The sequence below is a fragment of the Winogradskyella maritima genome, from assembly GCF_042650215.1.
In the GTDB taxonomy this organism is placed as follows: domain Bacteria; phylum Bacteroidota; class Bacteroidia; order Flavobacteriales; family Flavobacteriaceae; genus Winogradskyella; species Winogradskyella maritima.
In genome coordinates this window covers 57,672-115,342 of record NZ_JBHSAT010000005.1, presented here as the reverse complement: position 1 = coordinate 115,342, position 57,671 = coordinate 57,672, and the positions used below count along the sequence as shown (strand labels likewise).

At 38.2% G+C, this 57,671-nt stretch carries 55 protein-coding genes and 4 tRNA genes (2 of these 59 cut by a window edge); 16 read left to right on the top strand and 43 right to left on the bottom strand.

Features of this window, described 5'->3' with window-relative positions; translation table 11 throughout:
- Together ACFOSX_RS10655 and ACFOSX_RS10650 are read right to left on the bottom strand one after the other, a co-directional pair.
- On the bottom strand, window positions 1-446 hold the 5' portion of the coding sequence (locus tag ACFOSX_RS10655) for a DUF3822 family protein (RefSeq protein ID WP_386100585.1). Its footprint begins 352 nt before the window's first position; only the first 446 of its 798 coding nucleotides appear in the window; it begins with the start codon at window positions 444-446; its stop codon lies off the left edge, out of view.
- A 1-nt stretch (window position 447) separates the two neighbouring features.
- Entirely contained in the window at window positions 448-1,170 is a 723-nt protein-coding gene (locus ACFOSX_RS10650; protein ID WP_386100582.1) for a hypothetical protein, read from the bottom strand.
- Between the two features lie 158 nt (window positions 1,171-1,328).
- Between ACFOSX_RS10650 and ACFOSX_RS10645 the strand changes: the two genes are divergently transcribed.
- The 6 genes from ACFOSX_RS10645 to ACFOSX_RS10620 all read left to right on the top strand — a co-directional run bounded on the left by ACFOSX_RS10645 (window position 1,329) and on the right by ACFOSX_RS10620 (window position 6,537).
- Entirely contained in the window at window positions 1,329-2,762 is a 1,434-nt protein-coding gene (locus tag ACFOSX_RS10645; RefSeq protein WP_386100579.1) for an ATP-dependent DNA helicase, read from the top strand.
- On the top strand, window positions 2,763-3,332 hold the full coding sequence (locus ACFOSX_RS10640) for a DUF4126 domain-containing protein (protein ID WP_386100576.1): 570 nt from the start codon (window positions 2,763-2,765) through the stop codon (window positions 3,330-3,332).
- Between the two features lie 39 nt (window positions 3,333-3,371).
- On the top strand, window positions 3,372-4,100 hold the full coding sequence (gene kdsB / locus ACFOSX_RS10635) for a 3-deoxy-manno-octulosonate cytidylyltransferase (protein ID WP_386100573.1): 729 nt from the start codon (window positions 3,372-3,374) through the stop codon (window positions 4,098-4,100).
- A 2-nt stretch (window positions 4,101-4,102) separates the two neighbouring features.
- Window positions 4,103-4,801, top strand: a complete 699-nt coding sequence (locus ACFOSX_RS10630) for an HAD family hydrolase (RefSeq protein WP_386100570.1) — start codon at window positions 4,103-4,105, stop codon at window positions 4,799-4,801.
- Between the two features lie 104 nt (window positions 4,802-4,905).
- A complete protein-coding gene (locus tag ACFOSX_RS10625) occupies window positions 4,906-5,988 on the top strand; it encodes an iron-containing alcohol dehydrogenase family protein (protein ID WP_386100568.1) in 1,083 nt (360 codons plus the stop codon).
- On the top strand, window positions 5,989-6,537 hold the full coding sequence (locus tag ACFOSX_RS10620) for a 1-acyl-sn-glycerol-3-phosphate acyltransferase (protein WP_386100565.1): 549 nt from the start codon (window positions 5,989-5,991) through the stop codon (window positions 6,535-6,537).
- A 288-nt stretch (window positions 6,538-6,825) separates the two neighbouring features.
- On the opposite strand, the gene ACFOSX_RS10615 is transcribed toward ACFOSX_RS10620, so the two are convergent.
- Together ACFOSX_RS10615 and ACFOSX_RS10610 are read right to left on the bottom strand one after the other, a co-directional pair.
- The gene (locus ACFOSX_RS10615) at window positions 6,826-7,326 is read right to left on the bottom strand and encodes a hypothetical protein (protein WP_386100562.1); all 501 of its coding nucleotides are present in this window, start codon (window positions 7,324-7,326) and stop codon (window positions 6,826-6,828) included.
- Between the two features lie 49 nt (window positions 7,327-7,375).
- Complete coding sequence (locus ACFOSX_RS10610) at window positions 7,376-7,861, bottom strand: nuclear transport factor 2 family protein (RefSeq protein WP_386100559.1); 486 nt, start codon at window positions 7,859-7,861, stop codon at window positions 7,376-7,378.
- A 72-nt stretch (window positions 7,862-7,933) separates the two neighbouring features.
- Here ACFOSX_RS10610 and ACFOSX_RS10605 point away from each other — a divergent pair, with 72 nt between their 5' ends.
- On the top strand, window positions 7,934-8,965 hold the full coding sequence (locus tag ACFOSX_RS10605) for a hypothetical protein (protein ID WP_386100556.1): 1,032 nt from the start codon (window positions 7,934-7,936) through the stop codon (window positions 8,963-8,965).
- 129 nt (window positions 8,966-9,094) lie between these two features.
- On the opposite strand, the gene ACFOSX_RS10600 is transcribed toward ACFOSX_RS10605, so the two are convergent.
- From ACFOSX_RS10600 to ACFOSX_RS10560, 9 genes are all read right to left on the bottom strand, one after another.
- Window positions 9,095-10,183, bottom strand: a complete 1,089-nt coding sequence (locus ACFOSX_RS10600; RefSeq protein WP_386100553.1) for a dioxygenase family protein — start codon at window positions 10,181-10,183, stop codon at window positions 9,095-9,097.
- 207 nt (window positions 10,184-10,390) lie between these two features.
- Window positions 10,391-11,197, bottom strand: a complete 807-nt coding sequence (locus tag ACFOSX_RS10595; RefSeq protein WP_386100550.1) for a LytTR family DNA-binding domain-containing protein — start codon at window positions 11,195-11,197, stop codon at window positions 10,391-10,393.
- A gap of 244 nt (window positions 11,198-11,441) precedes the next feature.
- Entirely contained in the window at window positions 11,442-12,422 is a 981-nt protein-coding gene (locus ACFOSX_RS10590; protein WP_386100547.1) for an MBL fold metallo-hydrolase, read from the bottom strand.
- An 83-nt stretch (window positions 12,423-12,505) separates the two neighbouring features.
- A complete protein-coding gene (locus ACFOSX_RS10585) occupies window positions 12,506-13,774 on the bottom strand; it encodes a serine hydrolase domain-containing protein (RefSeq protein ID WP_386100544.1) in 1,269 nt (422 codons plus the stop codon).
- Between the two features lie 170 nt (window positions 13,775-13,944).
- Entirely contained in the window at window positions 13,945-14,703 is a 759-nt protein-coding gene (locus ACFOSX_RS10580; protein WP_386100541.1) for a hypothetical protein, read from the bottom strand.
- Entirely contained in the window at window positions 14,700-15,599 is a 900-nt protein-coding gene (locus ACFOSX_RS10575) for an ATP-grasp domain-containing protein (protein ID WP_386100538.1), read from the bottom strand. The genes ACFOSX_RS10580 and ACFOSX_RS10575 overlap by 4 nt, the downstream gene beginning before the upstream one ends.
- Window positions 15,600-15,602: 3 nt before the next feature.
- Window positions 15,603-18,839 (bottom strand): S41 family peptidase, encoded by a 3,237-nt coding sequence (locus tag ACFOSX_RS10570; RefSeq protein WP_386100535.1) that lies wholly within the window; start codon window positions 18,837-18,839, stop codon window positions 15,603-15,605.
- Between the two features lie 51 nt (window positions 18,840-18,890).
- A complete protein-coding gene (gene ggt / locus ACFOSX_RS10565) occupies window positions 18,891-20,597 on the bottom strand; it encodes a gamma-glutamyltransferase (protein ID WP_386100532.1) in 1,707 nt (568 codons plus the stop codon).
- Window positions 20,594-21,196 carry an acyl carrier protein phosphodiesterase gene (locus tag ACFOSX_RS10560; protein WP_386100529.1) on the bottom strand — a complete coding sequence of 201 codons (603 nt, stop codon included), beginning with the start codon at window positions 21,194-21,196 and terminating at the stop codon, window positions 20,594-20,596. The genes ggt and ACFOSX_RS10560 overlap by 4 nt, the downstream gene beginning before the upstream one ends.
- A gap of 69 nt (window positions 21,197-21,265) precedes the next feature.
- Here ACFOSX_RS10560 and glmM point away from each other — a divergent pair, with 69 nt between their 5' ends.
- Together glmM and ACFOSX_RS10550 are read left to right on the top strand one after the other, a co-directional pair.
- The gene (gene glmM, locus ACFOSX_RS10555; RefSeq protein ID WP_386100526.1) at window positions 21,266-22,654 is read left to right on the top strand and encodes a phosphoglucosamine mutase; all 1,389 of its coding nucleotides are present in this window, start codon (window positions 21,266-21,268) and stop codon (window positions 22,652-22,654) included.
- Between the two features lie 26 nt (window positions 22,655-22,680).
- Window positions 22,681-24,192: an aminotransferase class V-fold PLP-dependent enzyme gene (locus tag ACFOSX_RS10550; protein WP_386100523.1), complete on the top strand. Its 1,512-nt coding sequence runs from the start codon at window positions 22,681-22,683 to the stop codon at window positions 24,190-24,192.
- A gap of 290 nt (window positions 24,193-24,482) precedes the next feature.
- Here the strand turns inward: ACFOSX_RS10550 and ACFOSX_RS10545 are convergent, their stop codons facing one another.
- Window positions 24,483-25,379: a lysophospholipid acyltransferase family protein gene (locus ACFOSX_RS10545; protein ID WP_386100520.1), complete on the bottom strand. Its 897-nt coding sequence runs from the start codon at window positions 25,377-25,379 to the stop codon at window positions 24,483-24,485.
- A 59-nt stretch (window positions 25,380-25,438) separates the two neighbouring features.
- On the opposite strand from ACFOSX_RS10545, the gene ACFOSX_RS10540 reads away from it, so the two are divergent.
- Complete coding sequence (locus ACFOSX_RS10540) at window positions 25,439-26,092, top strand: rhomboid family intramembrane serine protease (protein WP_386100517.1); 654 nt, start codon at window positions 25,439-25,441, stop codon at window positions 26,090-26,092.
- 131 nt (window positions 26,093-26,223) lie between these two features.
- On the opposite strand, the gene ACFOSX_RS10535 is transcribed toward ACFOSX_RS10540, so the two are convergent.
- Window positions 26,224-26,297, bottom strand: a tRNA-Pro gene (locus ACFOSX_RS10535).
- Window positions 26,298-26,734: 437 nt separating this feature from the next.
- Between ACFOSX_RS10535 and ACFOSX_RS10530 the strand changes: the two genes are divergently transcribed.
- Together ACFOSX_RS10530 and ACFOSX_RS10525 are read left to right on the top strand one after the other, a co-directional pair.
- Entirely contained in the window at window positions 26,735-27,487 is a 753-nt protein-coding gene (locus ACFOSX_RS10530; RefSeq protein WP_386100514.1) for a carbonic anhydrase, read from the top strand.
- Between the two features lies 1 nt (window position 27,488).
- A complete protein-coding gene (locus ACFOSX_RS10525) occupies window positions 27,489-28,193 on the top strand; it encodes a DUF2490 domain-containing protein (RefSeq protein ID WP_386100511.1) in 705 nt (234 codons plus the stop codon).
- Window positions 28,194-28,392: 199 nt separating this feature from the next.
- On the opposite strand, the gene ACFOSX_RS10520 is transcribed toward ACFOSX_RS10525, so the two are convergent.
- From ACFOSX_RS10520 to ACFOSX_RS10500, 5 genes are all read right to left on the bottom strand, one after another.
- Window positions 28,393-28,466 (bottom strand) — tRNA-Arg (locus tag ACFOSX_RS10520).
- A 71-nt stretch (window positions 28,467-28,537) separates the two neighbouring features.
- Window positions 28,538-28,612 (bottom strand) — tRNA-Pro (locus ACFOSX_RS10515).
- 23 nt (window positions 28,613-28,635) lie between these two features.
- Window positions 28,636-28,719, bottom strand: a tRNA-Ser gene (locus tag ACFOSX_RS10510).
- 195 nt (window positions 28,720-28,914) lie between these two features.
- A complete protein-coding gene (locus tag ACFOSX_RS10505; protein WP_386100508.1) occupies window positions 28,915-29,580 on the bottom strand; it encodes a Crp/Fnr family transcriptional regulator in 666 nt (221 codons plus the stop codon).
- A 62-nt stretch (window positions 29,581-29,642) separates the two neighbouring features.
- Entirely contained in the window at window positions 29,643-29,933 is a 291-nt protein-coding gene (locus ACFOSX_RS10500) for a hypothetical protein (protein WP_386100505.1), read from the bottom strand.
- Window positions 29,934-30,132: 199 nt separating this feature from the next.
- Between ACFOSX_RS10500 and ACFOSX_RS10495 the strand changes: the two genes are divergently transcribed.
- The 4 genes from ACFOSX_RS10495 to pdeM are packed head-to-tail and all read left to right on the top strand — an operon-like array spanning window position 30,133 to window position 35,844.
- Entirely contained in the window at window positions 30,133-31,158 is a 1,026-nt protein-coding gene (locus tag ACFOSX_RS10495; RefSeq protein WP_386100502.1) for a ligase-associated DNA damage response exonuclease, read from the top strand.
- Window positions 31,155-32,744: an ATP-dependent DNA ligase gene (locus ACFOSX_RS10490; protein ID WP_386100499.1), complete on the top strand. Its 1,590-nt coding sequence runs from the start codon at window positions 31,155-31,157 to the stop codon at window positions 32,742-32,744. The genes ACFOSX_RS10495 and ACFOSX_RS10490 overlap by 4 nt, the downstream gene beginning before the upstream one ends.
- A gap of 44 nt (window positions 32,745-32,788) precedes the next feature.
- The gene (locus ACFOSX_RS10485) at window positions 32,789-35,197 is read left to right on the top strand and encodes a ligase-associated DNA damage response DEXH box helicase (protein WP_386100622.1); all 2,409 of its coding nucleotides are present in this window, start codon (window positions 32,789-32,791) and stop codon (window positions 35,195-35,197) included.
- Window positions 35,197-35,844, top strand: a complete 648-nt coding sequence (pdeM, locus tag ACFOSX_RS10480; RefSeq protein WP_386100496.1) for a ligase-associated DNA damage response endonuclease PdeM — start codon at window positions 35,197-35,199, stop codon at window positions 35,842-35,844. The genes ACFOSX_RS10485 and pdeM overlap by 1 nt, the downstream gene beginning before the upstream one ends.
- Here pdeM and ACFOSX_RS10475 read toward each other — a convergent pair.
- From ACFOSX_RS10475 to uvrA, 23 genes are all read right to left on the bottom strand, one after another.
- Window positions 35,834-37,012 carry a class I SAM-dependent methyltransferase gene (locus ACFOSX_RS10475; protein WP_386100494.1) on the bottom strand — a complete coding sequence of 393 codons (1,179 nt, stop codon included), beginning with the start codon at window positions 37,010-37,012 and terminating at the stop codon, window positions 35,834-35,836. The two genes, pdeM and ACFOSX_RS10475, sit on opposite strands and share 11 nt — an antisense overlap.
- 5 nt (window positions 37,013-37,017) lie before the next feature.
- A complete protein-coding gene (locus tag ACFOSX_RS10470; protein ID WP_386100492.1) occupies window positions 37,018-38,106 on the bottom strand; it encodes an AI-2E family transporter in 1,089 nt (362 codons plus the stop codon).
- 48 nt (window positions 38,107-38,154) lie between these two features.
- A complete protein-coding gene (locus ACFOSX_RS10465; RefSeq protein WP_386100490.1) occupies window positions 38,155-39,243 on the bottom strand; it encodes an AI-2E family transporter in 1,089 nt (362 codons plus the stop codon).
- A 76-nt stretch (window positions 39,244-39,319) separates the two neighbouring features.
- Window positions 39,320-39,832 carry a TrmH family RNA methyltransferase gene (locus ACFOSX_RS10460; protein WP_386100487.1) on the bottom strand — a complete coding sequence of 171 codons (513 nt, stop codon included), beginning with the start codon at window positions 39,830-39,832 and terminating at the stop codon, window positions 39,320-39,322.
- Window positions 39,833-39,846: 14 nt separating this feature from the next.
- Window positions 39,847-40,593, bottom strand: a complete 747-nt coding sequence (locus ACFOSX_RS10455; protein WP_386100484.1) for a YebC/PmpR family DNA-binding transcriptional regulator — start codon at window positions 40,591-40,593, stop codon at window positions 39,847-39,849.
- Window positions 40,594-40,706: 113 nt separating this feature from the next.
- On the bottom strand, window positions 40,707-40,997 hold the full coding sequence (locus ACFOSX_RS10450; protein ID WP_386100481.1) for a 4a-hydroxytetrahydrobiopterin dehydratase: 291 nt from the start codon (window positions 40,995-40,997) through the stop codon (window positions 40,707-40,709).
- Between the two features lie 111 nt (window positions 40,998-41,108).
- On the bottom strand, window positions 41,109-41,939 hold the full coding sequence (locus ACFOSX_RS10445) for a sugar nucleotide-binding protein (protein WP_386100478.1): 831 nt from the start codon (window positions 41,937-41,939) through the stop codon (window positions 41,109-41,111).
- A 23-nt stretch (window positions 41,940-41,962) separates the two neighbouring features.
- The gene (gcvT, locus tag ACFOSX_RS10440; RefSeq protein ID WP_386100475.1) at window positions 41,963-43,045 is read right to left on the bottom strand and encodes a glycine cleavage system aminomethyltransferase GcvT; all 1,083 of its coding nucleotides are present in this window, start codon (window positions 43,043-43,045) and stop codon (window positions 41,963-41,965) included.
- 84 nt (window positions 43,046-43,129) lie between these two features.
- Window positions 43,130-43,552 (bottom strand): hypothetical protein, encoded by a 423-nt coding sequence (locus tag ACFOSX_RS10435; protein ID WP_386100472.1) that lies wholly within the window; start codon window positions 43,550-43,552, stop codon window positions 43,130-43,132.
- 44 nt (window positions 43,553-43,596) lie between these two features.
- A complete protein-coding gene (locus ACFOSX_RS10430; protein ID WP_386100469.1) occupies window positions 43,597-44,073 on the bottom strand; it encodes a hypothetical protein in 477 nt (158 codons plus the stop codon).
- Between the two features lies 1 nt (window position 44,074).
- A complete protein-coding gene (locus ACFOSX_RS10425) occupies window positions 44,075-44,743 on the bottom strand; it encodes a LytR/AlgR family response regulator transcription factor (RefSeq protein WP_386100466.1) in 669 nt (222 codons plus the stop codon).
- Window positions 44,744-44,759: 16 nt separating this feature from the next.
- The gene (locus ACFOSX_RS10420; protein ID WP_386100463.1) at window positions 44,760-45,806 is read right to left on the bottom strand and encodes a sensor histidine kinase; all 1,047 of its coding nucleotides are present in this window, start codon (window positions 45,804-45,806) and stop codon (window positions 44,760-44,762) included.
- Window position 45,807: 1 nt separating this feature from the next.
- On the bottom strand, window positions 45,808-46,464 hold the full coding sequence (locus ACFOSX_RS10415; protein ID WP_386100460.1) for a hypothetical protein: 657 nt from the start codon (window positions 46,462-46,464) through the stop codon (window positions 45,808-45,810).
- A gap of 111 nt (window positions 46,465-46,575) precedes the next feature.
- Window positions 46,576-46,947 (bottom strand): DoxX family protein, encoded by a 372-nt coding sequence (locus tag ACFOSX_RS10410; protein WP_386100457.1) that lies wholly within the window; start codon window positions 46,945-46,947, stop codon window positions 46,576-46,578.
- A gap of 83 nt (window positions 46,948-47,030) precedes the next feature.
- Window positions 47,031-47,423, bottom strand: a complete 393-nt coding sequence (locus ACFOSX_RS10405; RefSeq protein ID WP_386100454.1) for a CBM20 domain-containing protein — start codon at window positions 47,421-47,423, stop codon at window positions 47,031-47,033.
- A gap of 3 nt (window positions 47,424-47,426) precedes the next feature.
- Entirely contained in the window at window positions 47,427-47,912 is a 486-nt protein-coding gene (locus tag ACFOSX_RS10400; RefSeq protein WP_386100451.1) for a hypothetical protein, read from the bottom strand.
- Between the two features lie 13 nt (window positions 47,913-47,925).
- On the bottom strand, window positions 47,926-48,426 hold the full coding sequence (locus tag ACFOSX_RS10395; protein WP_386100449.1) for a DoxX family protein: 501 nt from the start codon (window positions 48,424-48,426) through the stop codon (window positions 47,926-47,928).
- A gap of 118 nt (window positions 48,427-48,544) precedes the next feature.
- A complete protein-coding gene (locus ACFOSX_RS10390) occupies window positions 48,545-49,714 on the bottom strand; it encodes a helix-turn-helix domain-containing protein (RefSeq protein WP_386100447.1) in 1,170 nt (389 codons plus the stop codon).
- Window positions 49,715-49,950: 236 nt separating this feature from the next.
- Entirely contained in the window at window positions 49,951-52,362 is a 2,412-nt protein-coding gene (locus ACFOSX_RS10385; protein ID WP_386100444.1) for an alpha-ketoacid dehydrogenase subunit alpha/beta, read from the bottom strand.
- A 155-nt stretch (window positions 52,363-52,517) separates the two neighbouring features.
- The gene (locus tag ACFOSX_RS10380; RefSeq protein WP_386100441.1) at window positions 52,518-55,277 is read right to left on the bottom strand and encodes a metalloprotease; all 2,760 of its coding nucleotides are present in this window, start codon (window positions 55,275-55,277) and stop codon (window positions 52,518-52,520) included.
- A 195-nt stretch (window positions 55,278-55,472) separates the two neighbouring features.
- Entirely contained in the window at window positions 55,473-56,162 is a 690-nt protein-coding gene (locus ACFOSX_RS10375; protein ID WP_386100438.1) for an LOG family protein, read from the bottom strand.
- A 159-nt stretch (window positions 56,163-56,321) separates the two neighbouring features.
- Window positions 56,322-56,489, bottom strand: a complete 168-nt coding sequence (locus tag ACFOSX_RS10370; RefSeq protein ID WP_386100435.1) for a lmo0937 family membrane protein — start codon at window positions 56,487-56,489, stop codon at window positions 56,322-56,324.
- A 134-nt stretch (window positions 56,490-56,623) separates the two neighbouring features.
- Window positions 56,624-57,671 carry the end of an excinuclease ABC subunit UvrA gene (gene uvrA / locus ACFOSX_RS10365; protein ID WP_386100432.1) on the bottom strand. Its footprint extends 1,781 nt past the window's final position, so 1,048 of the gene's 2,829 nt are visible here — the last part of the coding sequence; its start codon lies off the right edge, out of view; its stop codon occupies window positions 56,624-56,626.

Here is a 57,671-nt window from a genome sequence, read left to right as displayed (position 1 = left end):
GAATCTATAAAAGCCGTAGACGCGTGTTTGTAGGTAAAACTTCCAAAGGTGTCAAAAATGTAATTATTTATGTTGACATAAGGCACGTAAACGTTAACCGATTCCGTAGTCTTTAAAGTGTCATGGGATATGAAATCCGTTTGGAGAATCTTGGTATTGAATTTTAAATAATCTGCGTTTAAGGCTTCGTCATATAGAGAAGTAGGGACAAGGCTTGACAATTCATTTTGATGGATAATAACAACGGATTCAAAATCATCAGAGAATACCGTATTTGTAGACAATTCAGCTTTTAGTTGGTCTAAGGCTTCAGACGGATTTAATTTCGTTTCAAAAGCAATGGTATTGAGATATTCAATCTGTTTCTCTGTCCGATTCAGAATGCAAAAAGAAAGTCCATTCAAATCTACTTGAATGGACAGGTCTTTTATTGTGTTATGTGACAAACTATTCTTTATTAGAGAAGTTTTTAGGCCAGTTTCCTGTAGTTTTAATTTCGTTCATAGAACCAACAACAATCGTTGGGCCATTAACGCCATCCACTGAAACGACTTGTTTTTCTTTTTCAACAAGATTTTTATCTTGGTCGTAAAGTATGACAGCTTTATCTACGCTCGCTTCAAAAACTGGGATTTCATCTAACTCTCCTGCTTTTAACTCAAACTTAGCACCTTCTTTACCGACACCGACTAAAGCTAAGTCTTTATAGTTACGTCCCTTAAATAAAGAGTCTTTTACGCTATAATAACCGACAGTATCGACGATAACCTCAGCCTTAAAGGTTTCAACTCCGCCAAAAAGTCTGGTTCTTTCAACATCTAATACTGTAGTATCACGTCTTTGTGTAATGGCAACTTCAGCTGTATCAATAAATCGTACCAAGTTGTCAAAATTATCCGTGTATTTACCGGTAACTCTTTTGTATGATAATTGTGCGTCTCTTACATCTTGTAAACGTTCAACAACCGTTGCGTATCGCTTATCCTTTAACTTGTTGAATTGTATTTCGCTATAAACAGACATAAACGTAATGTAACCTAAATAAAAGATAAGCCCCCAAAGAAGAAGGGTAATGATAGGTTTTACTTTCTTAGGAACAAATTTGTCGATTACCCAAACAATCAATATCGTTAAGAGGATAATGGCGACAATAGTCAGGATTACATACATAGTTAGTTTGTTTTAATATGGTCTTTCGCAAATCTACAATTTTTTTTTGTTCGTAAAAACCATAAGATATAAAATTACTACAATTTCTATAAGCTATCAAATTCACTGCGAAAATAATGAAGATATAGTACTATCTTGCAGGTTCCTTACCCAATTAAATGATTGAAAAACCATCAGATTTTTACAGGCATTTAAAGTCCAAATTTCCGTTTCAACCTACGGAAAAACAAGACCTTGTTTTAATGCAATTGTCTGATTTTGTTTTTGATACTTCATCTCGAAGTCTGTATTTACTCCAAGGTTATGCCGGAACGGGTAAAACAAGCATCATCGGTGTTTTGGTATCCCAACTATGGCAAGCCAAAAAAAGTGCCGTATTGTTGGCACCTACAGGGCGAGCGGCCAAGGTTATTTCAAATTATTCCCAAAAGGAAGCCTTTACCATTCATAAAAAAATCTATTTCCCTAAAAAAAATAGTGGTGGCGGTGTAAAATTTGTATTGCAACCCAACAAGCATCGCAATACTATTTTTATTGTGGACGAGGCATCGATGATTCCGGATACGCCTGGCGATTCCCGATTATTTGAAAACGGCTCCCTGCTCGATGACCTTATGGAGTATGTGTACTCGGGACATAACTGTAAATTATTGTTAATTGGCGATAAAGCCCAGTTGCCTCCCGTAAAATCAGAATTGAGCCCAGCTTTAGACGCCCACAAGCTAGAGCTTACTTACGACAAACATGTCAAAGGCCTAGAGTTGGACGAAGTGATGCGTCAAGAACAAGATTCAGGAATTTTAATTAATGCTACAGAATTGCGAAACACCTTGCATTCGGAATTATACGACAGTTTTAAATTTAATTTGAAGGGCTTTACCGATATCGTGAGACTCATTGACGGATACGAAATTATGGACGCTATCAACGACGCCTACAGTGCTAATGGCTACGAGGAAACAGCGATTATAGTGCGAAGTAATAAGCGCGCCAATATGTATAATAAACAAATTAGGGAGCGCATATTATTTAATGAAACCGAACTTTCCGCGGGCGACCATCTTATGGTGGTAAAAAACAATTATTTTTGGTTGAAAGCGACGTCTGAAGCAGGGTTTATTGCCAATGGCGACATTATTGAAGTTTTAGAAATCTTTAGTTTGAAGGAAATTTACGGCTTCCGATTTGCGGAAGTCAAAATTCAAATGGTGGATTACCCACGCATGAAACCTTTTGAAACCGTATTGCTTTTAAATACCATAGAGTCCCATAGTCCGTCGTTGACTTATGAAGAATCCAATCAGCTATATCAAGAAGTGTTGAAAGATTACGCTAACGAAACGTCAAAGTACAAGCAATTTATTGGGGTTAAAAAGAATTCGTTTTTTAATGCCTTGCAAGTAAAATTCTCTTATGCCATAACCTGTCACAAATCGCAGGGTGGTCAGTGGAATACCATATTTGTTGAGCAACCTTATCTTCCTGAAGGTGTCAACAGGGATTATGTGCGTTGGTTGTACACCGCCATGACAAGAGCCAAAGAGAAATTGTATCTTATTGGTTTTAAAGATGATTTTTTTATGGAAAATTAGATGACAATGGAAACAGTTATCAGCATATTCTTAGGTATTGGTTTGGCCGCATCAGTTGGTTTTCGGGTATTCCTGCCTCTATTTGCATTAAGCTTGGCCGCTTATTTTGATGTTTGGCAACTCAACGACTCTTGGCAATGGATTGGTAGTCAATCGGCTTTAATCGTCTTGGGCGTGGCGACCATCGTGGAGATTTTTGGATATTACATACCACTAATCGATAATGCTTTAGACACTATTGCTATTCCCTTGGCCACAGTTGCTGGTACGGCGGTTATGGTATCAACGGTGGCAGATTTAAGTCCGGTAGTGACTTGGGCCTTGGCCATCATTGCAGGTGGTGGTACAGCCGTCGCCATAAAAAGTTCAGCGAGTGTAACGCGTCTATCATCAACAGTATCCACTGCAGGTTTTGGTAATCCTATTGTCTCAACTGTAGAAACAGGAACTTCAGTAGTAATGAGTGTCCTTGCGATTTTCGTCCCGATTATCGCCTTTCTCTTTGTACTATTGATTTTTTATGTATTGTACCGCTTGTTTAAAAAAGTACGGCGAAAACCGAAGGCTTAAATCGGCAAACCTTATTTTTGAATACCGAAATAGACTAAAATGAAAATCATAGCCATGATTCCGGCGCGCTACGCGGCCTCTCGTTTTCCTGCTAAATTAATGCAAGACTTGGCGGGCAAAACCGTCATTTTAAGAACCTACGAAGCTACTGTTGCTACAGGTTTGTTTGATGATGTTTATGTAGTGACCGATAGTGATATTATTTATTCTGAAATCACATCCAACGGAGGTAAGGCCATGATGAGCCATAAAGAGCACGAGTCGGGTTCTGACCGCATTGCAGAGGCTGTAGCTGATGTAGATTGCGACATAGTGGTTAATGTGCAAGGTGATGAACCATTTACTGAAAAGGAGAGTCTTCAAAAAGTATTGGGTGTTTTTAAGGACGACCCCAACAAGGACATAGATTTGGCATCACTTATGGTTGAGATTACCGATTGGGATGAGATTGAAAACCCAAATACGGTCAAAGTCATTGTTGACCAAAACGATTTTGCTCTGTATTTTTCACGAAGTCCCATTCCGTTTCCAAGAGATAAAAAAGCTAATGCTAGATACTTTAAGCATAAAGGGATTTATGCCTTTAGAAAACAGGCTTTGCTCGACTTTACGGAACTCACTATGCAATTTTTAGAGGCTTCAGAAAAGATTGAATGCATCCGTTATCTCGAATATGGTAAACGCATAAAAATGGTGGAAACGACGGTGCAAGGTGTTGAAATTGATACACCTGAAGATTTAGAACGCGCCAAAAAGCTCTGGAAATAATTATGCCCGATTACAAAGACATAAAAGTTATTGGCTTTGATGCTGACGACACACTGTGGGTCAATGAAACATTCTTTAGGGATGCCGAGGCTGAGTTTGCCCAAATGCTCTCCCAGTTTGAAACTCCGAACAAAATAGAGCAGGAACTGTTTAAGATGGAAATCAAGAATTTACCGTTGTACGGTTATGGCGTCAAGGGTTTTGTGCTGTCGATGGTAGAAATGGCCATTGACTTGTCCAACGGAACAGTGTCTAACGAGATAATGACCAAAATTTTGGATATCGGAAAGCGCATGCTCAATGAACCCGTAGAATTATTGGATGGTGTGGAAGAGGTGTTGGAAGCACTTTCAAAAAAATACAAACTGATAGTGGCGACAAAAGGTGATTTGTTGGACCAAGAAAGAAAGCTCGAAAAATCGAATTTGCTCAAGTATTTTCACCACATCGAAGTATTGAGCGAAAAGAAAGAAGACAATTACAGCAAGCTATTGAAGCATTTGGAGATACAGCCACAACATTTTTTAATGATTGGCAACTCTCTAAAGTCTGATGTGTTGCCACTTATTAATATTGGCGCAAAAGCTGTTCATGTGCCGTTTCACACCACGTGGCAGTTTGAAACGGTGCACAATAGCCCACTATCAAAAACCGAGTTTTTAACCTTGAAAAGTCTTTCAGACTTAAAAAACTATCTATAAGATTGACGCCTGAAGATGTAGAATTAATGAGAAAATCAAAATTTATTCAATAGTAGCCGATTTAACCTAAGTGAATTTTTATTTTTGTTTAATAATTAACCTGAATGACTTTTAAGAACTTTCCAATGGTGTCCAACGTAGTTTTTGGACGCGGTAGTTTTAATCAACTTGAAGACCTTATCGCTCCAAAACGAAAAGGACGTCACGCCCCATTTATATATTACGTGGATGATGTCTTTAAAGGCAACCATTGGCTGACCGCTAGAATTCCTTTAGCCTATAAAGATAAGATTATATACATACCAACATTAGAAGAGCCTAAAACCGAACAAATCGACCAATTGGTTGAAGATATTATTTTGGAGTTTAGCGAGTCGCCGTCTGGTATTATTGGTATCGGTGGTGGCATTGTTATGGACATTGCCAAAGCGGTGTCTTTAATGCTGACCAATAAAGGCGATGCAAGGGATTATCAAGGTTGGGATTTGATTAAAAATCCTGCGATTTACCATGTGGGGATTCCAACCTTATCGGGTACAGGTGCCGAAGTTTCTAGAACGACAATATTAACAGGACCAGAGCGCAAGTTGGGCATCAACAGTGATTACACACCGTTTGACCAAGTGGTATTAGACCCAGAGTTAACCAAGGACGTTCCTAAAGACCAATGGTTTTATACTGGGATGGACTGTTTTGTACACTGTGTGGAGTCATTACAAGGGACATATCTAAATGCTTTCAGTCAATCTTATGGTGAAAAAGCTTTCGATATGTGTAAGGAAATTTTCCTTTCCGATGAATTAAGTACCGAAGATGCTCAAGATAAATTAATGATGGCTTCGTGGCATGGCGGTATGAGTATCGCTTATTCCCAAGTCGGTGTGGCGCACGCCATGAGTTACGGTTTGGGCTATCTATTGGGCATTAAGCACGGTATCGGTAATTGTATTGTTTTTGACCATTTGGAAGACTATTATCCTGAAGGTGTGGCGCTTTTCAAACAAATGAAAGCCAAGCATAATATTGAATTACCAACTGGTGTTTGTGCCGATATGCACGATGACGACATGCAGAAAATGATTGATGTTTCCTTGGAATTGGAACCTCTATGGGAGAATGCATTGGGCAAGCAATGGAAAACCATTATGACCCGCGAAAAACTCGAAGACCTTTATCGTAAAATGTAGATGAAAGCCATAGCCCGTTTTATTTATTTTAAGTTGATGGGCTGGAAGGTTGTTGGGAATACCAATTTTTCGAAAGACACTGTAAAGAAAGCAGTTATCATCGCCTTGCCACATACGAGTTGGCACGATTTCTACATTGGGCTTTTACTTCGGAAAATTTCAGGTGTTAAAACTAATTTTGTTGGCAAAAAGGAATTGTTTCGATGGCCATTTGGTTATTATTTTAGGGCCGTAGGAGGAAAGCCTTTAGATAGAACGTCTGGTCAGAACAAGGTGGAAGCCATAGCCTCTTTATTCGAAAGTGAAGACGAATTTAGATTAACATTGGCGCCAGAAGGCACCCGAAAAAAAGTAGAGGAATGGAAAACAGGATTTTACTTTATTGCTAAGAAAGCAGGTGTGCCCATAATCATGTTTACGCTCGATTTTAAGAATAAGCAAAACAAGGTCTCAGAACCGTTTTACCCAACAGAAGATATGGACGCCGACTTCAATTACATGAAATCCTTTTTTAAAGGCGTAGTGGGTAAGGTACCAGAGTATTCTTAAATAGATTGAAGTTAAGTCTATTTCAATCACAACTTAGAATTTGGCACGAGAATTGTTTTTATCCTATTGACGATGAAACATAAAGTAAACCTTGTGTCCCTAAAAAGAAACATCGCCTTACAAAAAGCCTTCTGTCTATTAAGCTAGAAGGCTTTTTTTATATCGGCACTCACATAAAAAGATTGCCACAGCTCGTTCTAACGAGCTTCGCAATGACCTTACACTAATTGTTTAATGGTCATTACGAGGAGCATAGCGACGTGGTAATCTCACCAGAATATAAATAAACTAAAATTTACGTTTCCCAGAGCCTTCTTCCTCAATAGGTAAAGATTCTTCTTCCTTGGCATTACCCGGAAAAATTAGCGAAGTGCTGGCATAAGAACTTCCAAAGTTAACATTGGCATAGTAGACTTGACTAATGGCATCTTTGACCTGCTCGTTTGACAATTCCCGCAACGGATGAATAAAAGCCGACCATAAGACATTCTCGGCTATGGCATACTTTACATCCAATGCCGTATGAAAATTAGCAATCAAGGAGGACTTTAATTGGTCATCGTCAAGACTAGCTACTTCAGCAATAGGAGAGATGATGCGCATGCGATTGTTTGTAGAGTCTGTTAGCATTATAAACACGGTTTCATTAATTTGAAATTGCCAACGCCCAGAATCGCCTCCGTAAGTATCTGCCGTGGATTTTATAATAGCCTCTAGTTTTATATTGCTCATTTGCGCCATAGCTGACGTGCCTATACTAAAGCTTAAAAGGAGAGTAAGCAGTTTCATGTTTAAGGATTAAATGTTATTGCATAGTAGTCGAGAAGTTTGTCAAGGCTTACATAGTCGAAGGCTGTTTTTCGGTCTTCGTAATGTAAGTATCCAGCATAGCATTGGTCTGTTTCTGCAATTGGCGCTTAAAAAAGCCTGTTCCGCCTAGCAGTTTTCCTTTAAAGCCCATCGCTTGGCTAGCCCACTTGTGTAAGTTGAAATCATCGGTATGTTTCGTGATTTTTCCGTCTTCAATCGTGAAGCTAGCATGGATAATATTATGAACTCTTCTACCTGTTTTACTAAAAGTATAATAAGCTTCCCAAATTGCAGAGCCTTCAGACGTGGTTTCAGTCACACTGTGATAGTCTATCTTAAAATCCTTTCCTTTTTGGGACGAACAAAGCATCTGCCACATGGCTTTGGATCGTTTTCCCTGAAGCCTTCCAAAGGCGGGGTCTTCAAATATAATGTCATTATGATACTGTTTTACCATGGTGTTTGCATCTAATTGATGAAATGCATTATAGAATGTTGTGATGATTTCAGACATAAAAAATATTTTTTTTAAAACCACACTGTTCAATTTTTCGTAGGTATGGTACTAACAATAAAAATAACGATTATGTTTTTAAAAAATCTTACCCGTTTATCATTAGCTGTTGCTATTGCTTCGGGTACAATGGTATCGTGTAGCGATGATGATACTGATGGTAACCAATCAGCGAATTCAACTTTTGTTTATGCTTCCAATAACTCTAACGGTAATATAACCGTTTACGATGTTTCTAATAGTGCAAGTGTTTCGTCTTCATCGTTTATCACAGCGTCCTTGGCGGCGGATGGTATTTATGCCGATGGAAACGGTACTGTCTTCCAAGCTTCGAGAACCGATAATGGTTTAGAAGGATTTAGTATCTCTACAGATTTAGTTTCAGGAACGGCAGTTAATGTGTCTTTGGACGGACCTAACGATATGTCTAGTCCTAGAGAGGTTGCTGTTAATGGCAATTTGTTTGTAGTAGCTGATAATGCTGACGTTGATGGTGACACCAATACTCCAGATGGACGTTTATTTATCTATAGTATGAGTAATGGTGAATTCACTTTACGTAATACCGTAACTACTAATTTTAAGGTTTGGGGAATTACATTTAATGGAAATGATTTATATGCTGTAGTCGATGCAACCAATGAGTTAGCGCTTTTTGCTAATTTCTTGGCAACTAATACGGCTGATGCAACGGTAACTGCCACAAAGCGAATTGCCATTGAAGGCATTGTAAGAACCCATGGATTGACCTATGATGTAGCGTCTGACGTTATGGTGATGACTGATATTGGTCAAGCCTCAAACGGACAGGATGATGGTGGTTTTCATATCATTGAAAATTTTACTTCTAAGTTCAATAGCGTTATGCCAGGTGGTACTTTAAGTGTTGCACAGCAAACCAGAGTTTCTGGAGCGGCAACATTAATGGGTAATCCTGTTGACGTTGCATATGACAGTGCCACACAGAATATATTTATCGCTGAAGCCGGAAACGGAGGCGGTCGCATCTTAGGATTTTCCAATACAGATGCCGGTGGAAATATAACACCATTCTTTAATAGCAGTTTGGCATCAGCCTCATCTGTCTTTTTATCGAAACAATAAATTTGAGTTTTTGCCCTAATGTAAAATACCCTTTAGTTGATTGATTGAATTGGTTGGTTGATTAGATTGCTATGAGGGAGAAAGAAAGGCCCCGACGATTTTGTCGGGGTCTTTTGTTTTGCACAAGCTTTATTCTCGTTTTGCTCTTGAAAGTTTGAAATATTCATTAGCGCTATGGTCAAGTTGCTCTATAATTTTTTTGAAATTCTCTTGGGTTGGTTTAAGGTCAACATATTTGTCTATTATAGTACTTCTTTTGTATATCAGAAATGTATTATTCACATTTTGGTCAATCTTATTCAAGTATACTTCAGAGGTTTTATCCTTAAATGAGGGAACAAAAGTCAAAGCTACTTTTTTTAAGTCGAGTTCATTTCCAAGTTGTTCTAATTCCTTTATTCTACTTTCTTTATTATAAATGCTATCGTTGCCATAGACAAAATACACCTTAAGATAGTCCTCTCTTTTTTCACTTTCAGCGTCAAAAAATCTAAGCCAATCTTTTATGTCACTCCAATTGGGATTATTACCAACAAAATATAAAACACCATGATACCAACCGTATTTACAAATAGGACATGTTTTTGTGCCTTTGTCAGATCCGTATGCATGATAAGGAGTAAAAGAAATAATATCTTCGCCAATGTTCTTCCCTGAACTCTTTTTTTGATTCTTTTTTATTGGATAATTAGGAACATTCAAACCTAAGATGATATTGCGTTCTCCAATCCACAGATCATCCTTTTCAACAAAACGAATAACGCCACTTCCGCCTCGGTTCATCATCTTTTTTCTGCGTTCAGTACTTAAAAGGGGATCGTTGTCAAATACAAAATCATCAATATAATATGGGTCATCCATATTTTTATCGCTAATTGTAATATGAATATGTGCAGGCTCATTTCTACTTGGATAGGAGCCTGGTTTTATGGTGTAAATGGAATAATTTCCATGCGCATCTGATTTTACCCAACCTCTAATGTACCCATGAGTTTGTCCTAATTTATTTTTGGGCATATTTCGTTCTTCAATTTCTTTGGTAGCGTAGATTCCATTGGTATTTGTCTGATAATAGTAGAGCACTACGTTTGAAGCTGGTGTTTTACCGTCTCTTTCATAAATCTTCCCTGTGAGCAAGATTTTCTGTTCATTCTTTTTAAATGCAGGGCTTGTATCTATAGCAGCTAAGTGTTGTGGCATTTTATAATAAAATGGCATTGATTCGTCAAAATCTTCACTTAAGGTATGAGACGGCTTGTTGGTAGTTTGACTGATACAACTTATACAATTTAAACAAGCGAACAGAAGAAGTATAATTTTAGAAAATTGTAACATTTATAAAAGTTTTCTTGTAAACCTAAATATTACATCGTCGTGTCAACTTAAATTTAGTATTGAATTGTCTATGTGGAGTGCATATATGGCTTACTGGATAAGCTGTTTCCAATTATGTCTAAAATGCCTACTTAATCGAATTATCAGATCATTTTGAAGCGTTGCATCATAATCACCATTATTTCGTGATTTTAACTCTTTTACGTAAGTAGCATTAATTATTGATGAACGATGTACCCTTATAAAAATACTTGGGTCGAGTTCAGTTTCAAACTCCTTTAGGCTTTTGTTTTCTAACAGCCTTTTGTCGTTTATGTAAACAACAGAATAAGGTTTGTCAGTGGTAATACATTGTATCATTGAGGTTGAGGTGTTTATTATTTTTGAACCAATCTTTAGTTTAATTTTATCGGAATAAACTTTATTTAAATTGCTCGATTTGGGTTTTGTACTATGAATTGCGGGAAAAATAATATACCACAATAGCGCTATATAGAATTGATTTGAAAGTGCACTATTATAAATAGCAGAAAATCGATGTGTTGGATTGTAAATTAAACTACTAACTAACACGAATAACGATGCAAACAATACAATATGTAAAATGCTTAAAAACAATCCAATCCCAATTTTTAAAGGTAACTTGAAGAATGTGTTTTTTTTATTAGTAACTTTTAATAATCGATTTGCTATAATGCTAAAAGGAATAAAATAAATCCAAAACGTGTTGTAAAGAGAGGATTCCGATAAGTAAAATCCAGTGTTTTGTATTCTGCTATAAATATAGTCTTGTAAGACAGCGAGGATAAACACTAAAATTACCAGTAATGGATACAATGGCAATCTTCCAATTCTTGGAATTTTAAACTTTTCAGGTATGTTAATGGTTTTTCCCAATATTTATTAACTCGCTTACAGAAAATTCTAGTTTCAGTATGCCCCTAGATTAATGTTGTCATCACTACAATTTACATAAAAACTAATATACAGATTGCTTTCGCTCAAATCTGCTGGCTAGGTAATAACAAACCAATTGGATTAATTTCCTTCAAACTGAAAGGTCAGTTATTAAATAAGGTATTTGTAAAGAAGCCAAGTTTAAAAAAAACTTTATTCCCGCCTCAATGACTGTTACTATTAGTTATAACTCAAACACATCATTCAATCTACCGATTTTATAACCTCTTTCAATTACTTGTTGACTTTCCATACTCTCAGGATTTAACAAAGGGTTGGTATGGTTAAAGTGAATAAATATGATTTTTGCCTTGTCTGATTTACTTAAGCCATCAAACGTTTCGAAGCTTTCTATGACAAATGGATGAGGAATCTCACTGATATCCCTATTGTTCATTTCTTTGCCACTATAAAAAGTCGCGTCTAAAAAAGCATAGTCTACCTTCTGTATTTCTTCCACAATATTTCTTTCCCACTTTTCCCATTTATCAATATCAGGAATGAACAAAGCGCTCTTCTTAGGTCCTTTGATTCGGTAGCCTACAGTTTCAGAATATTCATCCCTGTGGGGCACTAAAAATGGCGTCACCTCTATATTATTTGATAGACGAATAGGCTGCTCGTCTGTCATCTCCTTAAGTTGTACATTTCCTCTGGAAACCAATTGATCCCAAGGACCATTTTCAGAAAGAAACCCTTTCATTTTGGGCATGACATAGAGTGGTATATTCTTGGCATCCATGGCTTCTTTACCTAAATACATTAATCCTGTATAGTGGCCAATATGAGCATGAGTCAAAAAAATGCCATCTACAGATTCCTTATCGCTTTTCGGCTCTAATTCGGTAAGAATTTTATTCTGTTTACCGATATCAGGTGTCGCTTCAAATAAGTATGTTTTATGATTTTCAGAATCAATTAATCCTAATGACACGACTTGTCTTTCGTTATCCGAATTTTCAAAAAGATTAGCACAACATTCCTTTTTACAAGCAATTTGAGGTGAGCCAGCATCTTGTGCCGTTCCGAGAATGACGAGTGATGTTCTATTAATGACTTGCTCTAAAGCTTGAGAAGAACCAAGTTTTATTTTGGGTGTTTGGGAACAACTAGTTAGGATTGATACAAAGATTTTTATTAAGTACTTATTCATAACTCTATTCATATTAATAACGCTTAGTATATGTGGCGTTACGACCAACGGGAGCTATGATTTTATAGCATTGTTGAAGCACTTTTTCATTTTATCTATTCGTCAAATAGTCCAGATATTGTTAATTGTCTTGCAATCATAGGCATTAGATTTTCGGTCATAGTCTCATCATGTGTTCCGAAAAAAGCAATGACTAAATCTCTACTTGGGGATATGTACAATCCTTGTCCGCCAATACCTGCTTTAAAGAAGTCTCCTTCTTGGGTAATATGATCCCATTGATAGGTGTTATGTTTTATTACTGTCTTATCTTTAAACAAGTTTGGCCAATATCCATTAGCATATATTTCTGGTCTACCTCCATGTTGGATTTTTTCAAGGTAATTGTCAGAAATAATATCGTATGGTGCTTGTTTTCCAGATGGCGTAAATAATAAACCAAACCTCCCTAAATCTCTTAAATTTGAATTAATTCCAAGTGGTGTAGCGGCATGAGCCTGTGTTCCAGTTAACATTAACGCATCTGATTCAGCCCCCATTTTTTGCCATATTTCGGTTGCCATCATATCACTAACTGATTTTCCAGACACCCTCTCTATTAACCATCCCAAGAGCCAGGTATTAACTGAGGTATAATCCATTTTCTTTCCATTGAGCTCATACTTTTTCATTGTTTTTAACAACTCAACTGGATTTTCAAGGGCGTTCTCGAGATTAGGAAATCCAAATCCAGCCATGAATTTCTGAAAACAAGTTTCTGGGTCATAATATGCTCCTTCTTCCTTTTCCCTACAATCAATACCTGAACTCATATCCAAAATGTCAATAATAGGAATTCCTTCCCATCCAGAATTTTTGAGTTCTGGCATGTAATGTTCTATAGGTTTTGATACATCAATCATACCTCTATCCTCCAATATTGCAATTAAAGTTGAGACGAAAGTTTTTGAAACAGAGAAGTAGATGTGTTTGTCCGTTGGCAACATACGAGGATATTCTTCAAATACTATTTGTCCCTTATGGATAATGATTACTCCATCAGTTGGCGAGTTATAGACATAGTCATGAAGAGCTTTTTTTTGGCTATCGATAGTGACTAAATGATTAGAAACCTCTTTTCTTAAATGGATGGGTAATTCTCTGATAGTGTCTTCTCGGGTTATTACTGTATGTGGAAAAAATTCAGAATAATGAATATATACATATCGAGACATTTCCCCACCACCGATAAACATACTATTTTTAAATTCCCGATGAAATTTTCTTGATTCTTCTAAAGTGAAATCTTTATAATCCTGACCATAGGTGTGTATAGAAAGACAAATTAATAGAATGAAGTAAATTCTATTTCGAAATATTTCCATTTTATTGGTTTTTTAGTGGGCTACAATGAAAAGACTACGCGCAGTGCGACTCTGGATTTGTGTTTGTTGCAACTGCAAGTTACATAAAAATGCAAAAACAGATTCAGTTCCCAAAACTCTGACGGATTGGCGTAACAAACTGAGATTGACCATAAGGAATGCTACAAATTCTATTGAGTTGCAATATTATAAACTCGAAACTCCATCCCCAAAAGCCGATGCGCTGTGGGTAACTGAGCACCAGTGCTGGTCGTCATCCAGTCATTCCAAGTCGCCTCCAAGCCACCAATCGGTAAAATATCTACCCACATTTGAAAGCTTTTTGGGCGTCCATCGGCATCAAAATACCAGAGATAGGCATCCCCAGGTGTTGTGCCTCCTTCATTATAAATCACTAAGAGTGCATTTTTATCATCGTCCGTCTTTACCAAGTGTCGAGTAGTGCCAGCATCAAATACTTTGTATGGCGCCACCAACCAAAAGGAGTCGTTATTAAAATACTTAATAGCCTTGTTTATATATTTTTGGCGCTCTTCACCCTTATATACTTGGTCAGCAACAAATATTTTGGACTGTGAGGGCGTTGCCAAATCCAAGTCAACCTTAAAATGTGCCCAAACAACTTCGCATCGGTTTTGAGACTTGTACCAATTGAATTTATGACGGTTATCGTAGTTCCAACTGATAAAATCTGTGGCTTCGTAATTGTCATGATTCAAAGCATCGAGCATTTGTGTAGCCAACGCCTCAGCTTCCGGACCAGATGCTCCTTGTGGCAATGGTTCGTTATATTTTATATACAAAAACCCAAAGAGTAGGAGCGTCGGTAAAGTTAAAAATATAAGCGCTCCGAACACGAATTTTAAAATTCGTTTTAGCTTTCCTGTTGCGCTAAGATGTCTGAATTTGATACGCTTCTTTTTACTCATGCTTTAAGTGTACTTTTTATAGCCTTGGCCAATAAATCTGAGGCTTCAGGATGTTCCCTAAACCACAATTCGGGTTCAATAAGCTCCAATTCAGACAATGCAATTTTCCCATAATTATCTTCAAAAATATCAACACGGGCATAGATAGGTAATTCCGGACAAGCCTTCACGGCGTCCTCTGTGAAGTTAATTTCTTCAGGTGTTGGTTTGTACGATTCTACCGTACCTCCAAAATCATCCTGAACCCTAAAATCACCCGCTTTGGCCTTCTTTAGCACGGCATGTGAGAACTGCCCACCGAACAGCATCAAAGACAGTTCGCCTTTAGTTACAATATGGGTTTGAAATGCTTGTAACAGCATGGCTTCTTTCGCTATCAAGGTTTGAAAAACCCCTTCATGTTGGTTAAGCGTGTCCAAAGTCAATTGATAGGTGTGTCTCGCTGCACCCGAAATGCGGGGTTTTAAAACTGTATGTTGCCAGCCCAATTTTTCATGAAGTTGTTTCAAGTTTGAATTGGTTCCAATTTCAATATAGTGTGTCTCAGGTATATGAATGCCTTTTTCGTGTAAATCGGCCAAATAATGCTTGTCGATATTCCAGCGTAATAAGGCTTCAGAATTTATTAACCTGCAAGTTTTTGAAACTTTGTTTAGCCAAATTTCAAATGTTGCAAACCGATCAAAATAATCCCAAGTACTTCTGAATAATAAAGCATTTGCCAATGACCAGTCAAAATCTTTGTCATCCCAAGCTTTTCGAGTCGTTTTTAGACCTTCACGCTTTAAGGCTTCAACGACCAACTGATCTTCAAAAAAGACATTATGCTTATACGGATCGTCTGAATCATTCAGATACCGATGATCCGTTAAAACAACGACATCATAGTGTTTCATTTATTAATTGTCAGTCTTGTAACCTTCAGGACGCTTCCATCTAATCGGAGCCTTAGGCTCAGGTTTCATGATAAATTCTTCAGTTTTCAACAAACGTAGCGCTTCTTTTACAGCGCGTTCCAATTGTGGATCCTGACCTTTGGAGGTGAACCGTGGTTCTTGTATCACTTCAATATCTGGTGCCACACCTTCGGCCTCCACAGCCCATTCGCCATTGACATCAAAGAAACCACCGCGTGGTGCTACCATTCGGCCACCATCAATAAATCGTGGTGTATCCCAAGTACCAACTAAACCGCCCCATGTTCGGGTGCCGATAAGCGGGCCAATATTTTTAGCTTTAAACATGTAAGGCAATAAGTCGCCACCAGAACCGGCGCGCTCATTGATTAACATAACCTTTGGTCCCCAAATACCTGCCATTGGCGTGGTCCAAGGGCGTTTGTCACCAGCTTTTGAATTAAAATAACCAAACAACTCACGCGACATAATGTCAATCATATAATCGGCAGCAGAACCACCACCATTATTACGTTCGTCTATCACAGCTCCTTTTTTGTCTTGCTGTGAAAAGTAATAGCGATTAAACGACGTAAATCCTGGTCCTCCGGTATTTGGCACATGCACATAAGCCAATTTGCCATTAGAGAGTTCATCTACTTTACGTCGGTTATTTTCTACCCAGTCTACATAGCGCAAGCTGTTCTCGCTTCGTACAGGTTTAATCAATAATTCTCTGGCATCGCTAGAATCTCCTGAAGAACTCACAGTGATATAAATTTCCCGTCCCGCTGTTTGTTCCAACAGTTGATACGGATTCATTGATGCCGTTAAATCCCGACCATTAATCTTTAATATATAATCCCCTTCGTTTACATTCATGCCTGGCATTGCTAAAGGCGCATCTGTTCCGGGATTCCAGCGTTCGCCTGTAAATAGTTTTTTGATACGATATTTTCCGTTTGAAGTTTCCAAATCCGCACCTAGAAGGCCGACAGGGACAAAATCCAAATCGGGCATGTCACCACCGGAAACATATGAATGCCCAATAGCGACTTCACCACTCATAATATCCACCACATAGTTTAAATCCGAACGATGACGCACATGGTCTATCCATGGCGAATACCACTCGTAAACATCATCCCAAGGTGCGCCATGCACATTGTCTACGTAAAGAAAATCACGCATGTAGCGCCATCCTTCCTTAAAAATTTGATGAGCTTCCGCCTGCGGGTCCAACTTAATTTTCATGCTGGTGTTTAATTTGCCATCGCTTGCTTTTGGCTTTCCAGAAGTGCCTGCCAATTGCCAAGACCCATTTTTATATAATAAGATGGATTTTCGGTCTTCAGAAACTACCATTTGCGAAATACCTTCAGCAAAATCTGAAGCTTCTTCCTTAGACACATCATAGGAATGTACTTTTAAACCTTGCGCATTCGGAATGGCTTCCGCAATGAAAACCTTGTGTTTTGGTCCCTTAGCTAAAGCGACATAATTTCTGGCAGGAAGCTTTAAATCTACAGCACGATTGAAAATTCCATCGGCATCAATAGTTACAACAACATCGGAAGCCTTATCTTTTTTGTCCTCCTCGTCGTCTGATTTTTTATCTTCCTCCTCATCTGTCTTCGGAAGGTTTGGTGCCTCGTCCGATTGGCTCAACACCACAGTATATAAGCTACGCGTGGTTTGAGGGTCATAAGAACTCATATCTAACCAACCCGAAGCTAAACCGTAATCCGTACTAGCCAAGGTATAAATGTATTTGCCTGAAGCATCCCACACCGGACTGATGGCATCGGCAATTGGGTCTGTAATTTGAATCGTCTTCTTTGAATCCACGTTATACGCGAAAATGGATTTAAAATGACTGTCGTTTTGCTTGGCATAGGCAATCCATTTGCTGTCTGGTGACCACTGCGGATTCATACTTCTGTTGGGATGCGCATAGCGGTCTGTTGCTACCTTGGTTGCTTTTTTGGTATCCAAATTCATAACCCAAATATTGTAATGCGTATCGGTGTAAGCGATGTGCTTACCATCTGGTGACCAATCTGGTACAAAATAAAATGTTGGTTCTGTAAGTTTTATGGCGGTTTGATTAGAGCCATCTTGGTCGGCAATCACCATTTGGTATTCCCCACTTGCGTCTGAAAACCATGCTACTTTATCACCCTTTGGAGACCAAATTGGGCTTCGGTCGGCAACACCAGGGGAATTGGTTAAATTTCGCCATGTACCATTTTCTTTCGGAACCGTAAATATTTCACCCCTATGTTCAAAAATCGCACGTTTCCCTTTTGGAGACACATTAGGGTTACTCAGGTTTCGTCCTGAAATATCTTCCCATCGCGGTCTAGAGAAATTGAGGTCACCACGAACGTTGATAGTAATTTGTTTGCTGTCTTTTGACGTCGGATTCCAAACATGTAAGTAACCACCTTGTTCGTAAACGATTTCTGAGTCTGAAGCATCCAAGCTTTTTACGTCAAACTTTTTATGAAAGGTAATCTGTTGTTCTTCTTTGGTCGTAGGGTTAAACGACCAAATATTCGCTGTGTAGTCACGTTCCGAAATGAAATAAACCAAACCATTCAACCACACCGGATTTAAATGACGTTCCTTAGTCGGTTGTGATGTTCGCGTTAATTCCATAGTCTTCAAATCCACAACCCAAATTGGCATCGCTTGTCCACCACGGTAATTGCGCCATTCGGCATCCCATCCAGTAATAGGTGTATAGGCTAAATAATTGCCATCTGGAGATAGTTCCCCGTAAGCGGCTCTAGGAACTGGCAAAGCCACCGGCAAACCACCCTTAGGTGATACGGCAAAAAATTTATTGGTCATTGTTGGTTGGCTTTCCCGATTAGAACGGAATAGAACTTCACCATCTGGCGTCCAGCCTTCTACAAAATCAGCACTACTGTGATAGGTGAGTCGTTTTGGTTCGCCCCCTTCGGAAGGAATCAAAAATACATCAACATTGCCGTCGTACTGTGCGGAAAAGGCAATCCATTTCCCATCAAAAGAAAAATGCGGGTTGGTTTCAAAGCCATCGTCGCTGGTCAATCGAACGGCGTTACCACCATTTTTTGAGGCTTTCCATAAATCATTGGCATAGGTAAATACAACGTCATTACCATGAAGTGTTGGTTGTCGTAGCAATTGCGTGCCTTGGGCATTTACATTGAGCAGAAGCCCCAATGCAAACAGAAAAGAGAACTGTTTCATTTTTGGTGAGTTAGATTGATTAAATTTTAATGCGTTTTAAAGATACAACTTTTAAAAACCTACAGCGGTATCATCACCGCGTGGGTCGGCGCCACCTTCAAGCGTGCCGTCATCTAAAACTAAAATACCGTCTACGATTCCAATCACTGGCGAACGCTCTTCATTGACGTAATAGCCTAAATCTTCAAGTTGTTTTATAAGGTTTTTGTCAAAGCGATTGGGTTCCACGCGTATTTCATCAGGCAACCATTGATTATGAAAACGAGGCGCTTCCACAGCATCTTGCATGCTCATTCCGAAGTCTTCAACATTCAAAATAGTTTGAAGCACAGACGTGATAATCGTTGAACCGCCAGGTGTTCCAACAGTCATCAATAATTCGCCATCTTTTTCAACAAGGGTTGGGGTCATAGAACTTAGCATTCGTTTTTCTGGCGCAATACTATTCGCTTCAGCACCAATTAGTCCATACACGTTAGGAACGCCAGGTTTACTGCTAAAATCGTCCATTTCGTTGTTAAGAAAAAAACCGAGTTCGTCCACATAGACTTTAGAACCATAACCACTATTTAAGGTTGTTGTTACGGCAATAGCATTTCCGAATTGGTCAACAATGGAGTAGTGGGTGGTTTGGTCACTTTCATATCCGGTAATGGTCCCATGACTTATAGAATCAACTGGAGTTGGTGCCTTAAAAGAAAAGTCGGACATACGCTGATTGAGATACACATCACTCGTTAAGGTTGCGACAGGAATATCCACAAAATCAGGGTCACCCAAATAATAACTGCGGTCGGCATAGGCGCGTTTTTCGGATTCAGCAATCACCTGAATGGCCTTGAGCGAATTATGGCCGTAACCTCTTAAATCAAAAGGTTCTATCATGGTCATAATCTGGTTGAGGCAGATACCACCGGACGATGGTGGCGACATGGAAATAATCTTAAGGTCTTTATAGTTAAATTGAATCGGGTCTCGCCATTTAGCTCCATAAGCCTTCATATCGTCTAAAGTGATAATACTACCGCGTTTGTTTAAATCTTCAACTAAAATCTCAGCTGTTTTACCTGAATAAAATTCATCCCTGCCGTTTTCTGCAATTCGGGTTAAGGTTTCGGCGAGTGCAAAATTCATGACTCTATCGCCTGCCTTCAATTCGTTATTGAATAACAATTTATGACCGTTGACGGCTTTAAAAATGCTATCCTTTTCTGCAAAGCGTGCTTCTTGATTTTTAGTGACCACAAAGCCGTTATTTGCTAAATCGATAACCGGTTGCAATACCTCTTTTACTGGTAGCTTTCCGAAACGTTTGTGCGCTTCAAAAACACCAGCAATAGTTCCTGGGATGCCAATAGCCATAGGGCCGACAACGCTTAGGTCTTTAATGACCTCATCTTTATCATCGAGATACATGTCTTTAGTTGCTGATTGCGGGGCTTTTTCACGATAATCGAGCGCCCCCACAGAACCATCGTCTAAACGATACACCATAAAGCCACCACCGCCAAGATTTCCTGCATACGGATAAGCAACGGCCAAAGCCATTTCTGTAGCCATCATAGCATCAAAGGCATTGCCTCCTTTTTTCATAATGTCTGCGCCAATTTTACTGGCTTCTTCACGGGCGCTGACCACCATAGCGTTTTTGGTAATAAGACCTGTTTTAGGTGTTGTCTTTTCTTCAGTAGATTTTATGTCCTTTTTACAGGATACGAAACAAGCACTGAGAAATAAGTAAACTAAAAATCGTTTCATATATGGAATTCTTTTTCTATCTGTGAGCGTTTTTCCTCACTAAAAATAATTAATTCGGCAAAAAAGCTGGTGAAGTCTGCTTCAAATTCAGAATAGTATTGCTTTAATTCTTTAGTGGCTTCATGCATGCCAGATTTACCTTTTGTTCTATGATTCATGCCATTCAACACTTTTTGAATGCCTTCAAGTGAGGCGTAACTCAGCAACCAATTGTCTTCAATCATAAAGGGTGTCAGTTTTTGAAAGCGAGGAGGCATAATTTCCAAATGTTTGGTAAGGCTCTTGTAAAAATTTTCGACATTTACTTCTAGCGGAATTAAGGAATAGTCGCTCCAGTTTTTAGCCAGAAAATGGTCGTAAAAAATATCGACTATTACCCCGCTGTAGTGACCGTAATTTTTATGCAGACGTTTGGTGCTTTTTCTAACTGTAGGATGTGCATCGGTAAAGGTGTCGATTTCCCGGTGAAGGATGATTCCGGCTTGCATTTCCTTTGGATATGTTTTGTAGCGTTTTCCCCGAACGCCGTCAGCCGAGAAGTTACCGAGCGTAAGGAGTTCATTGTCGCCCGAAAGAAAGATATGTGCCAGAAAATTCACCTTTCGAAATTACGAATTCGTGCGTACAAAATCGACATTCTATTTATATTTGCTGAAAATAGAAACTATATGACCCTTATAAAATCAATTTCAGGAATTAGAGGCACCATCGGTGGTGCTGTTGAAGAGAATTTAACGCCTATTGACGCCGTAAAATTCGCTTCAGCCTATGGTACTTGGATTAAGCAACAACGTAATAAAGAAAATTACCGTGTGGTTGTTGGTCGCGATGCCCGAATTTCTGGCGAGATGATTCAGAATTTAGTAATGAATACGCTCGTGGGACTTGGTATCCATGTTATTGATTTAGGCTTATCCACTACACCAACGGTTGAAATCGCCGTGCCTATGGAACATGCTGATGGTGGTATCATTTTAACGGCCAGCCACAATCCCAAACAATGGAATGCCTTGAAACTACTGAATTCCGATGGCGAGTTTTTGAATGGCGAAGAAGGACAGAAAATTCTGGAAATTGCCGAAAGCAATGACATGACCTTCGCTGAAGTTGATGATTTGGGAAAAATCACCAAGAATCAAGCGTATATTGATATGCATATCGATGAGGTTTTGGCTTTGCCTTTGGTCAATGCCGAAGCAATCGACAAAGCCAATTTTAAGGTAGTGGTAGATGGCGTCAATTCTACAGGAGGAATCGCCATTCCTTTATTGCTGGACCGATTGGGGGTTCATACCGAGAAACTTTACTGTGAGCCTACGGGGCATTTTCCGCATAATCCAGAACCTTTAAAAGAGCATTTAACTGACTTGTCCGAAGCTGTTAAAAAAGAAGGTGCTGACTTGGGGATTGTGGTGGACCCAGACGTCGACCGACTGGCCTTTATGGATGAAAACGGTGAGATGTTTGGCGAGGAATACACACTTGTGGCTTGTGCCGATTATGTATTGAGTAAAACACCTGGAAACACGGTGAGTAACATGAGTTCTACGCGAGCGCTACGGGATGTCACCGAAAAGCATGGTGGTACTTATGAGGCTAGTGCCGTAGGCGAAGTCAATGTAGTGAGTCTCATGAAAAAAAATAACGCCGTTATTGGTGGTGAAGGCAATGGGGGAATTATTTATCCAGAATCGCATTACGGCCGTGATGCTTTAGTCGGCATTGCCTTATTTTTAAGTCTATTGGCCGAGAAGAAAATGTCGGTTAGCGAATTGAAAGCGTCTTATCCGTTATATTTTATGAGCAAGAAAAAGATTCAGTTAACACCAGAATTGGATGTTGATGGTCTTTTGAAGGCGATGGAAGAAAAATATAGTCACGAACGTTTGACTACAATTGACGGTGTAAAGATAGATTTTGACAACTCTTGGGTACATCTAAGAAAAAGTAATACCGAACCGATAATTCGAATTTATACGGAAGCACCAAGTCAATCTGAAGCAGACACACTAGCTGACCGTATCATCGGAGAAATAAAGCACATCGCTAATATTTAGTACCTTGCACTATTACCAAAATAGAAATGGCAACACCACTTGTAGCAGATAGATTAGAAACTTCAGAATTAGAGAGGTATTTTGAGCAATTCAGGCAACATATTGTCGGTTGTGATCAAACTTTCAAGTCTCCTTATGGCGAGCAAAAAATCATCTATACAGATTGGACGGCTTCAGGACGTTTGTACAGGCCGATAGAGGAGAAGTTGCTAAACGAATTTGGACCTTTCGTAGCAAATACACATACAGAAACGACAGTGTCTGGTACAGCCATGACTAAAGCGTATCATAAAGCGAAGCAAATCATAAAAACACATGTCAACTGCAACGAGGATGATGTGTTGATTGTGTCGGGTAATGGAATGACGGGTGTCATAAACAAATTCCAACGTATTCTAGGCTTAAAAGTTCCTGAAAATCTTCGTGAGCATACCAATGTGCCTGACATCATGAAACCTGTGGTTTTTGTGACGCATATGGAACATCATTCCAATCAGACGTCTTGGTTAGAAACCATTGCCAAAGTTGAGGTCATTCCTCCAGGGAACGATGGTTTGTTCAGTATGGAAAATCTTGAAAAACTTTTAGACGATTACAAAGAGTGTACTATTAAGATAGCATCCATCATTGCAGGTTCTAATGTAACGGGGATTCAAAATCCAGTAAATGCTATTGCAAAAGTGATGCATCAACATGGCGGGGTTTGCTTTGCAGATTATGCCTGTTCCGCACCTTATGTAGATATTAATATGCATCCTGAAGATGAAGACAGTTATTTGGATGCCATATTCTTCTCACCACATAAGTTTTTAGGTGGCCCAGGAACCTCTGGGGTATTGGTATTCAATAAAAAGCTCTATAAAAATATGGTGCCTGATTGTCCCGGTGGTGGCACCGTTAGCTGGACGAATCCATGGGGCGAACATAAGTATATTGATAATATTGAAGACCGTGAGGATGGTGGTACACCAGGATTTCTTCAAACCATAAAAACAGCGCTTTGCATTAACTTGAAAGAAAAAATGGGCGTTGACAAGATGCTAAAACGTGAGCATGAGTTGGTGTCTTATGTTTTCAATCGCCTTGACGATGTTGAAAATATCAATATTCTGGCGGGTCAACATAAAGACCGTTTGGGTGTCATTTCATTTTACATTGACGATTTGCACTATAATTTAGGTGTGAAATTACTCAATGATAAGTTTGGTGTACAAACCCGAGGTGGTTGTAGTTGCGCAGGTACTTATGGGCATTATTTGCTTCATGTCGATTATCAAAAATCCCAAGAATTAACCAATGAAATATCTATTGGTGATTTAGTGCGTAAACCGGGTTGGATACGCATGAGCATTCACCCAACGACAACCAATGCCGAAATTGAATTCGTCTGTGACAGTATTATTGCGTTATCCAAAAACCATGAAGAATGGGAAAAGGACTATCAGTATTCATCTTGTAATAATGAATTTGTCCACAAATCTCTTTTAGATAAGGATTGCAAGCAGACATCAGAAATTAACGACTGGTTTAAGTTATAATTGAGTTTCAAGTAAGAAGGAGACTTTTAGAAATTTACTTGACTGGCGTCATGATAGAAATTAAGAGTTAGCAGAACGTAACTCGTAGGGCGAGTCCTTAATCAATTCGCAGAATTGAGCATCAAAATTCAGGAATAATGAGCGAAGGAATGGAGATGCGAAGCGAAACTTCAAGCACGCAATTCCGAGAGCGAGTGGTGCGAGAGCAATTCCCTATATTTTGATTGTGTCCCGACGCTTCGGGATTGGTTCGTTTTGCATCAAGGCAAAATGAATAGAAATTTAAAACCTCAAGATTTTTTAAACTGTTCCGGAACATGGTCCTTATGCTTCCAGCGCTTATGCGTCCATAAATAGTATTGTGGCGCTTCGTGAATCTGTTTCTCAATTAAATTGAAATACATGTCCGTAATCTCATAATCCGGATAATGATTTGGATTTTCCGTAATCGTTTCAAAAGTGGTCATATAATAACCGCGTCTTAAACGTTTTACTCGAAAAAACACCACAGCCAAATCCATTTTTTTAGCTAAGGTTTCAGCACCAGTATGCATTGGTACTTTTATACGCATAAATTCCCCCCAATGGTAGGCTTTGTCTCGTTTTGGTGATTGGTCGGCCGCAAAGCCATACATGGTCAATTCTCTCTTTTTATGGGATTCAGACAATATGGAAAATGTTTCCTTAGTCGTAATTAAGTAGGTATCATGTTTAGCTCTGATACGTTTCACCAAACGGTCAAAGTATTTGTTCGCAAGTCGTTTGTAAACCGCGTAACCCTTGTAGCCAATGTAAGTTTGAAGAATAAACACCCACTCCCAACTACCGTAATGGCCACACATTAACATCACACTTCTTTGTCGAGATTCTAGGTCTCTAACGAGTTCAATATTTGAAAACTTGTAGCGTTTTTTCAATTCCTCTCTAGAAATTGTCATTGATTTGATTGATTCCACAATCATATCACATAAGTGATGATAAAATTTTGAGGCAATGCTCTTTATTTCTGCATCTGATTTTTCAGGAAAAACCAGTTTTAAATTAGATGTTACCACCTTAGTTCTGTAACCAAATAGTTTATAAACGAAAAGGTATAAAAGGTCTGAAAATGCATACAACAACCGAAACGGTAAAATGGAAATGAGATAGAGAAACGGATAAACCAGGATGTAGGCCAGAAGTTGCATCAAAGAATATTAAATTTGCGCCAAAGATAGAGTATATTTAAAATCTAAGATTAAAGTTTATGCTGAATTTAGGTCTGGTTACCTTGATTATTATCGCTGTAAATGTCATCATCTCCTTTAAGGGTTTTGGTGACCGTTTGTTTTTTGAACGCTACAAATTTAACGTAGGTGCCATAAAGCGTGGTGAACAAATTAGAATGTTTAGTTCTGGGTTTTTGCATGCGGATACAACACATCTGCTCTTTAATATGGTGACCTTGTTCTTTTTCGCGAATGTGGTTTTATCACGATTGGGGAATCTCAATTTTATCATCATATACGTTGCAAGTCTACTCTTTGGGAATCTGTTATCACTTTATTTTCATAAGCATGAAGACTGGTACAGTGCCATTGGCGCGAGTGGTGCGGTCACCGGAATATTATATTCGGCTATATTACTAGACCCTAATATGAGTCTTTATATGTTCTTTATCCCGATTCCTATACCAGGCTACATCTTCGGAATAGGCTATCTATTATACTCTATTATTGGTATGAAAAAACGTATTGGTAACATTGGCCACGATGCCCATTTCGGCGGTGCTGTTGGCGGTTACGTCATAACATTGTTGATGTATCCGTCTCTTCTTCAGACGGATTTATGGCATGTTGGTCTATTGGCGATTCCTATTGTCATTTTGTTTGTGATGTATAAGACCGGGAAGCTGTCTTGATTGAAGATGGATTTAAAGTATCCATTTACATCGCTATTGTAGCAAATTAAAGCAAAGCTTTAATTTATTTAAAGCTAAAAGACCTGCTTAAGAAAGTGAACTTTCTACGCAAGTCTTTTAGCTTTAACTTGTCGGGATGACTGGATTTGAACCAGCGACCCCTAGCACCCCATGCTAGTACGCTACCAGGCTGCGCTACATCCCGAGTAATTTTCTAAAAATCTAATGAACGGTAAAAATAGAATTTCTAATGAGATTGTAAAACTCTATTAAATCTAAAAATGGCTATACTTATGAGGGATGATCACGCATTGCGTGACGACCCCTAGCACCCCATGCTAGTACGCTACCAGACTGCGCTACATCCCTATTAAATCCATCGAATACGGGGTAGCGTGAAAATACAGAACACACCACTTATCCCTAATAAAATACAAGTAAAACTAATTAGTATTTTTTAAAATTCTTAATATCAGAAACATAAAATCCGTTATTCTTTTTAAAATATTTGTTATACTTTTTTTTTTAAAAGTTTAGCTTTTTAATTTTAATAGTAATACTATTAAAATTTTGTTAATTGAAAATTTGACATTAAAATTTATTTTAAATTTGTCTAACATTTTTAATAAAAACCTAAACACTATGAAGAATATTTTATGCCTTTTCATGCTATTTTCGTCCTTTGGATTATTTAGTCAGACCCAAAAAATTTCAGAATTATTGAAACTTGAAAAAAACATGTACTTCGCCGACCGTGATAGCGCGTACGCCGATCCATACTACGGTTTAAAAAAATTGATTTATGGAAATAAGCGCTTCGCCGAAAATAAGAGTATATCTCCAAGACAGACGGATGAAGATCTTAGAAATACAGAGTTAGGCCAGACACCTTTTGCTACCATAATTGGTTGCGCAGACAGTCGCGTACCAAACGAAATTATTTTTGATCAAGGTGTCGGAGACTTATTTATAACTCGAACCGCGGGGCAAGTTATGGCAGAGGCTTCTTACGGTACTATAGAATATGCTGTTGCGGCATTAGATACTAAACTTATTGTGGTTTTAGGACACCAAAGCTGTGGAGCAGTTGATGCGGCAATGAAACTTCCAGAAAATCCGCCAGGACACGTTGTAACGTTAATCAACGCTATTAAGCCAGCATCGCTCAAGGCCAAACAATCCAATTTGTCGGACGTGGAAGAATTGGATATTGCAGTACACGAAAATGTTAGAGAACAAGTAAAATTATTGAGAAACCTTGAGCCACTTTTGAGTCGGAAATACCAAGCAGGAGAGACTTTAATTGTGGGTGCTGTTTACAACATGCAATCTGGTAAAGTTGAATTCTTGGAAGATACCATTACAAGTCTTCCTAAATTTGCAAAAGCTAAGTAATATGAAATCCATTCAAAATTATATTGTTATTGTATTTTTATGCCTTGGTACTTCAAATGTATTTGCCCAAGGACCCGATGAAGACCAATTAGGTGCATGGTATATGTACTTTTGGAACACCACCTTCGGTGAATCTAATTGGGGGTTGCAAGGTGATTATCAATACCGTGACTGGCGTGGCATTGGCGATAGGGAACAACTGCTTCTAAGAACTGGTGTAACCTATACCCCCAAAGACTCTGGGGTTAAATTTACCTTAGGATATGCAAATATTACCTCTGGACAATTCGGAACAGAAATTGATGCACCAGTGTCAGAAAACAGGATTTACCAAGAAGCGCTTTTCGGCCAAACTATTTGGAAAAAACTTCTCCTTACGCACCGCATTCGGTACGAGCAACGTTTTGTAGAAGATCAGGATTTTAGAACCAGATATCGCTATAACCTATTTGTTAACGTTCCTTTTAAAGGTGATAATCTTAATAAAAATACATGGTATTTTGCCTTTTACAATGAAATCTTTATCAATGGGGAGCGACGTATTGGTGACGGAAGAAGCGTACAGTTTTTTGACAGAAACCGGACCTATTTAGGACTTGGTTATTCGCTAACGGACAGTATACGTTTTCAATTGGGATGGATGGAACAGACAACGGTAAATTGGCAAAAAGGGCAGTTGCAGTTTAGTATGCATCACACGTTCTAATACTTAACAGTATTTCTAGATATAAAATCCTTTCATCGTTTGCGAAAGGATTTTTTATTGTAATTAACCCCCAAGTCCGTTTTAAGTCCGTTCTTAGTGTAAATTTAGTCATAATTAGTACATAAAACAAGTTTTAAGAAGATCACTAAGGTAGAGCTATAAAAGCAAAAACCCCGCTAATAGCGGGGTTTTAATGTAGTGATGGCACTAGGATTCGAACCTAGGACCGCCTGCTTAGAAGGCAGGTGCTCTATCCAGCTGAGCTATGCCACCATTAATCACAAAATTTGCAATTAAATGATGTCGGGTTTGTCACGTTTCAAGGCGTGACGACCTCCAACTTGTCGGGGTGGCAGGATTCGAACCTGCGACCTCCGCGTCCCAAACGCGGCGCGATAACCGGGCTACGCTACACCCCGATTTGGTTACCATTTCAAAGTTGCGGAGAGACCGGGATTCGAACCCGGGCAACACTTACGCGTTGACAGATTAGCAATCTGCTCCATTACCACTCTGGCACCTCTCCAATACATTTTTAAAAGAACGTCTCTCAAATGCGGATGCAAATGTAACTTTTCATATTAAAGAACGCAATATTTTTTTTGTGTTTTTTGGAGGAAGTATCATTATCATAAAGATGAGGTAGATAGCTATTCTAAAAATGCAAATAGGTCCGTTACGAAATGTATAAGGGTTCAAAATTAAGCCCGAAATTTTATTGTTATAACAATTTAATACGTTTTCCATCAGTCTCAATAGAGCCCTCTTTTTTGAGACTTGATATTGTCCGAATAGTGACCTCTTTCGCCGTTCCAATAATATTAGCCATATCTTCTCGCGTAAGTAAAATAGCTAAGTAGCCATCAGCATCTAAACCAAAATTATCTTTTACATATCTAAATAGTTCCAATAGTCGTTCACTTACCGTTTTTTGACCCAGCAGTACTAACGCATCTTCAGATGTTTTTAAGTCATCGGCAATTCTAAGAAGTAATTCCTTAGTGAATTTTATATTGCCCTCAATGTTTGTTGAAATTTCTTGTTTTGCTATAAAACACACCTCCATATCATTGAGGGCAACAGCTTTTAAATTGGCAGACTGCTCAGTAATTACAGAACGTTGACCTAGGAGTTCTCCTTTTTTTACAAGCTTCACAATTTGGTCTTTACCATTTTCGCTAAGTTTTGAAAGCTTTGATACACCACTGCGTACACAAAAAACGCCATTTAGTTTTTCACCTTCTTCAAAAATGGATTCACCTTTTTTAACGCGTTTGGTTACTTTACTGTCTGAGATACGCTTCAATTCATTTTTGTTTAGGGCATTGAGTGCATTCAACTTCCTAATAATACAATTTTCGCAACGTGTTTCGCTTGAGTTTTCCATATAAAAAGCCCTGAGGAATAAAGATATAAAACCTCAGGGCAACATTAAAAAATTAGGTTATTTTAACTGAAAGCTACGCCGAATGTCATAACTAAAAAACTGGTTAAAACGCTAGCTATAAGTAATTTTAATACAACTGACGGCTTTTGTACGGTTAATATCGATGCATTATGAATACTGCAAGCACACACTACCAAAAACACCTGAAACATCTGAAAGAAACCATTGCCTTGCATTACAGAGGTCATGATTGCTACAGAACCAATACAAGTAGAAAGGACAATAGCCATAGCTGTATATCCTAGAAAATTCTCAGTCCATTCTCGTTCAATTTTTTGATATAAAGTAGTCATAATGATTAGGTTTTAATTATAGATACAAAGTTAGAATCACAGGTAAGGATAAAAGATGACTTATGTCACCTTTTGACTTTTTTGATGCTTTTATGTTTAAAATAAATGGAATGGAGCACAAAAAAGTAGTCCTATTTAACAAAAACTTCAATCAATTTCATTGTCATTTTTGTAGCTTCATATTTCGAAAATAACCAACATGTCTTACATCAAATTCACTAAGAAGGGAATCTATTGTATTCCTGGAAAATTCTATTTAGACCCTTGGTTTCCTGTGGATTATGCGATTATTTCACATGGGCATGCGGACCATGCACGATGGGGCATGAAACGGTATCTTTGTGTGGATGATTCTAAGGCGATTCTTCAGCACAGAATCGGTGCAGACATTAATATTGAAAGTATTCCATATAACCATCATATCAAAATCAATGGTGTGGATGTCAGTTTTTTCCCGGCTGGTCATGTCATTGGTTCCGCACAAATCCGATTGGAATATAAAGGCGAAGTGGTGGTTTTTACGGGAGATTATAAAATTCAGCCCGATTTTATTACAACGCCATTCGAATCCATAAAATGCCACACCTTTATTACCGAAAGTACATTCGGTTTGCCGATTTATAATTGGAAAACTGAAGAACAGTTACAATCGGATATGCAATCCTGGCACGAAACTAATAAGGCAAACAACCGAACCTCAGTCTTTATTGGCTATTCCTTAGGAAAAGCGCAACGTATTATGTCATTGCTAGATGGTACTGATGAGATGTATGTGCATAATTCCATTCACCGTTTGAATCAAGCGATACAGGGCTCGGGAATTGATTTACCCAAAACGCAACTCCTGACTAATGATTTTGATAAGAAAGCCCTTCAGAATAAAATTGTGATTGTACCACCGGCATTATTGGGTTCCCGATTATTGAAACGATTGCCGAATCCTGCGACGGCCATTTGCTCAGGTTGGATGCAGATTCGTGGGAATCGCCGTTGGCAGGCTGTTGATGCAGGATTTGCAGTTAGTGACCATGCGGACTGGGATGGTTTAATTTCTGCAGTAAAGGCTTCAGAAGCTGAGCAAGTTTATGTCACTCATGGTTCCCAAGCGACGTTTTCGAAATATTTGAATGAAATCGGAATAAAAGCCGATGAGTTAATAACCGAATATGGTAACGATGCTATGGCGACTGCCGAAAAAGAATTGGAAAAAGCGGATACCGAATGAAACAGTTCTCCCAACTCATCAGCGCCATAGAGATTACGAATAAAACCAACGCTAAGATTGATGCCTTGGTAGAGTATTTTAAAGTTGCACCCGACAAAGATAAACTCTGGCTAATTGCATTATTTACTGGTAAACGTCCACCAAGACCGGTAAAGACCACTTTGATGAAACAATGGTGTATGGAAATCACAGAACTCCCGGAATGGTTGTTTTTGGAAAGCTACAGCACCGTTGGCGATTTAGGCGAAACCATAGCCTTATTATTGCCTAAACCAACGCACGACATTAATATCACACTTCATGAATGGATGATGGAGCTTAGGACTTTAAAACCGAAATCGGATGAAGAGAAAAAGAAATTTGTTCTCGAGGCTTGGTCGGGATTAGAACAGCAAGAACGATTGATTTTTAATAAATTGATAGGAGGAAGTTTTAGAATAGGCGTATCCAAAAAGACCTTAGTTAATGCCTTGGCGAAACTTACCGGCATTGACGCTAACCAATTGATGCATAGTATTATTGGACGCTGGTCTGTCGACGATATTACGTTTGATGCTTTGGTGCAAGGCACACATATTAATTACGATAACTCCAAACCTTATCCGTTTGCGTTGGCTTATGCGTTGGAAAAAGAATTACCTGAGTTGGGCAATCCCAGCGATTGGCAAGTGGAACAAAAATGGGATGGTATTCGAGGACAAATCGTGAAGCGAAATGAAGAAATTTTTATATGGTCGCGTGGCGAAGAATTGGTTACCGAACAATTTCCAGAATTAGTGGAGGCGTTTTCGAGCTTTCAACATGATTTTGTGATTGACGGGGAGATTCTGGCGTTGAAAGACAATGACGTTTTGCTGTTCAACGACCTTCAAAAACGATTGAATCGAAAGAATGTCAGTAAGAAATTACTCGAAGAAGTCCCGATTGGTTTCTATGCTTATGACTTATTGGAATGGGAAAATCAGGATTTTCGAGATCAGTCGATGGAAAAACGTCGGAGTCAACTTGAGTTTTTGTTTAATAGCGTGGCACTTTCAAACTATATAAAACTATCGCATATCGTTCATTTTGAAGAATGGGACGAGCTCTGTAGCATCCGGGAGAACAGCAGAGCCATTAATAGTGAAGGCTTAATGCTCAAACAGAAAGCTTCGCCTTACCATACCGGTCGAAAGAAAGGCGAGTGGTGGAAATGGAAAGTGGACCCGCTGACCATAGATGCAGTAATGATTTACGCACAAAAGGGGAGTGGACGCCGAAGTTCAAAGTATACTGATTACACTTTCGCGGTAAAAAAAGACGAAGGTTTGGTTACCGTGGCCAAAGCCTATTCCGGCTTAACAGATAAAGAAATAACAGAGATTTCCCGTTGGGTCAATAAGAATGCTATTGAAAAATTTGGTCCTGTGAGAACGGTAAAACCTGAACTCGTTTTTGAAATCGCCTTTGAAGGCATTGCTTTGAGCAATCGTCATAAATCGGGTGTGGCTCTACGTTTTCCTCGGATTGCCCGATGGAGAAAAGATAAACCAGCCGAAGAGATTGATACCATAGAAACTGTAAAACAATTGATTACGGCATCGTGAGCACATTCAAAGAAAGTACGGGGATTGGCATCATCAATAATTGGATGGCGGAAAAAGCGCAGGCGCCGTTTCCGTTTCAGATGCAGACCTGGCAACGCTATGCCAATGGCTACAGTGGTATGGTGGTGGCCCCAACAGGATTTGGTAAAACCTATTCGGTATTTTTGGCGGTTGTTGTGGATTATCTCAACCATCCCGAAAACTATCCAAAAGGTTTAAAATTGCTTTGGATTAGCCCTTTGCGCTCGTTAGCTAAGGATTTGGCAAAGGCTATGTCTACTGCCATTGATGAGATTGGACTGGATTGGTCCGTGCAAGTTCGAAACGGCGATACACCAACTAAAATTCGGCGTCAACAAGAGCGATTAATGCCCGATATTTTACTGACTACACCTGAAACGATGCATTTGCTGTTTAGTCAGAAAAAGAATTCGCGCTGGTTTAAGGATTTGAAGTGTGTCGCAGTAGACGAATGGCATGAACTCCTGGGAAACAAACGTGGGGTTTTGACGGAATTGACTTTAGCACGATTGAAAAATCTGTCGCCTAAACTTCAGATTTGGGGCATTACCGCAACCATTGGAAATTTAGAAGAAGCAAAAAATGTCCTTTTACCTTACAAAGGTTTGAAGACCACGCAAGTTGTGGCCAAACAAAACAAAAAGCTGGATGTCATTTCCGTGCTTCCTGATGAGATTGAAGTTTTACCTTGGGCAGGACATCTGGGCGCAAAAATGGTGGATAAGATTATACCTATTATTTACGAAAATACCACGACGCTCATATTTACCAATACCCGAGGACAATCAGAATTATGGTATCAGTTAATCTTAAAATCAGCACCTGAATTGGCGGGATTGTTGGCCATTCATCACGGGTCTATCGATAAAAAACTGCGCAATTGGATAGAAGACAGTATTTCTTCAGGCGATTTAAAGGCTGTGGTTTGCACATCCTCGTTGGATTTGGGCGTTGATTTTAAACCTGTGGATTGCGTTATTCAGATTGGTTCTGCAAAAGGTGTGGCACGCTTCGTACAACGTGCGGGACGTTCGGGGCATTCGCCGTATGAGAAATCAAAAATTTACTTTGTACCAACACATTCCTTAGAATTGGTTGAAGTTTCAGCCTTAAAAGAAGCTATAAAAAATAAAGAGATAGAGTCGCGAGACCCAATGGTATTGACCTATGATGTGCTTGTGCAATTTATGGTCACCAATGCTGTCGGCGAAGGTTTTGATTCGGATAAATTATTCGAATTGATTCATGAAACCCACGCCTTTAGTTATATGACTAAGGACGAATGGTTATGGTGTCTTAATTTCATTACCAAGGGCGGAAAAACCTTATCGACTTATGAGGAGTTCCATAAAGTGGTTTTTGACGACGAGGATGGCTTATATAAAGTAAAAAGCAGACGTATCAGTATGTTGCATCGTATGAATATCGGCGCGATTGTGAGCGAAGCTATGATGTTGGTGAAATTTATTTCCGGAGGTTATGTCGGAATGATTGAAGAGTTTTTTATTTCGAAATTAAAACCAGGCGACAGCTTTATTTTGGCGGGTCGTGTTTTGGAATTGGTCACCATAAAAGATATGTCGGCACTCGTAAGGCGAAGCAAAGCCAAAAAGGCGATTACGCCAAGTTGGTTGGGCGGTCGTTTGCCATTGACTTCGCATTTAAGTCATTATTTGCGCTTAAAATTATCACAATCTTTAGAACCTAAACGATTAGAAAAAGAACTTCGGTTTTTGAATCCCTTGATTGCTACGCAAGACAAAAATTCACACATTCCCAAAGCCGATGAATTCTTAGTGGAAATGATAGAAACCCGAGACGGCCACCACTTATTTATGTATCCGTTTGAAGGCCGTTTGGTCCACGAGGTGATGTCTAGCCTAATTGCTTATCGGATTAGTAAATTAAAACAGCTGACGTTTACCATTGCTATGAATGACTATGGTTTCGAGTTGTTGAGTGACCAACCGATTCCGTTGGATGACGGCAATGTTGCCGATATCTTGACTAAGGATAATTTGATGGATGACGTCATAGCAAGCATCAACGCATCGGAAATGGCATCACGGAAGTTTCGGGATATTGCCGTGATTTCAGGCTTGGTGGTACAATCGCAACCTGGCAATCGAAAAAATAACAAGAGTTTGCAATCATCTTCAGGATTGATTTTTAGGGTGTTGGAAGACCATGAGCCCGATAATTTATTGCTGAGACAAGCTTATACTGAAGTATTTAATCAACAATTAGAAGAAGCTCGATTAAAATCTGCCTTTGAACGTATTTCAAATTCAAAGATTATCGTTAAATATGCAAGCTCATTTACACCGCTGAGCTTTCCATTAAAAGTGGATAGCTTGCGTGGTACCATGAGTAACGAAAGCTTGGATAAACGAATTCAACGTATAAAAGCACAAACGCAGAAAATTGATTAATGCAGATTGTAAAGCATCCCATTCAACTTAAATCCGAAGAATTAACGCTTACCAATCAGCGTGCTATATATTGGCAACGTGAGCGTGCCTTGATTTTATCGGATGTACACATTGGTAAAACCGCGCATTTTAGAAAATACGGCATCCCTATGCCTAAAACTATTTTGGAGCAGGATTTGGAACGTCTTATGGGTTTAATTGAACATTTTAACGCAAAAAAACTCTTGATTGTTGGGGATTTGTTTCATGCAGGAAGCAATACGGATTTAACTGTCTTTGAAGAATGGAAAGCAAAATCTAAAGACCTAAAAGTAGTGCTGATTAAGGGTAATCATGATAGAATTTCAAAGTCGGTAATCGAGCGTTTTCAATTAGAATTACATGCGCCAGAACTGGTCATAGAACCGTTTACCTTTATTCATGATAAAGGAGAAAATTCTTCAAGTTTTCAGATTTCTGGGCATACACATCCTGGCGTGACCATTGAAGGCAAGGGCAAACAACGGATTAAACTACCGTGTTATCAAATTACCGAAAGCGAATTGATACTTCCGGCATTTAGCTTATTTACGGGCTTAAATACTAAGAATGCACCAGAAGATTGCGACTGCTATGCTTTTACCGAAACGGGAATTTTTAAAGTTTAGAACAAACGATGATTATTTTTTCATCATCGGAGTTTGTCGTAAAAAAAAGATAAACCGAACCTCCATCCTTTATGCTTAACTTTTTGCGAATGTCGTGCACTGAGAGATTGAAATTTCGGGTTGTGACATTCGCCTTTTTAATACCCAATTTTGAAAATTGCTTTTTGTTGAAAGGAATTACCGTTTCAATTTTAAAAGAACGTCCTGGAAATTCTACGATGTTATCACTCGTATATAAATGCGAATGATGATGCAATTTAGAAACGCCTAATTTTTTGGCCAAAATTTTAAAGGCTCCTGATTTTAAAACAGAGACATTTGGCTCGTAGAGATATGTTTTAGGATATCCAAAATTGACTATTGCTTCAGACTCTTCATATAGCTTAAAACTAAATTCATCCTGACTATCACTATGAAGGTTTACTGCATGTATACTTATCTCGCCCTCATAGTCACGCTCTAACAAAAACATTAATTCTTTAACCTCGTTTTTGACGGCAACGACGTGAATATCCTTAACATGAACCAAATCAGAAATTGTTGCTGATATGTCGAGCAAAGGCGATGTTTTTATGAGAACGGTTTTGGCATACTTTAAGAACAGATTCTTGAATGTCTTAAGATTCGGCGTACAGTCGGATAGTAAAAACACTTTATTCTTTGCCTCATCACGTCGAGATGGGTCCACGTATAACACATCAAAAGGCTGGTCATTTTTCTTTAAGTATTCGATGCCGTCTGAGGCTACAGTTTCAATATTCTTTATTCTGAAGACTTCAAAATTATGTTTGGCGATATTGGCAAGTGTTGCGTTTTGTTCGCAATGCGTCACGGATTTAAAGTGTTTTGAAAACGCATAGCTGTCAACACCGAATCCACCCGTGATGTCAATGAGGCTTTCGTCTTTTATAAGTTTGGCTTTGTAATTGGCGGTTTTTTCAGACGAAGTTTGTTCAATATTCAATTTGTTGGGGTAGTAGATACCTTCGTGCTCAAACCAGGTAGGCAATTTTTTTTCGCATCGTTTTTTCGCTTCGATTTGTTCTGTAATGTCAGAAATGGATATGTCTTCAAACGGAGAACCCTTCAGAATTAAAGAGGCGACATCCGACTTTAAATTTGAAGTGATAAAGGATTGCACTTCGGGTTGAAGCAATTTCAGATTCATGGAACTTATAAATCTTTGGTCAGTTTTTTAACGATACGGTATTCGCTTAAAAATTCCTTAGCAATAACTTTTATGGTTGTATATAGAGGCACTGCGATAATAAGTCCCATAATTCCGAATAACAATCCGAATACGATAATGATTAGGAATATTTCTAAAGGTTTAGACTTTACACTTGCGGAGAAAATAAAAGGTTGGCTAAAGAAATTATCGACCAACTGCGCGATGATAAAACCAATCATTACATAAAGGGTCTTAGGTAAAATGACCGCTTGAAAGTCTTCTCCCAAATTACTCGTAATCGTCAATAAGCAAATTAAAATAGCACTAATCAGTGGTCCAACATACGGTATGACATTTAATAAAGCGCAAAGTGTTGCAATGATCAATGCATTCTGAATTCCAAAAATCAATAGAATAATAGAGTAAATGGTAAATAGAATTAACAGTTGTAAGAGTAGACCACCAAAGTACCTCGATAATAAATCACGTATGGTTATAAGAATGCGTGATAAACGCCACTCTTCACTTTTGGGAAAGAGAGATAGAATGCTGTTCACCAGAAGGCTTCTGTCCTTCAAGAAGAAGAAGAGGATAAACAATACCGAAAACAAACCAATACTAAAGCTTCCCAAGCCTGAAATTACAGAGTTTAAAAAATCTGGAATCATGCCAAAGTCAAATTCTGAAAATATCTCGGCTTCTTCAATTTGTGTCTCAACATCGACTTTTCGTATCCCGAAATAGTCAATGATTTCAGAATAGATGTATTCTACGTTTTGTTTTAGTAAGTCTACATCTAGTAAAGCCAGATTATGACTTTGCTCTATCACCAACGGAATAAACAGCGAAATAATGCCTAAAACGAGTAGGACAAACAATACCATAACCGTAATAACCGCTAGTGTTGGATGAAATTTTAAACGATTCTCTAAAAACTCTATCGCCGGTCGACCCACCAAGGACAAAACCCCTGCAATGGCTATATAACCAATCACCGAACGAATGGCGTAAATAAAATAGAGGAGTAGTGCAATGCCAATAATTACAGCAAGTGCCCTCAAAATACCGTTAGCGATAATTTTAGAATTCATAAGTTGGTTTATGCGCTAAAGATATTAAATCTTAACTGTTTGTTAGCCCTAAATATTTTCAGTGAGACGCTTTACAAATTTATATTCTGATAAAAATTCTTTTGAAATGACTTTAACTGTAGTGTAAACAGGAATCGCCAAAATCATCCCGAAAATCCCAAACAACAACCCAAATATTACAATGGCGATAAATATTTCTAGCGGATGGGATTTTACGCTCTTCCCGAAAATGACCGGTTGAAATACCAAATTGTCCAAAAGTTGTACTATGGCTACCCCAACGGCGATTATGACGAACTTTGGTAATAGCTCAGTTGAAAAGTCTGCTGCCAAATTGTTGGCCAAAACTATTAAGGCCATGGCGGCACCTCCAATTAAAGGTCCTAAATAGGGAACAACATTTAAGAAGCCACAAACGAGGGCAATGGCAAGTGCATTTTCAATATCCATACTAAACAATAGAAAAAAATAAAGTAATGATATGGTAAGTGTTTGTAACGTTAGGCCCAAGAAATAACGAGATAATAATACTCGAGATTTAAATATTACAAGCATAAAGCGTCTTTCATTCTTCTTTTCGGCAAAGGCCGTGACTGCTCTAATTAAAAGCTGGTCGTCTTTCAGGATAAAAAATGAAATAAACAGTACGGCAAAGATGCCAGCCATTATATCAGCACCATGAACAACAAAAAAGTCAGAAAAGTGAGATAAAAACTCCTTATTGACATTATTCATAAACTCAGTGTTCTTAATGGTTTCCACTAAATCTATCTGTTCTACACCAAGATATTCGCTGGCTTGGACACTCAGCTCATTTAGATCGCGACGAACCAGATCAAGATCAATTTCGGATACAATTTGTCCTTGTTCCAAAATAATGGGCACAAACATCCAAAGCATTAGGGCCACCACGGCAATCATAAAAACTAGGGTAGTAAAGGCGGCAAGCGTATTGCTAAATCGCAACTTATTAGTTAAGACCACTACGATTGGTCTACAAATAAGTGATACTGCCATAGCCACAAAAATAAAGAGCAACAAGATCTTAATCTTAAACATAAAATAAATGAACAGAACAATCCCAGCGATGATTGCAAGTGTCTGTAGATTCCCTTTTACGTAGTCTTTAACTTTCATGATTTAAATATAGCTTTTATACTTTACGGGTTAATCCGAATTTTTAAATACGCTACTAAAAAGAGCAAATGAGAACCTATAGGTTTTTATTTTGCAATTGCTTTGTAAGCTCATAGAGTGCTATGCTCGTGGCATGCGTTACATTCATGCTACTGTTATTGCCAAACATATCAATATGAATACAATACTCACATAAATTTAGGGCTTGCTCTGAAATACCATGATTTTCGTCGCCAATCAGCAAAACAATTGGGTTATGCTGTTTGAGTTTAAAATCTTTAAGAGAAAGACTAGTGCTGGTTATTTCTAAGCCGATAATGGTGTATGCAGATGATTGATAATCTTCAAGTACTTTAATTGCATCCGTTTCCAACGCAAAATCCACATATTGCTCCGTAGCTCTAGACGTTTTAGTAAAACGCTTTCCTAAGCTGACATGCTCACCACAAAAAATCAATTTTTCTACGCCGAAGGCATCTGCAGCTCTAAACAAACTACCCACATTTGCAGCATTTGTTACATTTTCCGAAACTATAACAATTGGAAACTGTTTCGTTGTAAATGGCGATGTGTAGTGGGTGTGTTGCACTTTGTTAGATGTGCTTACTCCGCACTTTCCTCCATGGTATGATACACATTCTGTACGTCATCATCTTCTTCAAGCTTTTCAATAAGTTTTTCAACATCTTTGGCCTGCTCGGGAGTTAACTTTTTAGTGACTTGCGGAATGCGTTCAAAACCAGAGGAAATAATTTCAAGATTGTTTTCTTCTAAGTATGATTGAATACTGCCAAAACTTTCAAACGGCGCGTAAATCATGATGCTGGTTTCTTCATTTCCATCGGCATCTTCATCGGTGTCCTCAAAGATTTCTTCAACACCGAAATCAATGAGTTCCAATTCCAATTCTTCGAGGTCAATATCGTCGGCTTTGATTTTAAAGTTACAGGTATGGTCAAACATGAATACCACAGAGCCCGATGTGCCTAAGCTTCCATCTGTTTTATTAAAGTAGGAGCGGACGTTGGCTACGGTTCTTGTATTGTTATCGGTAGCCGTTTCAATCAATACAGCAATACCGTGTTGTGCATAACCTTCAAAAATCACTTCTTTATAATCGCCTTGATTCTTATCGGATGCACGTTTTATGGCACGTTCAATATTATCTTTCGGCATGTTAACCGACTTGGCATTTTGTATTACGGCACGCAATCTTGAGTTGCTATCTGGGTCTGGACCACCTTCCTTTACCGCCATTACGATGTCCTTGCCAATGCGTGTGAAAGCCTTACTCATAGCTGACCAACGCTTCATTTTACGTGCTTTTCTAAATTCGAAAGCTCTTCCCATTAGAATATATTTTGATTCCCGAAACATCGGGATATTTATTTGTGTTTATTTCAAATTTGAACGCTCGAGAGGTTCATCGCAAATTTAACAAATTATGGATGTTTTTAAAACGTCTACTCTTCTGGCTCAACAATAGCTTCAATGGCTTCCACCAAATCGAAATCTTTTTGCGTAACGCCACCTGCATCGTGTGTGGATAGGGAGATTTTCAAGACGTTATAGACGTTGGACCAATCTGGATGATGGTTATGAGCTTCGCATTCAAAAGCAATTCGGCTCATGGCGCTGAAGCAATCTTTAAAGTTTTCAAACTCGAATTCGGCATGCAAGGCATCATCAAAATAATCCCAATCGGGGAATTGAAGGAGTTTGGCTTCTATGGTATCTTGGTCTAGTGATTTCATGTGTTTTAAAGTAAAAGAGTAATTTAATTTTTATTTGTTTGACTTCGACTTCACTCGGTCTGACATCATTTTAATTCTAGTAAATTAGCAAATACCTCAATCAAAACCAAGCTATTTTTCTAGTTCCTGAAGGACTTTTTGGCTTGTTATCTGAAGGTGTTTAGGCAATACATTATATTTTGGCAGTACGGCCAAATAACGGTCTTCATTGGTTGTAAACACATGTTTTAGAGATACTGCACCATCTGAAATTATGGCTAAGATATCTTTTATAAATTCATCATGATGTACCAAATCCGTTGAGCCCAAATGAAAAACACCATGTTTGTTTCGATTAATGATATAATGGATTTGCTGGGTGACTTTTTTGTCTAAGGTCACATTCATAATCAAATTTGGAAATATCTCTACGGCTTCTTTTTCTGAAATTAATTGTCGCATTTCTTGTATCCTCGGACAATTAGTACCAAAAACCATGGGCATTCTTAGAATAGCAACCTGACGCTTGGGTAAGCGCAATAACATGTTTTCAATCTTTATTTTGAAATGTCCATAAATACTATGGCTAAGGGTTTTGTCTGTTTCGTAGCTTGGGTATTTGCTATAGGCGTCAAAAGCATTGGCAGAGGACAGAAATATAATTTTAGATTGATGTTGCAAGGCATACTCCGAAATGTGCGCGTGTGCAATAGTCTGCGCATGAAAATTACCACGTAAGGCTGAGATGATGATGGAAGGTTTAGTGACTTCTAAAAGCTCATAAATATCGTCTTCTTCAACATTATAGTGAAAGAATTGTTTATTCTGTTCCCATTCCCTCTTAGGGGTGAAATACGTCCCGTATACCCTAAAATAAGGTGATAACTCCTTGTAAATGGCGTTGCCCAAGTAGCCACTGACGCCGAGAATAAGTATTTTATGTTTGCTCTGTTCCTGCTTCATTCGTTCGCCGTCTCAGGCCAATATTAGCCTTTATAGAACGGTAACTTTACAACGGTCGCAGGTAGCGCCTTCTTACGTACCTGAATGTTTATTTTGCTTCCAGGTTCTGCAAAGACTGTAGGTACGTAACCTAAGCCAATGCCTGTTTTGAGGGAAGGTGACATGGTGCCTGAGGTTACTCGGCCAATGGTTTTTCCGCTAGAATCTACAATTTCATAGCCTTGTCTTGGAATACCTTTTTCGTCTAACTCAAAAGCCACTAATTTTTGTTCTGGTGTGCGTTTTTTCTCTTCAGCAAGATTTTCAGAATTGGTAAAGTCTTTGGTGAATTTTACAATCCAACCCAAACCAGCTTCAAAAGGTGAAGTGGTATCATCAATATCATTTCCGTAAAGTGAATAGCCCATTTCCAAACGCAAGGTATCACGAGCGGCCAAGCCAATTGGTTTTATTCCGAAGTCAGCCCCAGCTTCAAATACGCGGTCCCAGATTTGTTTTACTTCAGAATTTTTACAGTAGATTTCGAACCCGCCACTTCCGGTATACCCAGTCGCTGAAATAATTACATGCTCTATGCCTGCAAAATCTCCAATAACGAAATTGTAAAATTTTATGTCTGACAAATCATGGCTAGACAGGGACTGCATAGCTTCAACGGCTTTAGGGCCTTGAATGGCTAATAACGCGTAATCGTCGCTCAAGTTTCGCATCGTAGCGTCTACATCATTTTTAGAGGATATAAACGCCCAGTCTTTTTCAATATTACTAGCATTAACGACTAGTAGATAAGTGTCGTCCTTAACACGATAGACAATTAAATCATCAACAATACCACCAGTTTCATTCGGTATACAGCTGTATTGTGCTTTTCCGACGGTTAATTTAGACGCATCATTACTCGACACTTTCTGAACCAAATCCAAAGCATTAGGGCCTTCAATTAAAAATTCGCCCATGTGGGATACATCAAAAACGCCAACAGCATTTCTAACGGTTTCGTGTTCTATATTCACACCTTCGTATTGTACGGGCATATTAAAGCCAGCAAAGGGAACCATCTTGGCACCTAAGGCAACGTGGGTTTCGTGTAAGGGCGTATTTTTCATCTATTAAGCGTCTTAAATTTTGAAGGGCTAAATTAATGAAATTTTACACCAATACTAGGGCAAAACTTGAATTTTGAAGTTCGTTTATACGCTCTTTTTACTTAGCTTTTTAGCAATGGTTCCACCTAAATAGGCCATAGGAATATAAGCTATTAATAAATCTGCGATGGTAAACCACGTTGGGCCGGGAATCATGTAATTAATCATGATACCTCCAAGCAAGAAGAGAACACCGACAATCATGGCAAAACGCATTTTATTCTGCTGAGCAATAAGTCCTGCTATTGTGGCTCCAACCAATGTTCCCATCGCATGCGCCAAAAATGGGAATATAAAATGTTCTGAACTTAGCGTGGGCATAATTTCGGCCATAGCTTCCAAGTCATTGGGGTCAAGTCCTTCAACAGGGTACATGGTATGTCCCAATTGCACAAGGCCCATATTTACTGCACTACCGGCTAACCAGCCGATAACTATTGCTAAAATTTTTCTTAGGATTGGATACATAACGAAATGGTTGTGTTAGATGTAGAAAGGTAGCAAAAAAAACGTCAATCCCTTAACTCTTCAAGTTGAACGGTATAGTCGTACTGTAAATCTTCATGTAGTACAGCTACTTTTTTAGCGATGGCTAGTTTTTGTCGGGCGTAGAGATTCTTCAATGTCTGATTTCGGTGAATATTTGGTTTTAAGCCGTTCAGACGTTCGCAAAAATAGAGGAGGAGTTCTATTTCTGTGGTTTTGCTATTGGAATATCTAGCATACGTTTTTATCTGCCGAAGAATCTTGCGGATGGTTTTCTTCATGTAGAAGTAGCTGTTGGTATTCATATTTTCAAAATCGGAATCCAATAGCTCTTTTACAGAAGCCACGTAATCATCTTCGTCATGCGCCTTAAAAAGTAAATAGGTGAGCAACGCTTTATTTTCTTTTTTAAACCGCGCTAAACGCAGGCACAATGCCATTAGCTCTGCATGAGATAAATGCTGTAATTCTTTTTTTATGGTGACGACGGATTCAATTTTCATGCTAGATATTTAATGCTTTTAAGACTTCAGGCTTAAAGGTTTGTCCTATAGGTAAACGTTGATGATTAATTATGATTTGATTACCTTTTAACATAGAAATATATTCCATATTTACACTAAAAGACTTATGGATTCTAAGAAAATACTGTGGTAATTTTTCTAGAAAAGAGGTAAAAGTACTAAGCGTCATTATGGTTTTTTGAGCCGTATGAACTTTAACATAATCGCCGAAGGCTTCAATATACAAGATGTCTTTGAGTTTCACCTTATGAAGCACCTTGTTTTCATTAAGAACTAAAAAATCATAAATTGAATTATCGTCTAGATAAGTTAACCGCTCCACAGCTGATAAAAAACGTTCGTAAGCAATAGGTTTTAACAAATAATCAACAGCATTGACTTCAAAACCATCAACGGCAAACTGTGGATAGGCCGTAGTAAATATAACTTTTGGAGGATTTACAAGGCGTTTGTAGAAATCCAAGCCCGTCTCATTTGGCATGTTAATATCCAAAAAAATGACATCGACCGTGGAATTGCTTTCAAGAAATTTAAAAGCTTCATCGGAGCTGAAACAGGTACCACTAAGAAATAAACCATCAGTTGATTTTATAAAATGATGTAGGACATTTTGAGAAGAAACTTCATCATCTACGACCAGGCAATTCAATATTTTTTTGTTGGACTTAATCATTTTGAACCTTGAAAAAGACTGTAAAATGCGTTTCAGATTTATCAACCTTAAACGTATGTCGATCTCCATAAATCAAATTAAGATTATTTTTGAGATTGCTAAGTCCTACACCAGAATATTTCTCCTCAATATTGACGTTAATGTGACTAATAGGGTTTTTAATCTTAAAACTCAGTGCGTCTCTGCCTTGTTCCAAATTTATGTCAATAGGATTTTCTATGGTTGCTAAAGATAAGCCGTATTTAAAACTGTTTTCTAGAAGAGGTAAAAAGAGCATGGGGTAAATTTGAAAATGGGGATTTTTTATCGACTGTTTAAACTGCACTCTTTTACCAATCGGTGTCCTGTGGTTTTGGAATTTGATGTAGTTTTCAATTAAAGTCACTTCCTTTTGAAGGCTCACACGTTTGGTGTCGGCATCATAGATGACATAGCGCAATACATCAGATAGTTCTACGATGGCCTTGGTTATTTTTTTGTTTTTATCGAGCGCCATGGCGTATATGACGTTCAGGGAATTGAACAAAAAATGAGGATTCATTTGAGCACGTAGTGCCATTAATTGTGTCTCTACCTGCTCGTTACGTTGTTTGAGTTCTTTGTTTTTTGAAGCATTAAAATAAAACCAATCTTTGGATAGTTTTAGTAAAGTAGTGGCAAGAAGAATAATTCCAAATAAAAGATAACTATTGAAATTGTTGAGATAAGAGCTAAAGAAGTAATCTGGAAAAATTAAATCTAATATGATTTGAAAAGAATAATCAAAAGCCCAAGCAGTGACAACCAATGTCAATAAAAATGCAACTATATAAGTAATGTAATGTTGCCTCTTTAATAGCTTGGGTATGAATTGATACAAGTTAAATGTTATAGGAACTGCTAAAAACACTATGAAAGTCATTGTGAAGAGGTAGTCAATGATAATTGGACTTTTGCCTTTTGAAAATACAAAGAGTAAAGTAACAAACATTATCAATGCCAAAAGCCCATTAAATAAAATGGGCTTATAAGCTTCTTTTATAGAAACGATATTCGACATGTTATTTGCTGGTTTGAGGGCTTAGTTTATAGGTTGTATCATTTTCCCATTTGTTATTTTCTTTGAATTTTTCAAATTTGTGTAAAAAGGCATTAAGGGCCTCGGTGTCATCGGTTAAAACTAAATCTTGATCAATACCGGATTTTTCGAACTTTAGTCTTAATTTCTCTTGCTCAAATAGACTTGTTATTGTCGACTCTGGCAACCATTTTAAGGCTATTGGTTTATCGTTCGAAAAATCTACTCTCGCAACGGAATGCGTTTTTAGAAGGTGCTGTGAAATTAAGTCGTTAATTTTATCAGTGTCATATATAAAAGGCATTACATCAAGATACACCGCTTTGCCAACTTTAAAAGGCATAGCAATGAAATTGGCCTCTTTCCCATGTTCTATATAGGTCATTACATAGCCATCTTTGTAATTTTCGTAAGCCTCACGATCTTCCTTCATAAGTTTTGTAGGCTCTTTGTTTTCTTTTTTCCATTCAGTTTTAAAGCTAACAAATTCCCAAGTTCCTTCCCTGTGGTCTATCCACTTACCAATTAAACGCGTATCGAAGTTAAGTTGTTCTTTTTTGTAAAACGGTTGTAATGATTTTACTATACAAGAAGAAAAAAGTAATAGTGCGCTTACTGCAATTAATAATCTAGTTTTCATAGTGTTTGTTTTAAAATTATAGTTCAAATCTCGAAAAAATGATAATGTATTAAAACAATTTTCGACAAACATGGCCCTGCTCATGCCAAACACTAAAAACATTTTATTTTATCACTTTCTCCCATCAATTGAATAGCGTCCTGCGCCGGTGAAAATCAGTGCTGTAAACGTTATGAGATAAAGAAGCGCCATCTCTTTATTTTGTAACGGGTCATTGCCATGAACTACAAAGGCCGCTACGGCCATGGTGATAGCTGCTGGTATAGCTGCCAGTTTTGTTTTGAAGCCAATGATTAAAAGTGCAGGAGCAAGGACTTCGCCAATGAGGCAGAGAATAAGGGATATTGTTGACCCTAATCCTATAGGATCGCCAAATGAGGAAGGATCATTTAGCATTTCTAATTTTGGGATACCGTGCGTAAGCATTAAGCCACCAAAGCCAAGTCGAAGGATTAAAAGCCCGAGGTCATAGTTGGTTTTCATATATAATGATTAAAAATTTGTGATGTCTAAAATAGAAAAACCACAACAGAGTTGTGGCTTTTGTTCAGTCAAATTAAGAATTCCTATTCGTTTCTAGATAATTCAATGGGTTCAGGTACATTATAAATGGCTTTGTATACAATGCTTTCTGGCTCATATTTAAATTGAATTTGTCGATTGTTCTGGTTTTTCAATTCAAATACAGAATCATTGACCACAAACTTAAATTCCAAATCAAAATTTGCTGTACTTAATTCTATTTCGGTTCTATAAACATTATCCTTTTCAAAGTACGTAAGCGGCATAGTACTCTTCCATGAGAGCGGTTCTAGATTACCTCTTAGGCCTACGGATGTAACCTCTGATGGGTTTTCAAGCTTTAGTTGAAAGCTAATTTTTTTAGTTTGTGTTTGTTGTACGCAACTCAGAAAAGACAGTGCTAAAATTCCAAATATGAGATTTTTAATATGTTTCATCCTTTATGTTTTTTTATAGTCATAGCGGTTTCTTACAAAGGATTTCTCCTCGCCGAAATACGTCACTTCTTTAACTACAGAATAGGTAGAATCGGTTAAGGTACGGGTCATACGCATATTGGCTTTTTTACCATTGTCTTTACCGACATAACTTGTTACTAGCGTTTTTGTGCCATTTGTATTGGAAAAGTGTTCTATTTTTTCATTGCCAAAATACGTACCATCGTTTCTCAATTTTACAGAGCTCTTATTATTCTTACTGGGCTCATAGGTGTATTGCACATTCATAACGATTTTTCCGTTTTTGAGTTCAATTTGCATCGTCGCGTCGATGGATTCCTGCTTGCCAGATTGGTAATCCTTATAGATCAATTTTCCTTTCCAACTGGTGTTGTTTAAGCTTTCAAAGTCCGAAAGCGATACTCGGTTCTGAGCTATTAGGTTGACGCCCATTAGTAATGCGATTGTCATTGTGATTAACTGTTTCATGATACTAGCGTTTTTATTGATTATTGAATTTTTTAGTAATTAAATAGTCTAGCCCAAAACGTCCTGAGCCTAACATAAGATTGTAGATGCTGGCCCAAAGGAAACCCATAGCCGGAAGCATAGACCACAGTCCTTGATTCCATTTTTGCATAAAAATGGCGACGAGCATGGTACACATAATTAAGAAAGAGGCGATCCTCGTTTTTAAACCTAGTAATAAGAAAAGACCGCCAACCGCTTCGCTGAATGCACCCATCCATGCAAAAAATACTGGTGCAATCGCAAAGATGCCTCCATAAGCTTTTACATCATCTGGAAACCAAGCCACAACCTCAAACAGGTTTAGGTTTTGGGAATCTGATGTCCAAGGCATTCCGAATTTATCGGCACCAAAACTTGCAGTAAGCCATAAGCCACATAAAATTCGAGGAATAGCAAATGCCAAATCCATGTACCATTTTGGTTGTAGTACAGGTTTTAAAATTGAAAGGAAAAGTGTTTTTAATCGTGTCATCTTTGATGTGATTTCTTCTGAATAGATTCAGAGTTAATGATGACACAAATTTGAAGAAAAGTCTACCGCTGGGCGACTTATAACGTCTCAGGAGGGCTCAAATACGATTTGAGACGTCTTAATTGAGTTGCGTTTTGAGATATTCGGATGGGGAATGGTTGGTAAGTTTCTTAAATACCCGATTAAAGGTGGCTTTACTATTAAAACCACAGTCTAAAGCAATACCTAAGAGCGAGAGGTGCTGATGCTCTTGATTTTTTAATTTGATTTTGAAGGCTTCAACCCGATAAGCATTTACATAGTCGTTAAAGTTTTTTCCGAAGCCTGTGTTTATGATTTCGGAAAGTTGCCCTCGCGTCATATTGGCCATTTCGGAAAGGTCGGATAAGTTGAGCTCTGGGTTGAGATAGACGAGTTGGACTTCCATTAACTCAGTGACTGTGGTTTTGTCTTTTTCTGAAATGGGGTTTGTCGGCTCGCCTTCATGCTCTGGGATACCGATGGTTTTTGGGCTAAAACTAAAACTCAATCGATTTAATTTTGTGGTATCCGTGAAGTAGCCTTTAATTCCAATAAAGAGGGTAATACATGCCATATAAAGATTTAGCCACCAACGTTCTTTATAGCCTAAATCAGCAAAAAATGACCCGACAATCTCTTGAATATTAGAATAGAGAAACGATAGTGAAAACAGGATGAGGAAGGTGAGAATCCAGTTGAGTTCCAGCTTATAGGTATTAGAGAAATATTGCGTTATTTTTCTTCTATAATTATAAAATAACTGAAAGGTAAAGGCCAAATACAAAAGCATCTGCGCGGGCGCAACAAAACTTAAAATAGGTTGCAAAATGGCTTCGTCCCAAGCTAATTTTAGCACGCCATTTTGTACGGTGTCAAAATTGGGTTGTAAGGCATCATAAACATAGATACCTAGCCTAAAGACAACTATAATAATAGCTAAAGCAAAATGCCACCAATACTTCTTTTTAAATTTGAAGTTAGATTGTGTAATCGACTTCACATAGAAGTAAATTAACGGCGCCAGCGCAATACCAATATTGATGAGGAAGTAATTAATCTTAGTAGTCCTAAAGGTATCATACCAGCCCATAAAACCTACAGTATAGCAGATTTGGGTATAGCAAGTCAAAAACAGTATGAGCCCCAAAAATAAATCTGAAAGATTATGTTTTTTGAAGTATCGCGTCAATAACAAAATCACGAAAATAAACCCTTGAAGGGCAAGAATCAGTAACGGCAAACTCCAACGATTAAAATCCGGAAACATTCAAATAGTATTTTACAATTTAAATGTAGGGCATTTTTGAGAAACTATAAAAATCAATGCGTCTCATATTGTTTAAAGGCCTTGAAGTATCGGCAGATTATTGAAGTTGAACATTCTAAATATGATGACGACATTACGAGGAGCGGTGCGACGTGGTAATCTCCAAAATAGAATTAGATAACTAAAAAGATTGCCACATCTCGCTTTGGCGAGCTTCGCAATGACGTAATGATTTCTTACCTCAATCGAGGAAAGTCTTCAGGATTCACTTCATGCATTACCTTATAAACGGCTTCAAAAATATCTTCCGTGGACGGTTTTGAGAAGTAATCGCCATCCGTTCCATAAGCTGGTCGGTGAGCTTTGGCCGTTAGCGTCTTAGGCTGACTGTCTAAATGCTGATAGGCGTTTTGAGTATTTAGAATTTCATTCAAAATATAAGCTGAAGCACCACCTGGGACATCTTCATCAATCACCATCAACCTATTGGTTTTGGCTATGCTTTTTACGATATCATGATTCAAATCAAATGGAAGTAACGATTGGACATCAATCACTTCAACATCAATACCAACGGTCTGTAGCTCTTTTGAGGCCTCTTCCACTAAACGCAATGTTGAACCGTAAGACACCAAAGTGATATCTGTTCCTTCCTTTACAGTTTCTACAACACCAATAGGTGTTTTAAACTCCCCGAGATTGCTTGGCATTTTTTCCTTGAGACGATAACCGTTTAAACATTCAACAACCAATGCTGGCTCGTCGCTTTCTAATAGTGTATTGTAGAAGCCTGCCGCTTTGGTCATGTTTCTTGGTACAAGGACGTGTATGCCTCTAATTAGATTTAACACACCGCCCATTTGAGAGCCAGAATGCCAAATACCTTCAAGTCTATGGCCACGTGTTCTCACAATCAAAGGTGCTTTTTGTCGCCCTTTGGTGCGGTATTGCAAGGTCGCCAAATCATCACTCATAATTTGAAGTGCATACAGTATATAATCCAAATATTGAATTTCTGCTATTGGGCGCAGACCACGCATGGCCATTCCAATCCCTTGTCCGAGTATAGTTGCTTCTCTAATACCAGCATCCGAAATCCTCAATACGCCATATTTTTCTTGAAGCCCTTCCAGCCCTTGGTTAACATCTCCGATATGACCAGCATCTTCACCAAAAATCAACGCTTCAGGATAGGTACTGAAAATTTTATCAAAGTTGTCTCTTAGCACTACACGTCCATCAACTTCTTCAGCATTATCTGCATACACAGGTTCTACGGCTTCAGAATTTATCGCTTTATATTTAGAAGAACTATATAAATGAGAGCTAAATTGAGGTTGAACAGTACTAATATAGTTGGTAATCCAATTCTGAAGATTGTTCTTTTCAGCTGAATCTTCAGTGATTACATAACGTAAAGCTTTGCGCGTTGCCGAAAGAATATCTTTTCGTATCGGTTCTGAAATTGACGCTAAGTCATCTTTCAATTTATTTATAAAGACAGCATTGTCGCTAGAATTGGCTAATGCTGAAAGAAGAGTAATTGCTTCGTTTTGTTCTGACTTTATTGGTTTCAGAAAAGCCGTCCAAGCAACTTTTTTCCCTTCACGCACCTCTTTTTTAATAGACTTTTCAAGCTCCGTCAGTTCCTCATCTGTGGCAATACTATTACCAACCATCCATTGACGCATTTGTGCATTACAATCGTACTCAGTTTCCCACTCTAAGCGCTCTTTACTTTTATAACGCTCATGAGAACCAGAGGTTGAATGACCTTGAGGTTGAGTTAATTCATTAACGTGAATCATCACTGGCACATGCTCCGTTCTTGCGATAGAGGAAGCCCGTTGGAAAGTATCTATAAGTTCTGGGTAATTCCAACCGTTTACACGAAGAATTTCATAACCTTTGTTATCTTCATCACGTTGGAAACCTTTAAGGATTTCAGATATATTTTCCTTGGTGGTTTGATGTTTAGCGTGCACAGAAATACCATATTCATCATCCCAAATACTTATCACCATAGGAACTTGCAAAACACCTGCGGCATTTATGGTTTCGAAGAACAAACCTTCACTGGTACTGGCATTACCAATGGTACCCCATGCAACTTCGTTACCCTCGTTTGAGAATTTGGAGGTGTCAATACCATCGACATGTCTGTAAATTTTAGACGCTTGCGCTAAGCCCAATAATCGTGGCATTTGCCCTGCGGTAGGAGAGATGTCTGCGCTAGAATTCTTCTGTTGTGTCAAATTCTTCCATTCCCCATTTTCATCTAAGCTATGGGTTGAAAAGTGCCCACCCATTTGGCGCCCAGCAGACATTGGGTCATGGTTAATGTCTGTATGTCCATAAAGTCCGGCAAAGAACTGCTCAATTGATAGTTCACCAATGGCCATCATAAAGGTTTGGTCACGATAATAGCCAGATCTAAAATCACCATTTTGAAAAGCCTTGGCCCACGCAATCTGTGGTACCTCTTTGCCATCACCAAAAATCCCGAATTTTGCCTTGCCCGTCAGTACCTCACGACGTCCCAAAAGACTACACTCCCTGCTTGTCACTGCGATTTTGTAATCGTTTAGAACTTCAGTCTTAAAATCGTTGAATGTAATTTCCGTTTTAGTGCTTTCGTTAGACTTCATTTGGCATGGAATTTTAGTCTAGCAAAAGTAAGGAATAATGCTATGGCTTGCAATGCCTAAATATGTTATAAATTTGAATTATATTCATTAAATTGAATAATTTGAAGATTATTATTCAATAAAATATTAAAAATTAACATTTCAATAAGAATTCATTAATACCACTTGCGCCTAAAAAGACCTAATAAAACCTGTGGATCTACGGTAAATTTAAAACGTATTTTTTGGTCATAATTCTCTTGTCCTATTTCCAAGCCCAAATTGGAGTATATTGGAAAGAAGATTTCAAAATAATCCTGAACAAGATTTAATCTAACTCCAGAATCATAAACAAAAACTGGATCAAAACCCTTGTTTTTCACAAAGCCAACATCACCATAAGCTTGAATATAGCGCCAAATGGACGTACTGAAATTGGCTGTGCCTATCCATTGATTCGCAAATTCAGGTTGCAATTGTGATTTAAAACCGCCTTCGGCAATGATGATCTGCTGACTAAAAATACCAGAAGCTTCAGAACGCCCGAGATAATTTAGGTCAAAGAGATAGTCCGTTGGACGATCCAAGGCAAAACTGAAAAAGTCTGAGTTGGGATCAGAACTGTTCTTTAAAAATGTACCGAGGTAGACCCTAAAGTCGTAATTCCGATTGCGCTTGGTCAGCTTTCTGAATTCGTAATCAACAGAGACCTTACTAAATTGGGCACCAATTTGAAAATCTGTACTAAATCTTGAAAAATTGATAATACCTGGGCTAGAATGTATGTACCTCAAATTGAAAACGCTATAATCAGGATCATCCACAACTACCGTCGCATCTGGCCCTAAATTTCGTGTTATACTGATATATCTTAGGTTAATAAAATCTCGCACATCCGATCTAAAATCATCTTTATCTCGAAACGCTAGTGTAAAACTTGGGCGTATTCTAGTAAAAAATGCATCTTCGGCAAAAGATTGGTATGCAACGCCTAGTCCATAGGATATATCATATAAATTTTGCCCTTCCAGATTATGCGTATATGATACAGAACCACCACCAGTAAACGATTTTGAGTTCGTTGCATATTGTGGTGAAAATCTATAATTCAATCGCTTGCGTAATAATGTTTTGTTGTAGAATTTAGTGCCAAGAGTTAAACCGTCATAGATATTGTTGAACTCAATTAACGGCATCAAAAAGAGTTGGTTATAATAAGGATCTTCAATATCCTTAAATAATCGAAACTGTAGCGGTTTGCTAAATAACGATCCGTTTGTCGATTTGTAATTGTCACGCTGATTGATTTCAGGAATGGTGTAATCATAATCTAAAACCAATTTGTCAATACTATCCTTGGCAATAGCGAATTGTTTTTCACCTTTAAAGCCGTCTAGCCAGGTTTTGCTCAACACAGAATCATTATTCATTGCAAATAGAGAAACAGGCATAGCATGGTCTCTTTTGTTCTTAATGGTGAAACTTATGGAGTCTTCAGTGGTTTTGAGTTTATAGATCTTAAAATCAATCTTTTTTCGAGTATTTACATAATCAGTGAAAAACCAATCCACATCTTTTGTAGTCTGCGATTTTAAGTAGGTTTCAAAATCATTCGGAGTTACAGATGTTAATCGGTTTTCCGAAACAAAGTTCTTAATCACTGAATTTAAATCCACATCTTCAGTGTAGTCGTTGAGATAATTGAGACCCATCCCAGCTTTATATTTTGAAGCAATCTTGGCGTTGAATTTAACCAGCGAATCTTTTGAAGTGTTTAATGGCTGGTCGTTGTTCTTTCTGGCCATTTCCATGGAATAGAGGAAATATTGAAAGTTGAAATCCAAATCGGAAGCATGGAAAGCTCTAATACCCCAAACATTGGCGAGGTTTCCAAGAAGCTTTAAGTTTGGGTAATTTGTCTTCACATATTGAATCATCAAGTAAATCTGAATACCTTCAGAAAGCCAATAGTCTTTTCTGGGGTTTACAAGTAGAGTATTATCTAAATATTGCTGTAAGGCAGATTTAAGCAATTTTAATTCATATTGAATGTCATCCGGAAAGGGTCTCAAAAAATCAGGGAGTTGATTGATGCCATACAAAGGATCCCGATTATAATCAATAGCCGTGACCAATAAATTTTTATGAGGATAGTCGCCAAGAGCTTCCGTAATGTATTGTGTGACCCTATCGGTTATTATAGCTTTGGCTTGTGATGCTAAACCTTTTACGTCGATGTCGGACAATACCGTGAAATCATCTGTAGTTATTGAGCTGTATTGTTTCGTGGTATTTAAGGATACAAATGTCTCTGTTCTGTTTTTTCCTGATAAGAGTGTGGTTGTCACATCAGTCTTTGAGGCTAATATTTGCTGATTAAATTCAGACTCTACTTTATAACCAGATGGGTGCGTCAATTCAATACTAACGTCTGATGCTGGAATAAAAAGATCATCTAAATTTTTGTTGCTATAGACCTGCCATTTGCCATTGTATACAGCTGGTGTGATATACCAATATTTAAGTTTAAAATTTCCCTCTTTTGTAAATCCATAGTCCGTAAACTGTGCATCGGCCAGTTTAATGAGATACTTGAGTTCTATATGATAAGTGTCTCCTGGTTCTAGTGGACTGTTCAGTATGACCTTCAGGATATCGACTTGTTTTTTTGGTCGGATGAAATCCATGGATTTTCCGCCTTGGTCAGCTATTGAATGAATGGTAGTGTAACCTCGGGATCTGTCCTTAGCCAAATGAAAACTGGTGTTGAATTCCTCTTCAAATCGTTTGCCTAGTGCTGTACTTTTATTGGAGTAACTATTATTCCAATCGTGTAAGTATACCTCGTATAAGGTTGTGTCTGAGGTATTTTTATACTTTATAGTTTGTTGTATCGCTATCTGCCGTGAGTCTTTGTTAACTTCGGCTTTAAGCAATAGTTCATTTTGGGCTTCAATTGAACCCGCAACAAAACAGAAGCAAAATAAAAAAGTTAGGATTTTAATCAACTAGCGTAATAAATTTAATAGGGTTTAAATTTTAATTTAATTATTGGAAGTTGATTGATTTGTGTTTTAAAAACGCTCCAAAATACACATAATTGTTCGGAAAGTATAAAACAAATGTTAAGTTTAAAAATTAGGACTGAGATTGTATTCTTTATAGAAGCTATCTAAGATGTCAATTACTTCATCCGCAGTATCAACCAAGTGGATTAAATCTAAATCCTCAGCACTAATATTATTGTTAGCTTTCAGCAATGTGGTTTTTACCCAATCCATTAAACCGCTCCAAAATTCTGTTCCGACTAAGATAATCGGGAAGGATTCAATTTTGTGGGTTTGTATAAGCGTAATGGCTTCAAACAACTCATCCAAGGTTCCAAAACCGCCTGGCATAACTACAAAACCCTGTGAATACTTCACAAACATCACTTTTCTTACAAAGAAGTAATCAAAATCTAGGCTTTTATCATTATCAATATATGGGTTGTCATGCTGTTCAAAAGGCAAATCAATATTAAGTCCAACTGATGTTCCTCCTGCAATATGCGCTCCTTTGTTACCTGCCTCCATTATACCTGGACCACCACCAGTAATGACGCCATAACCGTGCTCCACGATTTTCTGGGCCACTTCTTCTGCCAATTGGTAATAGGTTTGGTCTGGCTTGGTACGTGCCGAACCAAAAATAGAAACGCAAGGCCCAATTTTACTTAGTTTTTCATAACCATTGACAAATTCTCCCATAATCTTGAAGATTGCCCAAGAGTCATTCGTCTTTATTTCATTCCAGCCTTTATGCTTATGTTCTTTTCTCATGTCGGTAGTTTAATAGTCTCAAATAATCTCAAAAAAAGCCCTAAAAAAGGACCAAGGACAAATTTAAACTAAATACTTTGTATTACCAGTAAAAGCCATTCAAGTTATGACCAAAAAAAACAGGCCCAAAAGGCCTGTTCCATAAATATATTTTAATGTCTATAACGGCTTTCTGCCTGAGATAATGTTGTAAAGAATAACGATTACGGCGATAACCAATAATACGTGAATCAATCCGCCGGTTCCGATTCCAGGTACAATACCTAAAAGACCTAATAACCAAACGATAATTAAAATAACGGCAACAAGCCACAATATGCTTTTCATAATAAATAGTTTTTAAATTGTTAGTTAGCTCTAAATTAACAAGAAAAGTCCATGAAAGTGCTTTATCTCTCTTTAGGGCTAAGGAATTGCCCAAATGAGCAAGGAATACGTAAATGGGTTAAGTCTTGCCGTGTTTAGGGCAATTCTCGCTTTAAAAACTTAGCAGTGTAGCTCTTTTTGTCCTTAATAATCTGCTCTGGAGTCCCAACAGCTACAACTTGGCCACCACCTTTGCCACCTTCATAACCAATATCGATAATGTGGTCTACGGTTTTAATAACATCGAGATTATGCTCGATGATAAGCACCGTATTACCTTTGTCAACGAGTTTATTCAAAACTTTCATTAAGACGTTGATGTCTTCAAAATGAAGCCCTGTTGTTGGTTCATCTAATATGTAGAAGGTGTTACCCGTATCGCGTTTACTTAGTTCTGTAGCCAGTTTTATACGTTGTGCTTCGCCTCCTGAAAGTGTTGTGCTTTGCTGTCCTAGGGTGATATAGCCCAACCCAACATCTTTGATGGTCTTGAGTTTACGATGGATTTTAGGAATATGCTCAAAGAAGCCCACAGCCTCTTCAATCGTCATGTTTAAAACGTCTGATATAGATTTTCCTTTATATCGAATCTCCAAGGTTTCCCGATTGAAACGCTTTCCCTGACAGGTCTCGCATTCTACATAGACATCAGGTAAGAAGTTCATTTCTATAACTCGAAGTCCAGCACCTTGGCAGGTTTCACAGCGTCCGCCAGTCACATTAAAACTAAAGCGTCCGGGTTTGTAGCCTCTAATCATGGCCTCGGGAATTTTGGCAAAAAGACTTCGGATTTCATCGAAAGTCTTGGTGTAGGTTGCAGGATTGCTTCGAGGCGTTCTCCCAATTGGCGATTGGTTGATATCAATAACCTTATCAATATGCTCTAGACCTTTTATGTTTTTGTAGGGCATTGGTTTTTTCACGCCATTAAAATAATACGCATTAAGAATAGGATAGAGGGTTTCATTAATTAAGGTCGACTTTCCACTGCCTGAAACTCCTGTAACACCAATCATTTTTCCCAATGGAAACGTAACATCAACATTTTTAAGATTATTCCCTGTACAGCCTTTTAAGACCATTTTTTTACCGTTTCCTTTTCGGCGTTTCTTTGGGATTTCAATTTCCCGCGTGCCGTTAAGA

Bases quoted from the DNA above. Each gene is read 5' to 3' on its own strand.
- ACFOSX_RS10540 (WP_386100517.1), top strand. From the start codon at position 25,439: ATGCTGAATTTAGGTCTGGTTACCTTGATTATTATCGCTGTAAATGTC.
- ACFOSX_RS10410 (WP_386100457.1), bottom strand. From the start codon at position 46,947: ATGAAAACCAACTATGACCTCGGGCTTTTAATCCTTCGACTTGGCTTT.
- ACFOSX_RS10585 (WP_386100544.1), bottom strand. From the start codon at position 13,774: ATGGAAATATTTCGAAATAGAATTTACTTCATTCTATTAATTTGTCTT.
- ACFOSX_RS10575 (WP_386100538.1), bottom strand. From the start codon at position 15,599: ATGAAACACTATGATGTCGTTGTTTTAACGGATCATCGGTATCTGAAT.
- ACFOSX_RS10405 (WP_386100454.1), bottom strand. From the start codon at position 47,423: ATGAAACATATTAAAAATCTCATATTTGGAATTTTAGCACTGTCTTTT.
- ACFOSX_RS10550 (WP_386100523.1), top strand. From the start codon at position 22,681: ATGGCAACACCACTTGTAGCAGATAGATTAGAAACTTCAGAATTAGAG.
- ACFOSX_RS10630 (WP_386100570.1), top strand. From the start codon at position 4,103: ATGCCCGATTACAAAGACATAAAAGTTATTGGCTTTGATGCTGACGAC.
- ACFOSX_RS10445 (WP_386100478.1), bottom strand. From the start codon at position 41,939: ATGAAGCAGGAACAGAGCAAACATAAAATACTTATTCTCGGCGTCAGT.
- ACFOSX_RS10505 (WP_386100508.1), bottom strand. From the start codon at position 29,580: ATGGAAAACTCAAGCGAAACACGTTGCGAAAATTGTATTATTAGGAAG.
- ACFOSX_RS10385 (WP_386100444.1), bottom strand. From the start codon at position 52,362: ATGAAGTCTAACGAAAGCACTAAAACGGAAATTACATTCAACGATTTT.
- ACFOSX_RS10450 (WP_386100481.1), bottom strand. From the start codon at position 40,997: ATGAAATCACTAGACCAAGATACCATAGAAGCCAAACTCCTTCAATTC.
- gcvT (WP_386100475.1), bottom strand. From the start codon at position 43,045: ATGAAAAATACGCCCTTACACGAAACCCACGTTGCCTTAGGTGCCAAG.
- ACFOSX_RS10420 (WP_386100463.1), bottom strand. From the start codon at position 45,806: ATGTCGAATATCGTTTCTATAAAAGAAGCTTATAAGCCCATTTTATTT.
- ACFOSX_RS10435 (WP_386100472.1), bottom strand. From the start codon at position 43,552: ATGTATCCAATCCTAAGAAAAATTTTAGCAATAGTTATCGGCTGGTTA.
- ACFOSX_RS10650 (WP_386100582.1), bottom strand. From the start codon at position 1,170: ATGTATGTAATCCTGACTATTGTCGCCATTATCCTCTTAACGATATTG.
- ACFOSX_RS10615 (WP_386100562.1), bottom strand. From the start codon at position 7,326: ATGAAACTGCTTACTCTCCTTTTAAGCTTTAGTATAGGCACGTCAGCT.
- ACFOSX_RS10375 (WP_386100438.1), bottom strand. From the start codon at position 56,162: ATGAGAAAAGAACATAAGCATAAAGGCTGGAATGAAATAAAGACGAAT.
- ACFOSX_RS10485 (WP_386100622.1), top strand. From the start codon at position 32,789: ATGGCGGAAAAAGCGCAGGCGCCGTTTCCGTTTCAGATGCAGACCTGG.
- ACFOSX_RS10465 (WP_386100490.1), bottom strand. From the start codon at position 39,243: ATGAAAGTTAAAGACTACGTAAAAGGGAATCTACAGACACTTGCAATC.
- ACFOSX_RS10500 (WP_386100505.1), bottom strand. From the start codon at position 29,933: ATGACTACTTTATATCAAAAAATTGAACGAGAATGGACTGAGAATTTT.
- ACFOSX_RS10605 (WP_386100556.1), top strand. From the start codon at position 7,934: ATGTTTTTAAAAAATCTTACCCGTTTATCATTAGCTGTTGCTATTGCT.
- ACFOSX_RS10610 (WP_386100559.1), bottom strand. From the start codon at position 7,861: ATGTCTGAAATCATCACAACATTCTATAATGCATTTCATCAATTAGAT.
- ggt (WP_386100532.1), bottom strand. From the start codon at position 20,597: ATGAAACGATTTTTAGTTTACTTATTTCTCAGTGCTTGTTTCGTATCC.
- ACFOSX_RS10470 (WP_386100492.1), bottom strand. From the start codon at position 38,106: ATGAATTCTAAAATTATCGCTAACGGTATTTTGAGGGCACTTGCTGTA.
- ACFOSX_RS10495 (WP_386100502.1), top strand. From the start codon at position 30,133: ATGTCTTACATCAAATTCACTAAGAAGGGAATCTATTGTATTCCTGGA.
- ACFOSX_RS10490 (WP_386100499.1), top strand. From the start codon at position 31,155: ATGAAACAGTTCTCCCAACTCATCAGCGCCATAGAGATTACGAATAAA.
- ACFOSX_RS10395 (WP_386100449.1), bottom strand. From the start codon at position 48,426: ATGACACGATTAAAAACACTTTTCCTTTCAATTTTAAAACCTGTACTA.
- ACFOSX_RS10580 (WP_386100541.1), bottom strand. From the start codon at position 14,703: ATGAGTAAAAAGAAGCGTATCAAATTCAGACATCTTAGCGCAACAGGA.
- ACFOSX_RS10430 (WP_386100469.1), bottom strand. From the start codon at position 44,073: ATGAAAATTGAATCCGTCGTCACCATAAAAAAAGAATTACAGCATTTA.
- glmM (WP_386100526.1), top strand. From the start codon at position 21,266: ATGACCCTTATAAAATCAATTTCAGGAATTAGAGGCACCATCGGTGGT.
- ACFOSX_RS10545 (WP_386100520.1), bottom strand. From the start codon at position 25,379: ATGCAACTTCTGGCCTACATCCTGGTTTATCCGTTTCTCTATCTCATT.
- ACFOSX_RS10625 (WP_386100568.1), top strand. From the start codon at position 4,906: ATGACTTTTAAGAACTTTCCAATGGTGTCCAACGTAGTTTTTGGACGC.
- ACFOSX_RS10475 (WP_386100494.1), bottom strand. From the start codon at position 37,012: ATGAATCTGAAATTGCTTCAACCCGAAGTGCAATCCTTTATCACTTCA.
- ACFOSX_RS10640 (WP_386100576.1), top strand. From the start codon at position 2,763: ATGACAATGGAAACAGTTATCAGCATATTCTTAGGTATTGGTTTGGCC.
- ACFOSX_RS10620 (WP_386100565.1), top strand. From the start codon at position 5,989: ATGAAAGCCATAGCCCGTTTTATTTATTTTAAGTTGATGGGCTGGAAG.
- ACFOSX_RS10530 (WP_386100514.1), top strand. From the start codon at position 26,735: ATGAAGAATATTTTATGCCTTTTCATGCTATTTTCGTCCTTTGGATTA.
- ACFOSX_RS10390 (WP_386100447.1), bottom strand. From the start codon at position 49,714: ATGTTTCCGGATTTTAATCGTTGGAGTTTGCCGTTACTGATTCTTGCC.
- ACFOSX_RS10455 (WP_386100484.1), bottom strand. From the start codon at position 40,593: ATGGGAAGAGCTTTCGAATTTAGAAAAGCACGTAAAATGAAGCGTTGG.
- ACFOSX_RS10400 (WP_386100451.1), bottom strand. From the start codon at position 47,912: ATGAAACAGTTAATCACAATGACAATCGCATTACTAATGGGCGTCAAC.
- ACFOSX_RS10645 (WP_386100579.1), top strand. From the start codon at position 1,329: ATGATTGAAAAACCATCAGATTTTTACAGGCATTTAAAGTCCAAATTT.
- kdsB (WP_386100573.1), top strand. From the start codon at position 3,372: ATGAAAATCATAGCCATGATTCCGGCGCGCTACGCGGCCTCTCGTTTT.
- ACFOSX_RS10415 (WP_386100460.1), bottom strand. From the start codon at position 46,464: ATGAAAACTAGATTATTAATTGCAGTAAGCGCACTATTACTTTTTTCT.
- ACFOSX_RS10590 (WP_386100547.1), bottom strand. From the start codon at position 12,422: ATGAATAGAGTTATGAATAAGTACTTAATAAAAATCTTTGTATCAATC.
- ACFOSX_RS10570 (WP_386100535.1), bottom strand. From the start codon at position 18,839: ATGAAACAGTTCTCTTTTCTGTTTGCATTGGGGCTTCTGCTCAATGTA.
- ACFOSX_RS10525 (WP_386100511.1), top strand. From the start codon at position 27,489: ATGAAATCCATTCAAAATTATATTGTTATTGTATTTTTATGCCTTGGT.
- pdeM (WP_386100496.1), top strand. From the start codon at position 35,197: ATGCAGATTGTAAAGCATCCCATTCAACTTAAATCCGAAGAATTAACG.
- ACFOSX_RS10600 (WP_386100553.1), bottom strand. From the start codon at position 10,183: ATGCCATTTTATTATAAAATGCCACAACACTTAGCTGCTATAGATACA.
- ACFOSX_RS10370 (WP_386100435.1), bottom strand. From the start codon at position 56,489: ATGAAAAGCATATTGTGGCTTGTTGCCGTTATTTTAATTATCGTTTGG.